This window comes from Streptomyces sp. NPDC026377 (genome assembly GCF_055567715.1).
This window is the reverse complement of record NZ_JBVHPV010000022.1, coordinates 56128-100550: the sequence shown is the minus strand read 5'-3', so window position 1 is coordinate 100550 and position 44423 is coordinate 56128. Positions and strand designations below refer to the sequence as shown.

Genomic DNA, 44423 nt, shown 5'->3' with positions numbered 1-44423 from the left:
GCCGGCGGAACACCGCGCACGAAGCCGAAGGGCGGGTGAGCCACCTGCGCAACCTGCGTGACATACGCGACCGCTTCGCGCACGCCGCCTGAACGGGCTGCCCCGTGGCCGCCGGCACCGCCGATACCTGGCCGCCCATACCGGGCTGCGTCGCAAAGCCACGCGCACTCACACGCCGCCCCCGAGAACATGGCGCCGCCCACGCGCACGCCTGAGCGTGATCACTCTTGCGCACACCCCGACCGGAGTGTTATGCGCGGTCACTCTTTTTTCAGCCACCCCTCTGTTTGCGCTTGCGCACGCCCCCACCTGTCCCTTTAACGTCATTTCGGGGCGACGGAAGAGGGTCGCACAAGACCACGGGGGAGTACGTGTACGCGACGAGCTGGCAGACGTTGCTGGACCAGGCGGGGCAGCCGGAACACGTGGGGCAGCCGGGGCAGCCGGGGCAGTTCGGACGGCCGGGGGCAATGTCACTGGCGTCGGCGGGACCGGCGGGTGGCGGGCGCAAGGACGGCAGCGGCGAGCTGAAGCACAGCGCCAAGCCGTGGTCGGACGCGGCGGGCACCGCCCACGCCCTCCAGACGGACACCGCCACCGCCACGGCCAAACTCACCTCGGCGCACACCGGTGCCGAGGCGGGCACCGCCGGACTGGCGAGTATGGCCGCGCTCAAGTCGGTACTCACCTCGTGGGAGAAGCGGCTGACGGCCGTCCACACCGAGTGCGGCGCGCTGGAGCCGGTGCTGCGTCAGACGGCGTGGGCGCAGGGCGAGGTGGACGCGGGCGTGAAGTCGGCGCTGGCGCAGTTCTCCGCTCCGGCCGGCAAGGGCCGGTGACGGGGATGCTCACCTGGCAGCAGTTGCACGACCTCAAGTGCGCCGAGCTCCTGGAGGCCGCCGACGGCTGGGGTGTCGTCAGCACCCAGGCCGACGCCGCACGGGACCGGATCAGCAGCGAGATGATCCACGGCCTGGAGGCCACACAGAAGGGCATGGCGTCCCCGGCCGCCGTCAACCGGCTGCGGCGCCTGGACCGCAACTACGACTACATCCGTACGGAGTGCGGCCTGGTCCGTACGACCATGACCTCACTGGTACACGAACTCATCGGCTTTCAGGGGCAGTTGAAGGACGCCCTGGACGACGCCGCAAGCCTCGGTTTCACGGTCGCGGCGGACGGGTCGGTGAGCTACCCGGCCGGCGGCCAGAACGTGGTCACGGACAAGCCGGTCCCCGGCGGCAACGCCAGCGCCGACACCCCGCTCATGTCCCGCCCGCCCACTCTCGGCGCGCTCCACCCCGGCCTCATCGACCCCAACCCCAACCGGGCCAAGGCCCAGGACATCGCCGACCGCATCCGCCGGGTGCTCACGGCCGCCCGTGAGGCCGACGAACACTTCAGCACGGCTCTGAGCAGGATGAAGGCCGAGCCGGGGCTTGACGTCACCGACGCGACCTGGAGGGACGCGGCGGCGGACCTGGCGGCGGTGCGCAAGATCTCCGGCGACCGCCTGAAGAAGACCATCCCGACGAACGCCACCCCCGCCGAACGCCACGACTGGTGGACCCACCTCTCCCAGGCCCAGCGCGACGAATACCTCACCCTGTGCCCGGACGTCCTCGGCAACCTGGACGGCATCCCGGCCCTCGCCCGCGACGAGGCCAACCGCGACAACCTGCAGATGCTGATCGGGAAGCTGTCGGGGGAGGACAGCGAGGCGGCGCGGGCGAAGCTGGCGGGGATGCGGTCGATCGACCAGCAGCTGCGGGCGGCGCCGGAGCCGGGCGTCCCGCCCATGTACCTGCTCGGGATCGGCGACCAGGGCAACGGCCGCGCCATCGTGGCCTTCGGTAACCCCGACACTTCGAAGAACGTGTCAGCTTACGTTCCGGGGCTTGGCACGTCACTCGACGAGGCGTTCGCCGACAACGACATCGACCGTGCCCGTGCGACCGCGAAGGGGGCGGGGTTCTACGACCCTTCAAGCGCGTCGATCGTCTGGCTCGGCTACGACGCCCCGCAGATGGACCCCGTGAAGTTCCTCGAAATCAACAAGACGGCTGAGAACTTCGCCGTCATGAGTGACCACGACGCCAAGGTCGGCGCGTCCGCTTACAACCAGTTCATGGCAGGCATCTCAGCCACACACGAAATGGAAAATCCGCACGTCACCGCCATCGGTCATTCCTACGGCTCCCTCACGGTCGGCCTCGCCGCCCAGGCACACGGCGGAATCCCCGGAGCCGATGACATCATTCTCCTCGGCAGCCCCGGCACCGAAGCGAAGACCGCCGACGACCTCGGAGTCGGGCGGGACCACGTCTATGTCGGCGCTGCCAAGAACGACATCGTTACCCAGCTGCCCAGCAAGATGGAGGTGAGCGGTACCGTGGCCGGCACCCTCCTCGGAGGGCCCGCTATGGGCAGGTACCTGAGCCACAAAATCGGAGAGACCGTGGAAGGTCCTGACCAGCTTTATTTTGGTACCGACCCCGCAAGCCACGAGTTCGGTGCCAAGCGCTTCGCAACGGGAGACGGCCCACCCCTGATCGATGGGGGCAAGCTCGTCTCGTCCATCGTGGACTGGGACAAGGACCTACCTTCCCCCGACGTCAGCGCACACTCGCACTATTTCGATCCCACCAAAGACCCGGAATCAGCCCGGAACATCGCCAAAATCGTCGCGGGCGCAGGTGGACGGATCAGTACTCAGGAGCCCCGTTGAAACCTCTTCGCCTCGTCGGCTTCGCTCTAGTGGTCCTGACCGCCACGAGTTGCGGCCTTTCTCCTTCCGAACCCGCAGAACGGGAAGGCACCAAAGTGGACATGCAGCAATCGGCCGACAAGGCGGACCGTATCCTCCAGGAAACCCTCGCCGCCATCAACCCCCACCTGCACTGGGTGCACGAGGCGTCGGAAAGCAGCGGTTGCCCGGACTGGAAGAACTCAACCACCGGCAGTGGCTCGGTCACGCGAGGAATCAGGGTCATGACCATCGTCTCACCGGAGCGCCGCGGCAATTTGCTGGGCGTGGTGGAGCGAAACTGGAAGACGCGCGGATTCAAGATCACCAGCATCGACTCCGACGCGGAGCTCCCTGCCATCTACGCCTCGACCCCCGACAACTTCCGTATGGATGTCGCGGTGGGCGGCGCAGGGCAGTTCCAGTTCACCATCACCACCCCGTGCTCCGCCGACTCCACCGTCCGGAAGCCCACGACTCCCTCCAACGTGGACACGAACACTCCCGCCTATGAGGGCGGCAAGCCCCTCCCCCGCCCCTACATCCACGATGACTTCTGGTCGACCGCGCCGACGCGTACGTGAACAACATGCCCCCGACCGGCGGCGTTCCCGGAGCCCTGACAGGCCATGCGACAACACCCCGGCCCTGTGCCGGCCCCACGGCCCCTCGAACGAGGCCGCACGCTCTTGGACAGATACATTGACGGGCATGCACTTACCCAGGGGCCGTCACTGGAACGCCCGCACGACGTGCCAAGAGGCCAGCGAAGTCCCGTTCCGCGCACGGCCACCTGTTCAGTACAGACCGTGCCCGTACGCCGCCACCAGGGGATCCAGGGCCGGGTCCCCGAACTCCGTTCGCAGCTCGTGGAAGGCGTTCACCTTCTCGGGGCCGAAGCGGGAGACGTGGGTGGCGTAGGTGTCCGGGGTGAGGAAGCTGGGGGGTGTGGTCTTGCTGTGGAACTTGTCCGCGTACATCACCAACCGCTCCTCGGCGGATTCCGCGACGTAGTCGGCGGGCGGCAGCGGTAGCCCCTGGCGCTCGATGTCGTCCCTGGTCAGCCCCACGCCCGTATGGCAGGAGCAGAACCGGCACACCGACTCCGGGAGCCCTTCCTCGGCGAGGAGGTCGTGGCCGAGGATGCCGTGGCGCAGGTAGCCGGCGTGGTCGAGGCGGCCGGCGCTGTCGTAGAGGCGGTAGACGCCGATGTCGTGCAGCAGACAGCCCGCCCGCACCAGTTCGCGGTCCAGCCCCGCCCCTGCCCCACCCCGGTCCAGCAGCCCTTCGGCGATCTGCCACACGATCTCGCAGTGGGTCCAGACCAGCTCGTACGCCTCCCGGGAAGGGGCGTGCTTCTCGTGGAGCTCGCGGCACTCGTCCACCGACAAAATGGTCATCGTCGCAGCTTAGCAATGCCGCGAGGCGGGGCCGGGGGGCGAGTGGGCCGCATCGGAGGCGATGAGGGCCGCCTCGGAGGGCCGGCGGCGCCCCCGCCCCCGGCCCCGGCCCCGGCCCCGCCCCCGCCCCCGGCCGACAGCCCGCGCCCGCGCCCGTTCACCCCTTCCCGGCCGCGCCACTCACCTCCCTCACTCCTCCCGCAAGCTCGTGACAAGCTCGCGCGGCAGACCGTGGGTGTCGTGGAGGTACTCGAAGTCCTCCTCGCTCAGCGGGCCTTGGAAGCGGGAGCGGGCGAGCAGGTGCCGGCCGCGTACCAGGAGGCGGCTGAACCGGCGTTCTTCCTCCAGCAGTACGCGGCGCACCTCGCGCGGGTCTCCGTTCTGGCGGAAGTGGTCGAGGGTGTGGGAGACCAGCTCGTCCGGCAGGTCTCCCAGGCTGCGCGACGGATCGTCCCGCCACAGGACGGTGAGTACGCGTCGCAGCAGGCGGCGGAGCACATAGCCGCGTCCGGTGTTGGCGGGGCGTACGCCGTCGCCGAGTACGACGACGGCGGAGCGCAGGTGGTCGTAGGCCAGGCGCAGGGACGGTTCGTCGAGCGGCCACAGGGCGGGCACGAGGCGGCGCCAGGGGTCGAAGACGTCGCACTCGAACACGGAGGACTTCCCCTGGAGCAGCGAGGCCAGCCGCTCCAGGCCGAGTCCGGTGTCGACGTTGCGCTGGGGAAGCGGAATGAGGGAACCGTCCTTGAGGCGACGGTGGCGCATCATCACGTGGTTCCAGACCTCCACCCAGCGGTCGTCGTGCGTGGGTGTCGACCGGGGCGGGGTGTCGCCGCTCCACAGGAAGATCTCCGAGTCGGGGCCGCACGGGCCGACGGGTCCGTTGGACCACCAGTTGTCCTCCACGGTGAGCTCGATGGGTACGCCGAGCTCCTGCCACACCTGAAGGGAAGCGGTGTCCGGGCCGGTCCGGTCGTCACCGCCGAAGACGGTGGCGTGCAGCATGCCGGGGTCGACGCCCAGTCCGTCGGTGAGCAGCCGGTATCCCAGTTCAAGGCTCCGCGAGCCCTCGTAGTCGCCCAGTGACCAGGTGCCGAGCATCTCGAAGACCGTGAGGTGGGTGGCGTCGCCGACCTCCTCCAGGTCGGTGGTGCGCAGACAGCGCTGCACGTTGACCAGGCGCCGGCCCAGGGGGTGGGGGCGCCCCTCCAGGTACGGGGTGAGGGGGTGCATGCCGGAGGTGGTGAACAGCACCGGGTCGCCGGGCGGTGGCAGCAGCGTCGAGCCGCTGATCCGGCGGTGGTCACGCTCCTCGAAGTACTCGACGAACGTACGGACCATCGTCTCCGTGTCCATGGGGTGGCTCCTTCGCTTCTTCGCGTCACAGCGGGGAAGGCACCGGAGAACGGGATCGCGCTGGTCAACGCGCCACGGCGGGAAGCCGAGAACGCCACAAACCACCGACGGGCCGTTTCCGGTCGCCGGTGGGAAAGGGGGGAAGTCAGACGGCGGCAACCGGCGAGCTGGTCGCTCGCGCGGTCGCGGTGAGGGTTCGGCCGGTGACGTTCATAGGGGGGACGATAGCCCGCCCGGATCTTCGGGGCACACGGTTTTTCCGTCAGCACACCTCAGCCGCGCGCGGCCCGGTATGCCAAGCGAGAAGGTTGACAGGCGGCGCCACGCGCACCGAAAACCACGTGAGCGTCGGCCTCATCACCCTTGGCCGACGTGGCCAAAAGGCGCCACGGCGGCGACCAACCGCAGAGCCCGCCCGGCGCACCGCACGCCCGGTGTCCGCCAGGCAGGGCAGCAAGTGGAGGAACACGCGGCAGAGTTCTCCGCAGAGTGAGGCGACCGGACTGACGGGTCAGTTCGGCCTGGGCGCGGAGGACGCGGAGGACGCGGAAGGCGCAGAGGGCGCGGGTGACCGGGTGGGCGAGGACCACCCTGCCAAAGGTTTCAGCGGTCGCCCGGCGCCCGGTCCCCGCACTTGGGCCACGCAGGTCGTCCGAGGGGACACGGGAACTCCGGGGGCCTGCCGCAGTCTGCCCTTCCCCACCCGGTGTGGCAGCGGCGATGATCCCTTCATGGAAGAGATCGTTCTCATGGCAGACCCCCGCGTCGCATCCATCCCCGGTCGGGAATGCGGTGAACGCCTCGTGGATGTACGCCGCAGTCACCGCCTGCTGGTCGACGGCCGTAAGCAGGACTCGGGTGATACGTACGCCTGTCTGCGCCAGGGAGTTGCCGACCGGTTATCGCAGGCTCAGTCCTCGCTGCCCCGCCGGTTGCGCCTGCTGATCGTCGAGGGATACCGTCCCCCGCTCCTGCAGCGGCAGTACTCCGAGGAGTACGCCGGCGCGCTGCGGGCCGACCACCAGGACTGGTCCGAGGCGCGGAGCCGTACGGCCGCGAGCCGTTACGTATCCCCGCCCGAAATCGCCCCGCACAGCGCCGGAGCCGCCGTCGATCTGACGCTCGCCGACGCCGATGGAGTCGAGCTCGATCTCGGCACCCCGATGAACGCCACGCCGGAAGAGAGCGCGGGCGAGACGATGCAGTCGTTGGTCTCGGACATTCACGTCGTGCCCACACCAATGTGCCGACGTCGAGGCAGAGCAGGCGTGGGTGCGGTGCGGAAGTGGTCACCTATCACCCCATAGTCGGGGGTGGGGCCAAGCGGTTCCGGCGGTCGGCGGATTCAGTACGTAGGGTGCGTCATACGGAGAAGGGTCTTGGTTCCCGTAGTCACTACGGGAACCAAGACCCTTCTCCGTCGAGCGCTGGGCAGGCCTTGCACCTGCATCTCCCCACAGGAAGTGGGGCGCCTTTCCTTGGACCACCAACGCATGTCCCGCCGCCGCTCTTTCGCGGCCGCAAGCTCAAGATCTACTATAGCCGACCCGCGACACAGCCGGAACCGCCGCAGCCGGCAGGTGAGTACGGGTACTCATGAGGCCCCCGTTCCGCTCCTTGTAGCCTGGCGGCGGCGCAGCGCCGCAGTGACGTACGAGACGGGTGGGATCAAAGGGGGAACGGGTGGAACGGGTGGGTTCGTTCGCGCAGGAGTGGGCGCAGCTCAAGAGCGGTCCTTCGGGCGGCGGGGGCGGGATGCGCCTGGCCGGTGCCGATGACGGCGGCGGTGGCGGTGGCGGCAAGGGGGACGTGCAGTCCAGCAAGGCCGCCTGGACCGCGGCCGGGAGTGCGGTCGGCGAGCTGAGCGGTGAGGTGAAGAAGGCGCTCACCGCCCTGGAGACGGGCCAGCAGGGACTGGCCACCGGCGGCGGTGTGGAGAGCGCGGCGGCGCAGGCCGAGGTCTACCAGAGCTGGAAGACCTACCTCGACAAACTGTCCGGGCGGTGCACCGCCCTCCAGGGCAGCCTCCAGCGCGCGGGCAACGACCTGCTCCTGACCGACGACAACATCAGGGGCCTGTTCGCGGAGCTGGGCAAGCAGTACCGGGACACCCCGGCCGTCGGTGGCGGGGGAAAGTGACCTGAGCCGTGGACATCGAGACGCTGAAGACACTGAAGCTGCACGAGTTCGAGGAAGCGGCGACCGGATACCGCACCACCAGCGACCTGGCGAGCGGGGCGAAGGACGCGCTGGAGCAGCGGATCACCGCCCAGATGCAGAAGGCCCTCAAGGGCGCCGCGGCCGACGCGGCGGTGGGCCAGCTCCGCGAAGTCGCCAAGGACTTCCACTACGTACAGGTCGAGTGCGGTCTCGCCGCCACCGCCCTGACCGCGTTCGCCGCCGACATGCGCCCCGCACAGGACAAACTCAAGCGGGCCCTGTCCGAGGCGGCCGAGCACAAGTTCACCGTCGGCGCGGACGGATCGGTCAGCTATCCGGCGGCCGGGCAGAACCCGGGCGGATCACCGCCGGGCCCCGGCTCCGCGCGTGGCGGCTCCCTCGGCCCCACGGGCAACGCGGTCCAGCAGCAGGCACGCAACCTGGACCCCAACCCGAACTACACCATCGCGCAGGGCATAGCGAACCGCATCGCCGAAGCCCTGAAAGAGGCCACCGAAACCGACCAGAAGTGGGCGCCGCAGCTGCGCAAGCTCAAGGCCGACGACGACCTGGTCGTCTCCGACGGCGACTGGGCGGACGCCGCCAAGGACACGGAAGCTGTCCAGGCCGCGGGCAAGCACTATCTGGACTCCCTCCCCCAGCCGCCGAAGGACGGCAGCCCCAAGGCCAACGCGGACTGGTGGAAGAAGCTGGACCCCGAGCAGCAGGCCGCCTGGACCGCACTGCACCCCGACACCGTCGGCGCCCTCGACGGCCTGCCCGCCACCGTCCGCGACGAAGCCAACCGCATGGTCCTCGACGAGCGGCGCGGCCAGTACCAGACGGAACTCAACGGCATCCCCAAACCTCCGGCCAAGGAGTGGACGTGGATCACCGCCGGGATGTACCCCGCCAAGGTGCACACCGACGAATGGATGGAGTGGGACAAGAAGTACGGGGACCGCTACCGCCACCTGGAATCGTCCCTCAAGGGGATGGAAAGCATTCAGAAGCGCTTCGACGCCACCGGACAGAACAACCTGCCCGAGGCGTATCTCCTCGGGTTCAGCGCGGAGGGCAACGGCCGTGCGATCGTCGCCAACGGCAACCCGGACACGGCCGTGCACCAGGCCGTCTACGTGCCGGGCACGACATCGAACCTGGGGAGCATCGGAGGGGACATCGGCCGTATGGAGAACGTCTGGCGCACGGCCACCGACGCGGCGGACGGCAAACCGGTCTCGACCATCACCTGGCTCGGCTACGACGCCCCGCAGGACATCGTGAAGGACTCGCCGTTCAGCCACTACGCCAACGACGGGGCCCCGGCCTACAACCGATTCATGGACGGCCTCGACGCTTCCTACAGCGGTCCCGGTGAGCCCCACCGCACCGCGATCGGCCACTCGTACGGTACGACCCTCATCGGATCGGCGGCCCGGCAGGGCACCCTCAACGCGGACGACATCATCACCGCGGGCAGTCCCGGTGTCCAGGTGTCCAAGGCAGAGAAACTGGATGTGCCCAAGGGGCACGTGTGGAACCAGGAGGCCCCCGGGGACCCCGTACCGGACATCGGCCGCTTCGGGCACGGCGGCACCGACTGGGACGGTCCGTGGCGGATCCCCAGCGACGAGGAGTTCGGAGCCCAGCAGATGACCACCGGCAAAAACGTCTCCGGCCACAGCGAATACTGGAAGTGGGGCTCCGAGAGCCTGTGGAACCAGGGGCAGGTCGTGGCAGGGCACGGAGACCGGGTGACCTTGAAGCCACCCCCGCAGCACTGGGAACACATGCGGTAGGAGTAAGCGTATGAGGCAGGAGAGACAGTGCCCGTCGGCAGTCCCCCTCTCCTCCCCGGTCCGACCGACGATTGAGGCTCCCCGATTTGACCATCAAACCGGGCGCTCCGGCGCTCCTCGTGTCCCTCGCCCTCACCACCCTCGCGACCCTCACTGGATGCAGCATGAATGATTCCGCCGACTCGGACGAGATCCCCCTCGTGGGTACCAGCACCTCGCGCGACGCCGCCGACGCGGTGGAGAAGGTGTCGAGTGGGCTCTACGACCTGATCGGAGTCAAGGGCAGGGCGTCCGACGGCCGTTCCGGCGTCACGGAGTGCCAGGGCCGGGACCCGGAGACGTACTTCCAGGTCTTCCACCCATGGAGCTTCTACCCCGCTTCTCCCGGCCAGCTCGACGAGGCGATGGAGCGGCTCAGGACCGAGCTGCCCAGACACGGCTGGAAGGTCGTCCGGTACGAGCCCGACACGAGTAAGGAGAAGAACCTCAATCTCACCGCAGACAACAGCGAGAAGAAGTACAGCGTCAGCGTCGTCCAGCTGAAGAAGAACGACCCGCCGAAGCTGAGCCTGACCGTTGTCTCCGGGTGCTACAAGACGCCGGACGGCAAGGAAGTCGAGAGGTTCTGACCCGAAACCCTGCTCTGCCGTCGCCTCCGCTCCCGACGACCGCGCCGACAGCCCGCTGTATCCGCTTCATTCCCGCAGGTCAGCGGTGTGCCGCGCCGCGTCGGCGGGCCGCGCGGCCCCCAAAGCCTGTCATTCGGCATCAGCCCCGGGGCGCGGGTACCGCCCCGCGTACGTTCCGCCGATGAGTTTCCGGCGGTCGTGCCGTCTACCTGTCGACGAAGGGAGCGCACCATGCGCAAGATCATTGTTTGTACGTTCCTGACCCTGGACGGCGTCATGCAGGCTCCGGGCGGTCCGGACGAGGACGCGCAGAGCGGCTTCGAGCACGGTGGCTGGCAGAAGCCGGTGTCCGACGAGGAGGTCGGCTCCGCCATCGCCGGCTGGTACGAGGACTCCGACGCGATGCTGCTCGGCCGCAAGACGTACGACATCTTCGCGTCGTACTGGCCGAGCGCCGACCCCGACAACCCGTTCACCGCTCGGATGAACAGCATGCACAAGTACGTGGCGTCGCGGACCCTGACGTCCGTCGAGTGGCAGAACTCCACGCTGCTGGAGGGCGACGTGGCCGATGCCGTACGCCGCCTGAAGGCGTCCGACGGCGGCAACATCAACGTCGTGGGCAGTGGCGACTTCGCCCAGACCCTCATGCGGCAGGGCCTCGTCGACGAGTACCGGCTGACCATCCACCCGGTGATCATCGGTACCGGCAAGCGGCTGTTCGCCGACGGGGCGATCCCCACGGCGCTGGAGCCGGTCAGCGTCTCGACGACGAAGGGCGGCACCGTCGTCGCTGTCTACCGGCCGAATGGTACGCCCGGCTACGACAGCTATTAGGCGGTTTCGGCCGGGGCGCTGGGGTGGGGATGTGCGGGCGTCGGGGAGTTGCGATGCCGCCGTGCTCGTGGGTCCCGCGGCCGGAGGTGAGTGGCCCATCCGGGTTTTGGCCTGCCGCCGGGGCTGGGCCACCGCCGCCTCCGCTCAGTCCCGCGTCACCGACCGGCTCCACGTTGTGTACGCCCCGGCCTCCCCTTCTCCGGGTTCGCGCGGCCAGGAGAGACGCTCAGCCCGAAGGTGTCGGCCATCGCATCCAGCGTCCGGCGGGGGCCGTAGGTGGCTGCGTCCTGGGCGGCGCCGCCCCCGGGCGACGGCGCACTCCGGGGTTTCAAGTACGCGGGGGTGTCGCCGGTGAAGGTGACCTCGTCGCCGTTCACGGCGAGGGAGTGCGCGAGTCGGCCGTCCTCGGCCAGTGAGACGTAGCAGCTCTCCGGCCGACCGCCCAGGCCGGCGGACGCGCCTTCGGCGACGATCGTCAGTGCCCGGGTGCCGCGCGAGGCGGCCAACGCGCGGGAGACGAAAGGTGCCGTACGCCCACTCCCCCACGCCATGGAGTGGGCGAAACTCCAGCCCGCCCCGGCGCTGCCGGTGCGCACGACCGCCCTGCTCTCGCACTTCTCCGCACCCTGGGGCTGGTGCCGGAAGCAGGCGTCCCAGATCGTCAGGGCCGGGAGCAGCGGGCCGCCCGATCCCCTACGCCGGTGCAGTTCGGCGGGACCGACTCCCTCGACCGACAGCAGCCGGAACCCGTGCCGCGGCGACTCCGGGCCCACCAGCCGGCCCGGGCCGTCGGTGTCCGGTACGGCCTGCTCTCCGGCCGGGGCGGCCGCCGGGGCGGCGCGGAGCCCCGTGGGCGCCTCGTACCGATGCGTTCCCTCACGTAAGGGGCCGCGTCGTCGTGTTGGCGATGCCGGGCCGGTCGGCGGACATGGCGAGGAACTGTTCGTACATGCCCTCCATGAAGTGCTTGAACGACGCGTACCGGTCAGGAGGGGACCCGCTCCAGCTCGCATACGTACGGACGGCCCATTCACCATGCTCGCCGACGTCGTCGGGATCGAGCAGGACGTCCACCATGTCGGACTCCAGGGACAGGTGGAGCGAGCGCTGCCACAGTTCGGCCTCCTGGATCTGCTCCTCGTCCGCGTCTTCCTCCCGGGAGCCCAGCCAGATGTCGCGCATGCCGTGCGGATCCCCGCACCAGTCGATCTGCTCGGTCCCGGCCAGCCGGTAGACGAAGTGCCCCGCGTGCCGCCAGCCGTCGGTGACCAGGAGGAAGGAGCGCAGCGACGGGGGCAGCGGCCGCCCCAGCCGCTCCTCCAGCGCGACGAGGCGCTCCTCGTCGGCCGGCTCGAACCCGAGCCAGCGCGCGGCCCGGGCCCTGCGGTCGCCTTCGCCCAGCTCGTCCTGCGGACCCTGTGCGTCGGCCCATTCCCCACTCCAGTGTTCGAGGAACGGCCGCCATGCGAATCGAATCATGTGCTCGATGGTGGCAGCCACCACTGACAACTCCCGCGCGATGGCGCGGAGAACGCTGCCCTCCCTGGTCAGGTGCTTGCGGCCAGCCCACGGAGCATGCCACCTCGACGGGCACGTAGGGGGTCGCCGGGGCGGGAGGCAGCCGGAAGCGGATGGGGGTGGCTCGCCCCTTCCGCCGGTCAGCCACAGGTGCGTACCGAGCACAGCTCCACCCACCGGATACCCGGCAGCCGGCCGATCTCCCTCTTCAACTCCGCGCTCGGTGGCGGCCCGGAACGCGTGGGGCTCCGCCGGCGCGGGGCTGATGACCATGGACCAGGTGAAGACGGCTGCGCCGGTGAACACCCCTGCCATCACCAAAGCACCGGCGCCGGCCTCGACCCACGCGGTGGCGCGGTGCCTCTTCGGGTTCGCGAGTGCGGCCGGCAGCAGGAGCACCGCCGACGGCCAGAACAGGAACATCCCGAAGAAGAGCCCAAGCCGGACCACAGGCCCCAGACCACCACCGGCACGCCGGCCATCGCCGCGCCCACGGCGAGAGCTCGTTGCAGTCCCTGGATACGGGTTCTGTCCACCTGTCGCGCCTGCTCGGCATGCTTGGCCTTCATGACCCTCCCCCAATTTTTGAACGCGTTCACTTGAACGTGTTCAAGGTAGCAGGAGCCGCCTCAACGTCCCCGCGGATCGCCTGTGTAGGGTGCGGGTAGGACGGCGCGGTACAGACCAATCGCGCCCTATCGCGACCAGCCGGGGGGCTAGTACATGAAGTTCGTCCAGCGGCGTGCGTTCCAGCGCGCCCTCGCCGCCACCGCCATCGCCGCGGCGATGGCCACCACCGCGGGCACCGCCTTCGCGGCCGGGAATCCGGCCGACACCGCCGCCGAGCAGCGCGCCAAGGCCGAGGCCCAGCACCGTACCCACGGCTCCGAAAGCCTTACCGGCCCGCGCTCCGCCGTGAAGCAGCGCGTGGAGACGCCCACTTTCGCGATGACGGCCGTCGACAAGAGGTCCGGCAACCTCTACCTGTACTTCGCGGACCGCCAGGGCGGCTTCCAGACGCGCTACGACGTCGGGGTCGATTACAGCTTCAACGCGTTCGAAGGCGACGTCGACAACGACAAGGACGGCTACGGCGAAAGCACCTGGCACGTCGAGAAGTCCGGCCGGATGACGTACACGTACCACGTCTCCGAGTTCGACCTCGACACCAAGACCATCGGCGGGGGCTGGCAGATCTACGACAAGGTGCTCTTCCCCGGCAACCTCGCCGGCGCCGGTGAGGCCGACGTCATCGCCCGTGACAAGGCGGGCGTGCTGTGGCTCTACCTCGGCTACGCCGACGGCCGCCTCACCGCCCGTACGAAGATCGGCGGCGGCTGGGACCAGTACACCGAGATCGCGGGCCAGGGTGACCTGAACGGCGACGGGCTCACCGACATCGTCGCCCGCGACAAGGCCGGGGTGCTCTGGCTCTACAAGGGAAGCGGCGACCGCAACGACCCGTTCGACAACCGCACCAGGATCGGCGGCGGCTGGAACACCTACAACCGCATCCTCTCCGTCGGCGACCTCGACAACGACGGCCGCACCGACCTCGTGGCGCGCGGCAACGACGGCACCCTGTGGCGCTACTCCGGCAACGGCGACGCCACCGACCCCTTCAACGACCGTGTCAAGATCGGCTGGGGCTACGACATCTACAACATCCTCTGAATCCTCTGAATCCTCTGCATCCTCTGATCGGGAGGCAGATGCGAACGCGGTGCCGCCGGGAGGCAATTCCCCCGGCGGCACCGTCCGTATGCACCGGCCGTATGCACCGGTCGTATGCACCGGTCGTCGGCGGGGAGGAGGCTCGCGGCAGCTCGCGAGGTCTCGGCCTCCGCAACCCCTCCGTGCGGCCCCGAGCTTTCCCCACCCCCAAAGGGGGGGCTGGCCGTAGTTTCGGCCGGCCTGGAGCCCGGATGGTGTCGCCGACCTCGTACGACGAGGCTGAACGCACAGGATCCACCGAGCAGAAGGAACCCCCGCTGTGTTCAGCTTCACGCCCCTGCGCCGCCGTACCGTCCGCACCGCCGCCGTCGGCGCTCTCGCCGTGGCCACCTGCGCCACCGTCATGGCCGGAAGCGCCGGAGCCATCGTCGGTGGCGCGGACTCCACCGAGCGCTACCCGTTCATGGCGTCCATTCCGGAGTCGGCCCCGTCGCAGGGTCTGAACGACGGGAACTGCGGGGCGTCGCTGATCGACCCGCGGTGGGTCCTGACGGCGGCCCACTGCGTTCAGGGCGAGGGCCTGATCCTCGATGGTGTCGTGCGCGTCGGCAGCGACCACCGCAAGACCGGCGGAACCGTACGCCGGATCGACCGTGTCTTCGTCCACCCCGGCTATGTGAACGGCGACAACAAGGCCGCCAACAAGGACGACATCGCCCTGGTACGCCTGGACCGCCCGGTCGCCCAGAAGCCCATCAGGATCGCCGAACGGGCCGGGCGGCCCGGCACACCGACCCGGCTGCTGGGCTTCGGCACCACCGTCGACGGTACGTTCACGTTCGCGGAGCGGCTGCAACAGCTCAACACCCGCCGGGGCGCCGAGTCCGAGTGCGCGCCCGGGTACGCCGACCGTACCCGGCTGTGCACCATCACCGCCGTGCCCAAGGCGATGGCGTGCTTCGGGGACTCCGGCGGTCCGCAGATCCGCAAGGGCCGCGACGGGCACTGGGAGCTGATCGGCGTCACCTCGGGGCCCGGCGCCCCGAACGTGCCGTGCTCCCAGGGGCCCGGCCTCTACACCAGCGCACCCGCGTACGCGAACTGGATCACCAAGACCATGAAGGCCAACCGCACCCCCTCCCCCGCTTCCGCGTCGGCGGCCACCGGCAAGGGCTCCGGCCTCACCGCCACCGGTACGGTCGACGGCCTCACCGAGGATGCCTACAGCGCCCTCTTCTGACGCCCCACCTGCCCCGTACGCGCCGTCCATGGTCCGGCCGGAAGCGCCCGGGCGGTCAGTGCCCGGACGGTCAGTGCCCGCAGGAGGATCAGGGCCGCTCTGCCGTGCGGGGCTTTCGGGGTGCTGTGCAGCAGGTTCGGCCCGTGGGCTACCGCCGCGGCGAGGCGGGCCGACTGCAGCCGGACCAGGGCGCGCAGGAACGGGCGGTGGGGCGCCTGGGCCAGGTCCTCCAGGCGGGCGGCGTTCCTCAGGTCGGACCGGACCAGGGCCGCCTGGTGGTGGATCAGGGAGCGCACCGGGGCGGGCCGGGGCCGGTGCGGCAGGCCGTCGCGGGTCAGGCCGTGGTCGGCGAGCGCCTGTTCGGGGATGCCCAGACGGCCCGACCGGAGGTCCTCGGCGAGGTCTTCGAGGAAGTCGAGGCGCTGCCCGGCCAGGATGAACGAGCGGCAGGCCGCTGTGAAGGGCGCCGGATCACGCGGCGGGGCGAGCAACGAAGCGATGATCATGAAGGCGGGCAGTGCGTACGTGTCGACGTAGGCGTGGAACTCCTCCTCGGTGCTGAAGCCGGTCCACCGGGCTTCGAGTTCGCCGCCCCGCAGGTAGGCGTCGATGTGCGGGCGCAACCGCGGGTGGGTGAGGGTGGTGTGGCGCAGGGCCGCCAGTACCGGGTGGGTGCGCGCGGTGGGGTCGGCCAGGGCGGCGCGGGTCCGGGCGCTCCAGTCGGTGAGGGCTGCCAGGCGCTGGTCGAGCGGCCCCCGGTCGATGAGGGTGTCACTGTGGTGCATGAAGGCGGTCGCGGCGATCACGTGGGGGACGAGCGGTACGGGGATGAGGGCGCGTACGGCGGTGTACTCCGCGCGGGCGTAACGGGCGACGACCCGGCGTTGGAGGGTGTAGGCGCCGCGCAGGGCGGGCGTGGTGATGCCTGCGCGGTCCAGGGTGTACGGCCACGTGGTCACGGTCGAGCGCTCCTTGCGGGTGGTGGTGCGGGCGGGACTCGGAGGGACGGGTCGCAGTTCCAGTAGATGGAGGCTGCTGCCGGATGGTCCTCGAGGAGCTCGACGTCGATCCTTGCGCCTGGTGACCGGTCGTCGATCGCGCCCAGGCAGGCCGGCAGACCGGCCTTTTGCAGCTCCTCGCACACCTGGCCAGCCGGCCTGGACCGCCCCCCTGACACCTCTGCGGTGACGTGCTTGAACCCGAGGTCCTCGCGGCCCACATCCGCAGCCGGTTGCAGACACCTCGCCAGTTGCCGTACTTCTCCGGCAGATGAACCCACTGCGCACCGGTCAACGGCACACCCGCACCAACCACGACCACCAACCGATCCAGACTGCCTAGCGCTCCCGGCCCGCCACGCTGGTCCACTCGTGGTCCAGGACGGAGTGCACGATGGAGTCGCGCCACACTCCTGCCTTGTGGACGTGCTCCCGGATCCGGCCCTCCTCGACCATTCCGGCCCGCGCCATGGTCCGCGCCGAGGCTTCGTTCAGAGGCGACCGGGCGCCCCAGATCCGGTGCAGGTCCAGGGGGCCGAAACCCACGTCCAGCAGGAGGCGCAAGCACTCGCTTCCGTACCCCGCGCCCCAGCTGTCGGGGCGCAGGGCGAAGCCGACGGTGGCCGCGCGGGGCTGGTGCGGGTCGAGGGACAGTCGGCCGACGCCGATCAGGTCGTCGTTGTCACGGCGGACGACGGCGAGCGCGTACTCCGCACGCGGACGCGCCGCGGCCGACGCGAGGAAGCGGCTCATGATCGCGTGAACCTGCTCCCGTGCGCGCCTCGAACGCGAGGTGCTCGGTCGCCACGGCGCTGCCGTAGATCGCGAGGACGGCGTCGACGTCGTCGGGCGTGAGCTCCCGGAGCTCCAGACGGGTGCCGTGGTGGCTGATCGGATGCATGGCGGACGACTCTACCCAGGGCGGGCGTGTCAACGGCGGTGCAGGGCGAGTCCGTTGGAGCCCTACGCCTCCTGCGCAGCCGCAAGGCCAGGATTCCGCATGGCGCGCCTCGGGTTCCTCGGGCCGCCGCCTCTGCTCACGATCGGGCCGGTGGTGGTACCGGCAGCTCGACCGAGTGGAGCGTCCCGTCCGGGGCGAGAGCGGTGAGTACGGGCCTGCCGTGGGCGCCCGGCGCCAGTGAGGGGTCGGTGACCGTGCGGATCGGCAGGGTGGACCAGCGGGGTCGCGCCGGGGCGTCGAGGCGCGCCCAGCTGATCGTGCCTGCGTTGTTGCGGCCCGCAAGGAGCACTCCCCCGCCGGGTCTCCCGTCGCCCTCCGCCAGCAGCGCGAACGTGCCGTATCCCCGGCCGGGCAGCCCCAGGGGGTGGGGCCGCCAGGTGCCGTCGGGGTCCAGGCGGTACAGGAGCGGGCGGGCGGTGACCGGTTCGCGGAGTACCAGCAGGATTGAGCCGTCCGGGCGGGCCAGCGCGGTCGGCGGGTCCGCCGATGCCGGGAGGCCGGTGGGACGCTCGGTGAACGCGTCGCCGGGAGCCTGCTGGGTCCAGTGGTGCAGCGCGTCGCGGCCCGTGGCGAAGACATGGATACGGCCCCCGGTGTCGGTGACCGCCGCCACACCGTCCTGGAGGGCCGGTACGGGTGCGGATACGGGTGTGGACGCGGCCTCGCCCAGCGGGCTCCAGCGGCCGAAGCTCCCGTCGGGCCGCTGGACGCGGGTGGCGATGCCGCGTGCCCAGTTGCGGGCGAAGAGGTGCAGGGTGCCGTCGGCGGCCCTGGCCACGGCCGGCGTGCCGACGCGGCGGCCCCGCTCGGGGTCGCGGTCGGGGGTGCCCAGCGAGGTCCACGCCCCGAACGCGCCGCCCGGGCGGGTCTGGCGGGTGTGCGCGAGTTCGCGCCGGTTGTCGCGCGGGTGCGGCCCGAGCCCGGTGGCCCGTACCGCGAACAGGTGCCGGCAGCCCCGCGCGTCGAGCACCGTCGTGAGACCGGGAACCGTCCCGTCCCCGCCGACCGGTGTGGGCGCACCCCATGTTCCGCTGCCGCGTGCGGTCTCGCGCCACATCACCGCCTGCCCGGACAGCACCCCGAAGGCCTGGAGGCGCCCCGTCGCGTCCGGTCCCACCCGGGGCGCGGCGAACGGCTGGCGCGGGCTGGTGCGCTGCACCCAGCCGGTGCCCAGGGAGTTGTCGTGGCCCACGTCGTAGTCGCCGCACCCGGCCGCGAAGCCGCACGAGCCCGGGGAGCCCCCGTACACGTTGAGGATGTGCGCCTTGCGGCGCACCACCTGCTGCGGCAGGTTCTGCGGCCAGCGCTCGTTGTAGTACCCCCGGTACGGCACGACCGCCCAGGGCGGTGCGGTGCGGCCGCGGCGGTGGCGTTCCAGCGCCGCGAAGGTGAACAGCGCGGTGGCGGTGTGGTCGGGGTGGTCGGAGTAGCCGGGCTGGTCGTGGTGGAGGCGGTCGGGCGCGTCGCGGCGCTTCGTCGCCTCGTGGGGCTGGCGGTCCGGGTCGGGGTCCATGGTCCGTACGACGGTCGGCGCGTACCGGTCGAGCAGGTGGGCCAGGGCCTCGACGAGCCCGGCGCGGGTCACGGCGTACGAGCGGGCCACCGGTGAGCCGGTGCTGACGCGGGTCCGGGTGACGGCCGCGGGGTCGGCCCACAGCCGGGGCAGCACCCAGTCCGGGCCGTACTGCTGTATGCCGAGGAACACCAGCTGGACGCGGTCGTGTCCGTCCAGCGTGTCCAGTTCGGCCGCCAGGCCGCCGGGCAGGGCGAGCGGCTCCGTCCGCCAGGGGGCGTCGGCGTGGCCGGTGACCATGTACGCGTACGCCTGCCGCAGCCCCTGGCGCCGTGCCCCTGCGTAGCCCGCCTCGTCGGGCCGGGGCGGCGCGGGCCGGGGCGCGGGTCCTCGGCCCGGGACCTTGTTGACGCCGTCCTTCTCGCCGCAGTTGAGGTAGACGCTGATGAGTCGGTCCCCTGCCGTGAGCGACTGCTCCAGGTCCGGGTTCATGAAGTACAGGTCGTCGTCGGGGTGCGCGACGATCTGGAGGACCGTGGCGGCGGTGCGCGGGCGGCCCGTGGGGGACGGGCCGCCGCGCCCGTCGGGGTCCGAGGCGTTCCGGCGGCCCGGGACACACCCCGCCGCGGCGGCGGCGACGGTCCCGGCCATCACGATCCGGCGCGTCGGTCTGCGGCGGCTGGGCTGCGGTATCACGGTCTCCCCCTGGCAAGACGAACCTACGGGCGCCCCCGGCCCGGCCCCGGGCCACACCCGCCTTGGTCAGCGGCAGGTGTTCCGGTTGGCCCGGCCAAGATACCTGGCGGGGTTGGGGGGTGTGGTTTGGGGGGTGGTAGGCGATTTGCCGGGTTGGCCCCAGGGGGGTGCGGGGTGGGGCTGCCCGCGCCCCTGTGGGGTTCGGTTGTTGTCTGCGGGCCGGTGGCGGGTTGCTCGCGCCGTTCCCCGCGCCCCTGTCGGGGTTGCCCGTGGCGGTCGCTGGAGGGGGACCCGGAGCGGGGCGCGGCGTGGGGGACTCGGTCGCGTCGTGCACGCGACCAGTACGTGGGCGCCTCGGTACGCCGGTCACCCCCGCACCCCAGTACCGCGCCGCCCGGCGCCACCCCCTTTGGCCGCCCGCCCCTCCCGGCGCTAAGGTGTGGCGCCGTGCTCGGCGGATCGCTCCCCCGAGGGAGGTGGGGAAGGGCGGATTCATGGACGCGGACCACGCGGGGCTCGTCGTCGCGGCGCAGGGCGGGGACGAGCGGGCGCGCGAGGAACTCGTCGCCGCGCACCTGCCGTTGCTCTACAACATCGTCGGGCGGGCGCTGAGCGGACATGCCGATGTCGACGACGTCGTCCAGGAAACCCTGCTGCGCGCGGTGCGCGACCTGCCCGCCCTGCGCGCCCCGGAGAGCTTCCGGTCCTGGCTGGTGTCGATCACGATCCGTCAGATCAGTACGCACCGCCAGCGCCGGCGCGCCCTCGCCGGACGGACCGCCGTCATCGACGAGGCCGAGGAGATACCGGACGCCGGCGCCGAACCCGAGGACATGACGATCCTGCGCCTGCGCATGTCCGACGAGCGCCGTCAGGTCGTCGAAGCCACCCGGTGGCTCGACCCCGACCACCGGACGCTGCTGTCGCTGTGGTGGCAGGAACGCGCCGGTCTGCTGAGCCGTGACGACATCGCCGCCGCGACGGGGCTCACGGCCGCCCACGTCGGCGTACGCCTGCAACGCATGCGCGAGCAACTGGAGTTGAGCCGGACCGTCGTCGCCGCACTGGAGGCCGAACCGCGCTGCCCTGGGCTGGACGGGACCGTCGCCGGGTGGGACGGCTCGCGTACGTCGGTGTGGCGCAAGCGGATCGCGCGGCACACCCGTGGATGTCCCCGCTGCGGGGCGATGGCCGCGGCACGGGTCCCGGCCGAGCTTCTGCTCTTCGGCCTCGCGCCGCTGGCGGTCCCCGCAGGGCTCGTCGCCGCGCTGGCCGCCAAGGGCCTGCTGTCGGGTACGGCCGTGGGCGCCGCCGGACTGGCCTCCGCCCCCGTCGCCCTCGGCACGGCCACGGGGGGCAGCGCTCTGCACGGCTCACTGATCGGCAAGCTCTCCGCGGTGACCGCGCATCCGCTGCTGGCCCTCGCCACCGGCGCGGTGCTCGTCACCGGGACCGCCGTCTACGTGACCTGGCCCGAACCGGCGCATCGGGAGCCCGGTGTCAGCGCCGCCCCCACAGCCGGTGGGCCCCCAGGCGTCCGGCCCACGGTCGGCCACCCGGCGCCCGCCTCCTCGCGTCCCGCCACGCCGAGCCCGTCCCGTGCCACCCCCTCGGCCGGTCCCTCCACGGTGGTGAGTCCGTCCGCCGACACCGGGACGGTCCCGCTGGGCGCCCAGTCGCTGGAGTCCGTGGACGCCCCCGACCAGTACCTGACGTACACCGGCGACTTCGCGACGCTCGGCCCGGTCTCCGCGTCCAGCGACGCCCGGACGCGGCAGCGGGTCACCTTCACCGTGATCAGGGGGCTCGCCGACTCCCGGTGTGTCACCTTCCGCGCCGCCGACGGCCGCTATCTGCGCCATCGCGAGCTGCGGCTGCGGCTGAGCGGCAGCGACGGCAGCGCCCTGTTCCGTAAGGACGCCACCTTCTGCCCGAGCCCCGGCGCGGTCGCCGGGTCGGTGACCCTGCACGCCCACAACTACCCCGGGTCGGTCCTGCGGTGGCGCGACGGCGGCATCTGGCTCGACGGCTCCGACGGCACCCGCGCCTTCGCCGGGCAGGCCTCCTTCCTCGTACGCAGGGCCTGGATCTGAGGAACCCCCGCCCGGGCGGGCGGGACGGGCGGGCGGAACGGGCGGGACGTCGGGCGCCCTTCCGCGACCGCCCCCCCTGTAGGCACCCCTCCCGGACGACGCACCCCCTTTTCCCGGGCACGACCAGCTTGCAGGCCCTCGCGTAACGTTTTCTGCCCGCGAGATGCGTCACCGGGCGATCGGCCGGGCGGCGCCACTTTTCCGTTACGGGACCGCGCGTCCACCGGCCTCCTCTTGTGTGGGGTCCTCTTCCCGCCGCTCGCCCTCGCGCGTCGGCGCGGCAGGGGCCCCGACTTCCCCGTTGACGTATCTCCCGAAGGAAGCCGCTTCCATGACGCGACACATCCACGACCCCCGAGGAACAGCGTGAAGGGCCTGCACCGGCTCAGCCGGCGTCGCCGTACCGTCGCGATAGGCATGTCGGCCGCCGCGGTGGTGGCCGGTGCCGTGACGTTGCTCCCGAGCTCCGCCGGAGCCGCCGCCCTGGGTACGCAGGCGGCCCCCTCCGGCCGGTACTTCGGCACCGCCCTGGCCTCCGGCCGGCTCGGCGACGCGGCGTACACAGCGATCGCGGACCGCGAGTTCACCATGGTCACCCCGGAGAACGAGATGAAGTGGGACGCGATCGAGCCGTCCCGCGGCACGTTCACCTTCGGCGCCGCCGACCGGATCGTCAGCCACGCCCAGGCCCACGGCCAGCGGCTGCGCGGCCACACCACGGTCTGGCACTCGCAGCTCCCCGCCTGGGTCCGCTCCATCCGCGACGCGAACACCCTGCGCGCGGTGATGAAGAACCACATCACCACCGAGATGAACCACTACAAGGGCAAGATCTACGCCTGGGACGTGGTCAACGAGGCGTTCGCCGACGGCTCCGGCCGGCACCGTGGTTCGGTGTTCCAGGACGTGCTCGGCGACGGTTTCATCGAGGAGGCGTTCCGTACCGCCCGGACGGCCGACCCCTCGGCCAAGCTCTGCTACAACGACTACAACATCGAGAACTGGACGGACGCCAAGACCCAGGGCGTCTACCGCATGGTGAAGGACTTCAAGTCCCGCGGCGTGCCGATCGACTGCGTCGGCCTCCAGAGCCACTTCGGCGCGGGCGGGGCGCCGTCGAGCTTCCGGACCACCCTGTCCAGCTTCGCCGCGCTGGGCGTCGACGTCCAGCTGACCGAGCTGGACATCGCCGGGGCCTCGCCCGCCCACTACGCCAACGCCGTCAACGCCTGCCTGTCCGTGGCCCGGTGCACCGGCATCACGGTGTGGGGCGTCCGCGACCGCGACTCCTGGCGGGCCGGCGAGAAACCCCTGCTGTTCGACGACAACGGCAAGCCCAAGCCCGCCTACACCGCCGTCATGAACGCCCTCAAGTCCGCACCGGGCCCGACGCCCGGCGGGTCCGCCACCCCCGGCGGAACCGGCCCCGCCCCCGGCGGGTCCGGCAGCGGCGGGTCCGCCGACGGCGGGGAGATCAAGGGCGTCGCCTCCGGCCGCTGCGTCGACGTCAACGGCTTCTCCACCGCCAACGGCACCCGGACTCAGCTGTGGGACTGCAACGGGCAGACCAACCAGCGCTGGACCCGCACCGCCGGCAAACAGCTGATGGTCTACGGCAACAAGTGCCTGGCCGCCGGGAACAAGGGCACCGCGAACGGCACCCCGGCGGTCATCCAGGACTGCGACGGCAGCGCCGACCAGCAGTGGAACGTCAACGCGAACGGCACGATCGCGGGCGTCCGCTCCGGGCTCTGCCTGGACGCCGTGGGCGCTGCCACCGCCAACGGCACGAAGATCCAGCTGCACTCGTGCTGGTCCGGCGCCAACCAGAAGTGGACCGGCCCGTCCGGGACACCGGCCCCGACCTCGCCCGCCCCGACCGGCGGCAGCACCTGCGCCCTTCCGTCGGCCTACCGGTGGTCGTCGACCGGAGCGCTGGCGCAGCCGGCGAACGGATGGAGGTCGGTGAAGGACTTCACCCACGTGATGTACAACGGCAAGCACCTGGTCTACGGCTCGAACGTGTCCGGTTCGTCGTACGGCTCGATGGCCTTCGCGCCGTTCACCAATTGGGCGGACATGTCCTCGGCCCGTCAGACCGGGATGAACCACAAGGCGGTGGCGCCCACGCTGTTCTACTTCGCGCCCAAGAAGATCTGGGTGCTGGCCTACCAGTGGGGGGCGTGGCCGTTCATCTACCGCACGTCGAGCGACCCCTCCAACCCCAACGGCTGGTCCGCGCCGCAGCCGCTGTTCACCGGCGGCATCCCGGGCGGCGCGCCGATCGACCAGACCCTGATCGGCGACGGTCAGAACATGTACCTGTTCTTCGCCGGTGACAACGGCAAGATCTACCGGGCGAGCATGCCGATCGGGAACTTCCCCGGCAACTTCGGCTCCTCGTACACCACGGTCATGCGCGACACGGTGAAGAACCTCTTCGAGGCGCCGCAGGTCTACAAGGTCCAGGGCCAGAACCAGTACCTCATGATCGTCGAGGCGCGGGGTGCCAACGAGCAGCGCTACTTCCGCTCGTTCACGGCCTCCAGCCTGAACGGCACGTGGACCCCGCAGGCCGCCAGCGAGAGCAACCCCTTCGCGGGCAAGGCCAACAGCGGTGCCACCTGGACCAACGACATCAGCCACGGTGACCTGGTCCGCACCAACCCCGACCAGACGATGACCGTCGACCCCTGCAACCTGCAACTCCTCTACCAGGGCAAGTCGCCCACCGCGACCGGTCCGTACGACCAGCTGCCGTACCGGCCGGGGCTCCTCACCCTGCGCCGCTGACCCCGGCACCCGGAGCGCGGAGGGACCCCGGCCGACGTATGTACGTCGGCCGGGGTCCCTCCCGCGTGGAGCGGCCGGCGGCCGCGGTCACTTGCCGTCGCGGTTGGTGAAGTAGTACGCGACGATGACCACCAGGCTGACGCAGAAGACGATGACCACCAGCTTGGTCGTACCCGCCGACGCCGGGACCAGCAGTGCCTGGAGGGGACCGGGGCTTCCTCTCATGGCGCACTCCTCAACGGCTCGTGTCGGCCCCCGCGCACTCGCGAACTGCGGTCGTTCGTCGTGGAGTTGAGGGTGCCCCCGGGCCGCCCGTTGAATCCCGTGGCCGAGCGGGTCCCGTGGCCGAGCGGGTCCCATGGCCGAGCCGCGCCCTTCCGGTCCGGTCCGGCCCCCGGCCGGGTTCAGCGCACCCGTTCCACCCGGCGCTCGTCCCACACCGGCTCCGAGCTCTCGCGGACCACGCCGTCCGAGCCGAAGACCAGGTAGCGGTCGAAGGAGCGGGCGAACCAGCGGTCGTGGGTGACCGCCGGCACCGTGCCCTCGTATGCCTCCAGGCCCTCCTGGAGAGCTTCCGCCGACTCCAGGTCGAGGTTGTCCGTCGGCTCGTCCAGGAGCAGCGCCGTGGTCCCGGCGAGCTCCAGGAGCAGGATCTGGAAGCGCGCCTGCTGGCCGCCGGAGAGCCTGTCGAAGGGCTGGTCCCCCTGGCGTTCGAGCTCGTAGCGGCGCAGGGCCGACATCGCGCCGCCCCGGTCCTTGGCGTGTTCGGTCCACAGGATGTCGACCAGGGTGCGACCGATGTGCTCGGGGTGGGCCCAGCTCCTCGAACTTGCGCAGCCGGGTCTTGGCGGCCTGGTAGCGCGAGGCCATCTCGTCGCTGCGCGCGGCGTACTGGTCGTGGGAGATGAACAGGAACGTCTTGCGGGTCTCCGCCAGGCGCTCCTCCAGCCACCGCTTGCCGGGGACGTCCAGGTAGTTGTCCGGCTCGTCCAGGAGCAGCACCTCGTCGGGGCCGCGCAGCAGCGCTTCGAGGACCAGCCGCTTCTGCTCGCCGCCGGACAGGGTGCGCACCTCGCGGAACTGGGCCCGGTCGTAGGGCATGCCGAGGGCGGCCGTGGTGCATGTCCCAGACGGTCTCGGCCTCGTACCCGCGTGCCTCGGCCCAGTCGCTCAGCGCCTGCGCGTACCGCATCTGCGCGTTCTCGTCTTCCACGGTCAGGATCAGGTGCTCGGCGCCGTCCACGGCGGCGGCGGCCTCCCTGATCCTGGGCTGGGGGCGGCGTGACGGCGGCACAACGCGTTTTCGCGGGGCGCGGCGGGGCCGTCGATGGGGCCCTCGATGGGGGCTTCAGTGCGCGGGGGGACGTCGGCCCGTAAGCGGGCCAGGACGTTCTCCCGAGGGGCGGCCGTCCGCGCGACGTCCACTGCCTCGGGGTGCACATGCCGCACCAGGGCCCGCCGCGCGAGGTACGCGCGGTCGAGATCCGGGCTCGCGCGAAGCACGGGCACCCGGCGCAGCACTGCGACAAGCGGGCCCTGGTGCCCACCGCGCTCGACATGCAGATGGGCCCTGGTCCCCGTAGTGACTACGGGGACCAGGGCCCATCTCCGTCGAGCGCTGGGCAGGCCTTGCACCTGCATCTCCCCACAGGAAGTGGGGCGCCTTTCCTTGGACCACCAACGCATGTCCCGCCGCCGCTCTTTCGCGGCCGCAAGCTCAAGATCTACTATAGCCGACCCTCGACACAGCCGGAACCACCGCAACCGCCGCAACCGCCGCAACCGGCAGGTGAGTACCGGGTACTCATGAGGCCCCCGTTCCGCTCCTTGTAGCCTGGCGGCGACGCAGCGCCGCAGTGACGTACGAGACGGGACGGGTGGGATCAAAGGGGGAACGGGTGGAACGGGTGGGTTCGTTCGCGCAGGAGTGGGCGCAGCTCAAGTGTTCCTCATCCCCAGCGACGAGGCCTTCGGCGCGAACCAGATGAACACACACGCCGAAGGAAATGGCCCTCGGCGACGACGGCTTCGCACGGCCACAGTGAGTACTGGAACAGGGGGACGACGGCTCTCAAGAACCAGGCACTGGTCGTGGTCGGCCAGTACGGCGACGTCACCGGTCCCCGGCGATGTGTACCCGTCCGGCCGCACCGGCACTCAGCGAACAGACAGCGCCTCTCCCGACACCGGCAAGGAACAGCATGCTCCGCGCACCGCTCCCCGCTGCTCCCCGCTGCTCGCCGGCGCCGCCCGGGCAGCGCCCTGTTCCCTCTCGTACTGACCGGTCTCCTTCTCAGTGGATGTGGCATGAGCGACGACGACACCTCGAAGATCCCCCTCGCCGGCATGGCCAGCACCGATGACGCGGTCGATGCCGTCAAGGCGGTGTCCAGCCAGATCTACGAGTTCACCGGGGTGCCCGGCAGGGCTTCCAAGGCAGGTCCGGGTGTCAAGGCCTGCCCGGGCAAAGACCCGGAGAAGTACTTCCAGGTCTACCACCCATGGAACTTCGAACCGAACTCCCGTACGGACAACGACGTCGCCATGAAGCACCCCGAGCCTCGGCATTGACGTCACCTCGGGCCGTTACCAGGTCCCCGAGGGCCAGACGATCAAGCACTCGTAGCGGCCGGCTGGGGGCGCGGACCGCTCCGCCCCGCCCCGCCCCGCCGCCGCGTGCGAGGCATGGGCCGACTTTCGCCGGCCCGCACCATCCCCAAACGGACGTGCGGTTGTCAGACCGCCGTGATACTCACTTACCTCAACGGGGGCAAAGGCCCGGCCGTCTGAACGGCGCGCCGGGCGCGGGTGACTTGGGGGTGGGGTATGGCGTTGCTCCGTGGGGTGGGGCTCTCCTGGAAGCGGATGGTCGGCAGACCCGGGGCGCAGGTGCGGCTCGGGTCGGGGGATCCCGATGTGCCGCTGGCCGAGGAGGCCGCCCGATCCGGGGACTGGGCGGCGGTGCGGGCGCTGCTGGAGTCGCGGCCCGAGGGGGAGAACCGGGTCGATCTGCTCTGGGCGGTCGCCGACACCGCCGGAGTGGAGCAGTGGATCGGCGCGGTGATCGAGGCCGAGCCCGGCTCCGCGCTGCCGCTGCTGGTCGCCGGGGCGCGGCAGATCAGCTGGGCCTGGGAGGCGCGTACCTCCGCGCGGGCGCAGCACGTCTCGCGCGAGCAGTTCGAGGTCTTCCACGACCGGCTGCGTACCGCCGAGAAGACGCTGTACGAAGTGGCCGAACGGGAGCCGGGCTGGACCTCTCCCTGGTACGGGCTACTCGTCACCGGGCGCGGCCTCCAGGTCGGCGAACCGGCCGCGCTGCGACGGTTCGAGGCCGTGGTGCGCCGCGACCCGCACCACCTCGGCGCCCACCGGCAGCGGCTGCAGCAGGTGTGCCGCAAGTGGGGCGGGTCCCACGAGGAGATGCACGCCTTCGCGCGGCGGGCCGCCTTCGCCGCGCCCGAGGGGAGCCTGCTCGGCGAGCTCGTCGCCATCGCCCACGTGGAGCACTGGCTCGACCTGGAAGACGGCGAGGACGCCCCCTACCTGCGGCGGCCCGAGGTGCGCACCTCCCTGCGGGACGCCGCCGAACGCTCCGTGCTGCACCCGGACTTCGTTCCCCGGCCGGGCTCGGTGCAGGTGAGCAACACCTTCGCGATGGCGTTCTCGCTCGTCGGGGACACGGCGTCGGCGCGGGCGTGCTTCGAGGCGACCGGGGGGTACGTCACCGAGTCCCCCTGGCACTACCTGAACAACGACGATCCGACCGTGCCGTACCGCAAGTACCGTGCGGCCGCCGGGGCCTGAGCCCACGAGTCCGGGGCCGGTGGCCCGCGACCGCCGGAACCCGAGCCCACAAGCCCGCAGGCTCACAGACCCACAGCCGGTGGCCCGTCCGCCGGAACCTGACCCCACGAGCCCACGGCTCCCGCCCCTCCCGCGCCCGGCCCCCGGTCCCAGCCCTCTGCCCGCCTCGCGCCCCGCCGTACCACCACGGCACGGGCGCACCCACCGAAAGACTTCCTCCGTGTCCCAGCCCTCGTCATCACCCTCACCCTCACCCTCGCCCTCCCCGTCCTCCTCGTCCGGGGCCGCCCACACCTTCCAGGTCGACCTGCGCGGCCTCGTGGACCTCCTCTCCCACCACCTCTACTCCAGCCCCCGCGTCTACCTGCGCGAACTGCTTCAGAACGCCGTCGACGCCATCACCGCACGCCAGGCCGCCGAGCCGGGCTCCGCCGCCGCCATCACCGTGCGCACCGGGGACACCCTCAGCGTCACCGACACCGGCATCGGTCTGTCCGAGGCGGATGTGCACCGCTTCCTCGCCACCATCGGGCGCAGCTCCAAGCGCACCGCCGACGGCCGCTTCGACGGGACCGGGCTGGACGCGGCCCGGGGCGAGTTCATCGGCCAGTTCGGCATCGGCCTGCTCGCCTGCTTCGTCGTCGCCGACGAGATCACGGTGCTGAGCCGGCGCGCCGACGACCCGGCGGCACCCGCCGTCGAGTGGCGCGGCCACAGCGACGGCCGCTACACCCTGCGCACCCTGCCCGCCTCCGCCGTGCCCGAGCCCGGCACCACGGTCACCCTGGCCCCCCGCGCCGACAACGCCGAGTGGACCCGTCCCGACCAGGTCGTGGCGCTGGCCCGGCACTACGGGGCGCTGCTCCGGCACGACGTCACCGTCGTCGGGCCGCGCGGCGAGACCACCCGCGTCAACGACACGCCCCCCTGGGAGCGGTCGCACGCCTCGCCGCTGGCCCGGCGCGAGGCGATGACCGCGTACTGCCGCGGCCTGTTCGACTTCACCCCGCTCGACACCATCGAGCTGGACCTGCCCGCCGCGGGGCTGCGCGGCGTCGCCTATGTGCTGCCCACCGCCGTCAGCCCCGCCCAGCGCGCCGGGCACCGGGTGCACCTCAAGGGCATGCTCCTCACCGACCAGGCCCCGGAGCTGCTGCCCGACTGGGCGTTCTTCGTGCGCTGCGTCGTCGACACCACCAGCCTGCGCCCGACCGCCTCGCGCGAGGCGCTGTACGAGGACGGCACGCTCGCGGCCGTACGGGACGCGCTGGCCACCCGTATCCGCGACTGGCTCACGGGCCTGGCCGCCAGCGACCCGGCGCTGCTGCACCGCTTCATCGACACCCACCACCTCGCGGTCAAGGCGCTCGCCCGCTACGACGACGAGCTGCTGCGGATCGTCCTGCCGTGGCTGCCGTTCGAGACGACGGACGGCAACGTCACGCTGGAGGAGTTCGCCCGGGGGCACGCCACCATCCTGGTCAGCCGCAGCGTGGAGGAGTTCCGCCAGGTCGCTCCGATCGCCGCCGCCGCGGGCCTGGGCGTCATCAACGGCGGATACACCTACGACCGCGACCTCGTGCACCGGCTGCCCGAGCTGCGGCCCGGCACCGCCGTCACCGACCTCGACCCGGCCACCGTCACCGCCCACCTCGACACGGTGGACCCCGCGGCCGAGCTGCGCGCGGCGGCGTTCCTCGCCATCGCCCGCGAGACGATCGGCGCCCACGACTGCGACGTGGTGCTGCGCGACTTCCAGCCCGTCACCGCCCCGGCGCTGCTCCTGGACAACCGCGAGGCCCGCCACGAGCGCACCCGCTCCACGCTGAGCGCCGAGAGCGACGGCCTGTGGGCGGACATCCTGGGCTCGCTGCGCAGCGAGACCCCGCGCGCCCAGCTCGTCCTCAACCACCTCAACCCGCTGGTGCGCCAGGCCCTCACGGTCACCGAGCCGGGGCTGGCCGCCACCACCACCGAGGCGCTGTACGGCCAGGCCCTGCTGCTCAGCCGGCGCCCCCTCAAGGCCGGTGAGAGCGCCCTGCTGAACCGGGCCTTCATCGGTCTGCTCACCCACGCCATGCACCACAGCGGCACCGCCGCGCCCGACACCGCGCCCGGGAAGGACCTGTAGATGCTGGACACTCCGGAGGCCGTGTTCGAAGGGCTGCGGGACAACCACGACCGCCCGCACGGTCTGCACCGCACCGTCACCGCCGAGGAACTCGTGGACGCCGCCGAGGCGTTGGAGAAACCGGACGTACTGGTGACGGCGCTGCACGAGCTGATGGCGGCGTACGAGTTCACCGGCGAGCACCGCAAGTCCCCCGTCGCCTTCGCGCGGCTTCTGAAGCTGTGGGAGACGTCTCCGGACGCGTTCAGCGACTGGGAGGCGCACCAGCTGTTCTGGCGCTTCAAGTGGGTGACGACCTCGCTGCTCCAGGTCCCCGAGGTCCCGCTGGCCGCCGTGGAGGACTGGATCGCCCATATGCGGACCCGCTACGAGGCCGCGGGCCACGGCATGCAGCCGGTGGCCGCGATGCGCTACCACGTGGCCGCGCACACCGGCGCCGGGGTGGCCGATGCGTACGACCTGTGGGCGACCCGGCCGCGTACGGACCTGAGCGACTGCGAGGCGTGCGAGACCCGCCACTTCGCCGCGCACGCGCTGGCGGCGGGCGACGACCGCGCGGCCCTCGACCTGTGGCGGCCCGTCCTGGAGGGGGCCGCCGCGTGCAGCGAGGAGCCGCAGATGAGCCAGGCGCGGGCGCTGCTGCCGCTGCTGCGCCTGGGCGAGTGGGACCGGGCCCGCTCGCACCACCTCACCGGATACCGGCGGGTGCGCGGCAAGGCCGGTATGCAGCACGAGGTGGGGCTGCACCTGGAGTTCTGCGCGCACACGCGCAACGAGGGGCGCGGCCTGGAGATACTGGCCGAGAACCGGCCGCTGTTCGAGGCCACCGGCGCGCCGCTGGACCACCTCGGGTTCCTCACCGGCGTCGAGATCCTCCTCGCCCGCCTCGTCGAGGACGGGCACGCCGCCACCGCCGTCGCCGGGCCGCCCGGCCGTACCTGGACGGCCGGTGACCTGCTCGCCACCGTACGGGCCGACGCGGACCGCCTCGCCGCGGCCTTCGACGCGCGCAACGCCACCGGGCACATCGGCGGCCTGCGCCGGGCCCGTCTGGACCGGCCCCCGCTGCTGGAGGAGCCCCTGCCGCTGGGGCTGCGCACGGCCGTGGCGCGGCCGTCGGCGCCGGCGGCCGCGAGCGGGCGGCCGCCTGCCGCACGCACGGTGCCCGAGGACTTCGTCTCGCTGGTGAACGAGGCCCGGCGCATGGAGGCGGTCGGCCACCCCGGGGACACCGCGCTGTGGGCCGCGATCGCGGAGCGGGCCGGGGCCGGGGCGTACACCCACGACGACCGGCTCGGCCCCGAGGAGCGGCTGCGCGCCGAACTGGCCGAACAGCGGGCGTACGCGCTGGCCGTGGACGAGGACCTGGCCGGCAGCCGCGCCGCACTGGAGGAGGCCGCCGCGCTGTTCGAGCGCGCCGGGATGCCGTGGCAGGCGCTGGCGGCGCGGGCCCGGGGCCTGGCGTGGACCGCCGCGCCGGGCGAGGGCGCCGACACCGACGGCCTGCCCGACAGCGCGGCCCGATGGGAGGGCCTGGACGCGGTCCTGCGCGAGGCCGAGCGCCTGCTGGCCGCCGAGGAGGCGCCCGCGCCCGGTACGGCCTCGCCCGCGGCCCACGAGTACCTGGGCATCCTGCACTCCCGCGCCTTCGCCGCCTACCACGAGGCCGCGGCCCACCTGCCCGCCGTCCCGGCGCCCGCGCGCGAGCGGTTCGAGGCGCTCGACGCCTCGCTGCGCTCGCAGGCCGAGCGGTACGGACTGCCGCACCAGCGGGCCCAGGCCCGGCTCCTCGCCGCCGACTTCGCCGCCCGCGGCGGACGGACCGCGCACGCCGAGGCCGAGCTGCGGGAGGCGCTCAAGGACATCGGGGCCACCGACCGCCCCTGGTACGCCCCGCGCGTCCTCGCCCGCCTCGCCCAACTGCTCCTGGTCGGAGAGCGGTTCGAGGAGGCGGCCGAGCTGCTGCACCGGGCGGTCTCGGAGGCGCTCCGCCACGACGACACCGCCTTCCCCATCGCCCATGCCTACGCGATGCTCGGCCACGCGGCCACGCACCTGGGCGACGCGGGCGGCGCCGTGCGCCACCTCTCCGAGGCCGCCGCCCGCCAGGACCGCGCCGGCCGGCACGAGGAGGCGGCCGACCTGCGGCTCCAGCTCGCGGACGTGCTGGCCGGCTCGGGTCAGCAGGCCGACGCCGTGGCCGTCCTGGAGTCCGTCCTCGCCGAGGACCCCTCCGGCTCGCTGGACGTACGCGTCCTGGCCCAGGCCAGGCTGTCCCTGGCGCGGGGCCTGCGGGCGCTGGAGGAGTACCGGGAGGCCGCCGAGGAGTTCCTGCGCCTGGCCGGCATCGTGGCCGGGTGGGAGGGCGAGGAGGACCGGCCGCTGCACACCCTGGTGGCGGCCGAGGCGGCCACGACCCTGGCGCTCGCGGGGCTGTGGGACGCGGCGACGACGGCGTACGAGCGCGCCACGGCCGCGCACGCGGAGGCGCCCACACCGGGGCCGATGGTCACCATGATGTGTGAGTTCGCCCGCCTCACGATGGTGTCCGAGGGCGCCGAGGGCCTGGAGACGGCCCTGCTGTTCCTCACCGACGCCGACAACGTACGCGCCGCGGTGGCCCCGGACGACGAGGACTTCGCCGCCTGGCACGCGGCGGGCTCCGTCCACTACCGCCGCGCCCGCGTCCTGGCCGAGGCCGAGCACTTCGCCGAGGCCCTGGCGGAGGTGGAGCGGGCCGTCGCGGCCTACGAACAGGGCGGCGAGGACGGCGAGACCTCCCGCGCGGAGGCGGTCCGCATCGCGGCCCTGATCGAGGGCAACGGCCTGGACCGCTACGAGGCGGCGACGGCCCGCCTGACGACGGCGGTCGCACGCTGCGAGCGGGCGGGTCTGCTGGAGGCGGCGGGGGTGCTGCGGGAACTGCGGGCGGAGTTCGCGGCACGGGCGGGGGACTGACGAGGGCACGAAGGAAGGTCTCGCACACCCCCGCGCGCCGACTGAGGCCGCCGTGGTGTGCGGGCCCGTGCACCAGTTCCGGTCCTGGGCCGGCCAGACGATCGACCACGCCGTGATGGTTCCGGGGCACGGACCCCCCTGACGGGAGGGCCAGTCCTCCGGCCCCGTCGGACGTGCCGCCGGCGCCGTCGGGTTCCGCAGGCGGCACGCGCACACGTGCCGACCTCGCAGGGTCCCCCGTGCTCACCACGACTGACGCCGACAGGGTCCGGCACTTCGCACGGTGAGTTCCTCCCCCTGTTCACGCCCACTACTGCCGACGACAGAGGAAACCTTCCATGTCGAAGACACGACCGGCATCACTCCTGGGCCAACGCCACCAGCTCGAACGCCGTCTTCCCGTCCAACGACTCCCGGATGACGTCCGCGTGGCCCGCGTGGCGGGCCATCTCCTCGATCAGGTGGAGCAGGAGCCACCGCATCGACACCTGTCCGTCCTTGGGGAACCAGGGGGCCGGCGGGAGCGGGAACGTGTCGTCCAGGGACGGGACGGCGTGGACGAACTCCTCCGTCTCCTTGGCGACCGCGTCCCAGAACTCCAGCATCCGCGGCACCGTCTCCTCGCCGACCAGCATGAAGCTCTCGTGCCACATCGACTGCTCGCGCTGCTTCTCGTTCGGGCGCTGCTGGGCCATGCGGAGCCAGGTGAGTTCGACCTCCGCCACGTGCTTGAGCAGGCCGGACAGGGAGAGTTCGCTGGCGCTGGGGCGGCTCGCGGCCTGCTCCTCGGTCAGACCGTGCAGGGCGCGGCGCAGACCGCCGCGCTGGGCCTCGAGGAACGCCAGGAGCGCGCCGCGCTCGTCGCCGTGCGCCTCTGCCGGAACGTGAGTGACCATGATGTCCGCCCTCGGTTCGTACGAGGAGGCCCGCTGCCTCCCCGCCCTGCCGTGCGACATCCAAGTTATGGGGGAACTAGGTCAGTTGACGTCCTCATTGGGCCCGGGAAGGCCGACTGGTCGTGTGCCCCGTACGGGAGTGATCAGCGCAGCACCCCCTCGATGAAGTCGCTCCCCAGCCGGGCCACCACCGACAGGTCCAGCTGGTGGTGCACGTAACGGCCGCGGCGGCGCGTGGTGATCAGGCCCGCCTTCTTCAGCGCCGCGATGTGCCGGGAGACCTCCGGCGCGCTGATGTCGTGCGCGGCGGCGAGTTCCGTCGTGGTGTACGCCGAGCGCGCCAGATAGCGGCACATGCGGATACGCATCGGGTGGGCCAGGGCTTCCATGCGCAGTTCGAGCAGGTCCAGGGAGCCCGGCCCCGGCAGGGACGGCGCCGCCGCCGGGTAGTGGATCACCGGGCGCCAGCGGGGCGCGTGCAGCACCCACAGATGGGGCCAGCCGAAGGATGACGGCACGAAGGTGACGCCCGCGCCGACGGCCGCGTCCAGCGCGCTCGTACGGCCGCTGGTCAGCTTGTCCACGCTGATCCGCGTCCCCTCGCCCTCCAGGGTCAGCGCGGGCGACACCTCGGCCAGCGCCTGGGCCAGGCCCTTGTGGCGCAGCACCTGCGTCTTGTGCCGGGCGTCGGCGGCGAGTTCGCCGCGTACCCGCTGCCACACGTCGTCGAAGAACGCCTCCGCGCAGTCCTCGAACAGCCGCCGCGTCCAGGCCCGTACGGCGGGCGGGTCCTCCATGAGCCGGGTGGCGAACCCCACCTGGCGCGGGCCGCGCGCCGCGGCGCGTTCCAGCGCGTGGGCGCGGGCGCGGGCGTCGCTGAGCGGGGACGGGCCGCCGCGGCCGTACTGGCTGGTGCAGGAGATCTCCAGGGCCGCGTCGACGAACACCTCGTCGTCCAGGCGGTCCAGCTGGTCCAGGTCCTCGGCGAGGGTGGCGCCGGGGAGCCCGTGCGTGCCGGGCAGCGCCGCGAACGGCAGCGAGATGTCGGAGAAGGACGACGTCCACAGGAAGTCCGCCTCGCACAGACGGTCCGCGAGGTCCGGCTTGAGGGCGGCGTTCGTCGCGGTCGTCCAGCCGTGCAGCCCGGGATGGTGACCGGGTTCGGCCAGCGCGTGCAGCGCCGCGAACAGCTCGGCCAGCGGCGCGGGGCCGAACACCAGGCGCTCGGGCGGCAGCCCGGCTATGTCGATGATCACGCTCATGAGGCCATCCTGCCGGACTGTACGCGGGTGGGAGCCGATATGTGACGCTCGCCGCCCCCCGGGTTCGTAGGGGAGCGCCTCCCCCGGGAACTCCTCGACGGTCCGCTGCGACTACTGGCAACGGGCGGCGGAGGTCCGCCCGCGTACCGAGTGGACCTGGAGAGTTGTGATGCGTTCTCGCGTGTGGTGGCCTACGACGGCCGTGGTGCTCGGCCTCCTCGCGGCGGGCTGCGGCGACGGGGACGGCGCCGGTGCGGGCAAGGACGCCGCGGGCGGCGCCGCCGTCTCCGCCTCCTCCGGTGGCTTCCCCGTCTCCGTCACCGACTGCGCGGGCGCCACGACCACCTTCGCCGCCGCCCCGAAGAGGATCGTCACCAGCAACGCGGCCGGACTCGAACTGCTGCTGCGCCTCGGCGCCGGGGACAAGGTCGTCGGCACCGGCTTCCCGCCCGGCAGGGGCACCCTGCCCGCCGCACTCGACGCCCGGGCCCAGCGGGTGAAGGTGCTGGGCCGGACCGTCATCGCCAAGGAGAAGCTGCTCGGCTCCGGCGCCGACCTGTACCTCGACACCTTCGCCTCGATGAGCGGGATGGGCGGCGGCATGGGCGACGCGCCCACCGAGGCCGAGTTCAAGGCCGCCGGGATCAAGCACGTCTTTTTGAAGTCCACCGCCTGCGCCGCCCACCGCAAGGGTCCCCTCACCGACCTGTCCGCCGTCGAGGACGACATCACCTCCCTCGGCGCCGTCACCGGCACCTCCGCCACGGCGAAGGAGCTGGTCGCGGGCATGAAGAAGACCGTGGACGCCGTGCACGGCGCCGTCGGCGCCCTCGCCCCCGAGGCCCGGCCCACGTACTTCTTCTTCGACTACGACGCCGGCACCAAGCAGCCCGTGGCCGTCTGCAACCGGCAGGTCGCCCACGCGGTGATCACCCTGGCGGGGGCCCGCAACGTCTTCGCCGACTGCGACGGCGACTTCCAGCAGGCCGGCTGGGAGGACGTCATCGCCAAGGACCCCGACTGGATCCAGCTCGGCGTACGCGACCGGGGCAGCGAGGCCGCGAACAGGGCGGCGTTCGACGAGGCGGCGCGGTGGCTGCGGGACAATCCGGCCACCCGGGGGCTCAAGGCCGTCAAGGAGAACCATTTCGTACGGATCGGCTCCGAGCGGACCACCATCGCGGGCGTCGCCAACGCCGACACCGTCCGGGAGATCGCCCGGACGGTCCACCCCGGCAAGGTCGGCTGAGCCGCCGTGGTCTCCCTCGCCCCCTCGCGCGAGGACGCCCCGGCCCGCAGAGCTCCCCGGTCCGCGACCGCCCTCGCCGCCGTCCTCGCCCTCGCGCTCCTGGCCGCCCTCACCGCCGCCGTGTCCTTCGGCTCCACCTCCGTCCCGCCGGGCGAGGTATGGGGCGTGGTGGGGCGCAGGCTGTCCGGTGACGCGCCCCGGCCGGGCACGGACGACCTGATCGTGTGGCAGCTGCGGGTGCCGCGCGCGCTGCTCGCCGCGTTCGTCGGCGCCGGGCTCGGCGTCGTCGGCACGGCCGTGCAGGCGCTGGTACGCAACCCGCTCGCCGACCCGTATCTGCTGGGCATCTCCAACGGCGCCTCGCTGGGCGCCGTCGCCGCCCTGGTGCTGGGCGCCGGGGCGGGCGGCGCGCTCGGGCTCGGCCTGTCGGGCGCCGCGTTCGCGGGGGCACTGGCCACCTTCGCGCTGGTGTGGGCGGTGGCCCGGCGCGGCGGCGGGTTCGCACCGCTCAGGCTCGTCCTCGCGGGCGTGGCCATCGGCCAGTTCCTGTCCGGCTTCACCAGCTACCTGGTCCTGCGGGCCGGTGACGAGCAGCAGACGCACGGCGTGCTGTTCTGGCTGATGGGCAGCCTCGGCGGCGCCACCTGGCCGCTGCTGGCCGTCCCCGCGCTCGCCGTCCCGCTCGCGCTCGTGGTGCTCCAGGCCCGTGCCCGGGGCCTGAACGCGCTGCTCATGGGGGACGAGACGGCGGCCGGGCTCGGCATCGACGTCGTACGGCTGCGGCGCGAGCTGTTCCTGGTGACCAGTCTGCTCACCGGGGTCCTGGTGGCCGTGTCGGGGGCCATCGCCTTCGTCGGGCTGCTGGTCCCGCACGTGTGCCGCCTGCTCGCGGGCGGCGACCACCGCAGGCTGCTGCCGCTCTCGGCGCTGCTGGGCGCGCTGCTCCTGGTGGTCGTGGACACGGTGTGCCGTACGGCCATGGACGCGCAGGAGCTTCCGGTCGGCGTGGTCACCTCGCTGATCGGCGCCCCGGCGCTGCTGTATCTGCTGGACCGGCGGCTGGGGAGCGGGAGTTGAGGATCGACATCGAGGACCTGCGCGTCGCCTACGGCGGCCGTACCGTCCTGTCCGGGGCGCGCCTGCTGGCCGCCGAGGGCGAGATCACCGGTCTCGTCGGGCCGAACGGCAGCGGCAAGTCGACGCTGCTGCGGACCGTCTACCGGCATCTGAGACCGGCCGCCGGGCGGGTGCTCCTGGCCGGCACCGACCTGCGCGAACTCAGCCCCGCCCGGGCGGCCCGGCACGTGGCCGCGCTGCCGCAGGAGCGCGGCGGCGACTTCGAGCTGAGCGTGCGCGAGGTCGTCGCCATGGGCCGCACCCCCTACAAACGGGCCTTCGCCGCCGAGGACGCCAGCGACGCCGGGATCGTGGCGCGCGCGCTGGCCGACACCGGTATGGTCGGGCACGCCCACCGCCGCTTCACCGAGCTGTCCGGTGGCGAGCGCCAGCGGGTGCTCCTCGCGCGGGCCTTCGCCCAGCAGCCGGACGTCCTGGTCCTGGACGAGCCGACCAACCACCTCGACGTACGCCACCAGGTGGAACTGCTCGCCCTGCTGCGCGCCCAGGCCCGTACCACCCTGGTCTCCCTGCACGACCTCAACGCCGCCGCCTCCGTCTGCGACCGGCTGCACGTCCTGCACGCCGGACACGTCGTCGCCTCCGGCACACCCCGCGAGGTGCTCACGCCCGCGCTGATGGCCGAGGTGTTCGGGGTCCGCGCGGCGGTCGTGGACCACCCCCTGACCGGGGACCCGCTGATCGCCTTCGACCACCGGGCCCCGGCGGAGCCGGTCCCGGCCGGGGACCCCGGGACGGATCCGGACGCGGCTCCGGACGCGGAGGTACGGACATGAGCCGAACCCTCGCTGCCGGGGCGGCGCCCCCGTGGACCGCCGGTCCCCTACCCCTCCCGGCGGTGGCGAGGACCACCGGTCCGGTATCCCCCGCCCGCCCCTGACCCCGGAACCCGGAGCTGCCCCATGTGCGGAATCACCGGCTGGGTGTCCTTCCACGGCGACACCCACGACACCCACGGCACTCACGCCCCCCACGAAGCCCGCGACACCCCCGGGGCCCGCGACCGTGCGCATACCCGGACACGTACACCGGTCATCGAGGCCATGACCGCCGCCCTCGCCCCGCGCGGCCCCGACGCCGGCGGCGTCTGGCTCGACGGGTACGCCGCGCTCGGCCACCGGCGCCTGGCCGTCATCGACCCGGCGGGCGGTGTCCAGCCCATGCCCGACCGCCCCGACGCCCCCACGGCCGTCCTCTCCTACAGCGGCGAGGTCTACAACCACCACCAACTGCGCTGCGAGCTGAGGGCGTTGGGGCATCACTTCCACACCCGCAGCGACACCGAGGTGGTGCTGCGCGCCTACGCCCAGTGGGGCCTGTCCGTCGCCGAGCACCTCGACGGCATGTTCGCCTTCGCCGTCTGGGACGCCCGCGCGGGGCGCCTCCTGCTCGTACGCGACCGGCTCGGCGTCAAACCGCTCTTCTGGGCGGCCGTGGACGGCGGCCTCGCCTTCGCCTCCGAGCCCAAAGCCCTCTTCCGCCACCCGGAGATACGCCCCCGGGTGGACGCCGACGGCCTGCGCGAGGCGTACAGCCTGCTCTTCAACACCGGCCCCACCCTCTGGTCGGGCGTACGCGAGGTCGAGCCCGGCGCTCTGCTGGTCCTTGACCGGGACGGCGTCCGCGAGCGCCGCTACTGGCAGTTGGAGGCGGGCGGGCACACCGACGACCGGGACACCGCCGTCGACCACGTCCGCCACCTCATCAGTACCGCCGCCCGCGCCCAGCTGGAGGCCGACGTCCCGCTCTGCTCCCTGCTGTCCGGCGGCATCGACTCCACCGTCCTGACGGCGCTCCTCGCCGACGAACTGCGCCTGCGCGAGGGCCCGGGCGCACGGCTGCGCAGCTACGCCGTCGACTACAGCGACCAGGCCGAGCACTTCACCGGCGACGTGCTGCGCACCGGCCACGACACCCCCTACGCCATCGAGGCGGGCGCCCACATCGGCACCGACCACTCCACCGTCGTCCTCGACCCGCGCGCCCTGCTCGACCCCGGGCACCGCCGGGCGGTCGTGGCGGCCCGGGACTCCCCCATCGGCGTCGGCGACATGGACACCTCGCTGTACCTGCTGTTCGGCGAGATCCGCCGCCACTCCACCGTCGCCCTCTCCGGCGAGGCGGCGGACGAGGTGTTCGGCGGCTACCCCTGGTTCCACGACCCGGCGGCGCTGGCCGCCGACACCTTCCCCTGGCTCCTGGTCACCGGCGACGAGGCGGCGATGCCGCTCCACCCGGACCTGGACCTGCGCATCGCCGAGTTCCGCGACGACACCTACCGCGCCGCGCTCGCCGCCGTGCCGCACGCCGAGGGCGAGAGCCCCGCCGAACACCGCCTGCGCGAGCTGCAGCACCTGTCGCTGACCCGCTGGCTGCGCCAGCTCCTGCACCGCAAGGACCGGCTCAGCATGGCGCAGGGCCTGGAGGTCCGCGTCCCGTACTGCGACCACCGGCTCGTCGAGTACGCCTTCGCCGCCCCCTGGGCCCTCAAGAGCTTCGACGGCCGCGAGAAGAGCCTGCTGCGGGCGGCCGGCGCGCAGCTCGCGCCCGAGTCGGTGCTGTGGCGGCCCAAGAACCACTACCCGGCCACCCACCACCCCGACTACAACCGGGGTCTTCAGGACATGGCCCGCGACGCCCTCGGCGCCCACGGCGGCCTGGTCCGCGACCTCGCCGACGCCACGCGCGTCACACCGTGCCTCGACACCCCGCCCGAGCGACTGACCTGGGGCCACCGGCTCCGGCTCGAACGCGTCGTCGACCTCTCCCTGTGGCTGGAGCACCACCAGCCCGAACTCGCCCTCTGAGGAGCGCCTGCCATGACCGTCCAGGAACCCCGGCCCGCCCTCCGGGACAACGACCCCGAGCCCGTCCCGCTGATGGGCTGCCCGTACAAACGCGATCCGTACCCGCTGTACGAGCGGATGCGCGAGGCGGGACCCGTCCACCGGGTGCTGTTCCCCAGCGGGGTGCGCGCCTGGCTCGTCACCGGGTACGACGCCGCCCACGCGGCCCTGAACGACGAGCGCCTGGGCAAGAGCCACGACCGGGGCAACGACCGCTGGCGCGAGCGCGCCTCGATCATGCCCGAGCCGCAGCACTCCCAGCTCCAGGTCCATCTGCTGCACCAGGACCCGCCCCGCCACACCCGGATGCGGCGGCTGGTGACGGAGGCGTTCACCCCGCGCCGGGTGGAGCGGTTGCGCCCCCGCTTCCAGGAGCTCGCCGACGCGCTGGTCGACGCCCTGCCCGAGGCGGGCCCCGCCGACCTCGTCGCCGCCTTCGCCGCCCCCTTCCCCTTCCGGGTGCTCGCCGAGACCATCGGCCTCCCGCCCGCCCTGGCCGGGCGCTTCGACCGCGACTGGGGCAAGGTGGTCCAGCCCGTCGGACCCACCGACCCCGGGCGCCCGGCGTACGAGGCGCGGCTGCACGGCCTCCAGGCCTACATAGCCGAGGTCGTCGCCCACAAGCGGGCGCACCCGGACGACGACCTGCTCAGCCGTCTCGTCGTGGCCCGCGACGCGGACGAACTGACCCCCGAAGAGCTCGACTCCATGATCTTCCAGCTCCTGGTCGCGGGCCAGGAGCCGGTCACCAACCAGATCACCACCGCGCTGATCGCGCTGCTGCGCCACCCCGGCCAACTGGCCCGGCTGCGTGAGGACCCGGCGCTGCTGCCCCGCGCGGTCGAGGAACTCCTGCGCTACGACAGCGCCTTCGAGCTCACCACCTGGCGTTTCCTCGCCGAGGACGACGACCTGCACGGCACGCGCGTCCCCGCCGGGGACTCGGTGATCGTCTCGCTGTGCGCCGCCAACCGCGACCCGCGCCGCTTCACGGACCCCGACGCGCTCGTCCTCGACCGCTCCCCCAACCCCCATCTGGCGTTCGGCCACGGCATCCACTTCTGCCCCGGCGCCGCGCTGGCCCGCGCCGAACTCGCCATCGCGCTGGGCACGCTCCTGGCCCGGCTGCCCGGGCTGCGGCTCGCGATCGCGGACGAGGACCTGGAGTGGATCCCGGCGGTGCTGGGGCGGGGGACTTCGCGGCTGCCGGTCGCGTACGACCGTCGCGCCTGACACCCGGCCCGGGGGCCCGCCCCTGCGTCCTCCTCCTTCCCGTACGGCTACGGCGACCGGCGCACATCGGCCGGTCGCGTACGGCCGCCGCACCTGACAACCGGCCCCGGGGTCCACCCCCTCCTCCCCCGCGGCTACGGCGACCGGCACCCGGCCGAGGCGCCCCGCCGCCATGCCCGCGTGCCCCCGTACCCGCGTGCCCCCGTACCCGCGCGCCCCGACCTACGCCCTTCTGGAGAAACCCATGCCACTGACGACCGCCCCGGACCCCCTCACCACCACCCTGAGCTCCGCGATCCTGGGCCTCCTGCTCCCCCACCACCGCACCACCGACCCCCACCCGCCGCGCCTGGACGCCTCGGCCTTCCCCCGCCAACTGCGCCGTATCCGCGCCTTCGTACGCGCCGGAGCACCCGTCGTCCTCACCCTCCCCGCCTTCCCCTGCAAGTCCCCCAACCCGGCCAAAGTCCTCGGCCACCTCCCCGACCAGGGCGAACGCCTCTCCCTGCGGTTCCTGGACTCCCTGTGCAGAGACATCGGCCGGATATACCCACCGGGCGCAAGCATCGTCATCTGCTCCGACGGCCATGTCTTCGGCGACCTCGTCCGCGTCCCCGACCACCACATCGACGCCTACGCCGACGAGCTGCGCGCCCTCATCGCCGCCTCCCGCCTGGACCGGCTCTCCGTCTTCGACCTGCGCGACGCCTTGGGCGACGTGCCGTACGAGGCCCGGCGCGCCCACGTCCACGACCGCTACGCCCCGAGCCTGGACGCCCTGCGCGCCGAGGTCCGTACCGACGCGCAGGCCCTCGCCCTGTACCGGGGCATCACCCGCTTCCTGGTCGAGGACACGGCCGGTTTCACCGGGACGCGTTCCGCGCTGCAACGCGAGTGCCGCCGACGGGCGTACGGCGTGATCCAGCGCAGCCGCGCCTGGGGCGCCCTGATCGGCGAGCACCACCCCGGCGCGGTGCGCCTGTCCATCCATCCGCAGCCGGTGGGCGCCGACAAGTTCGGCATCCGCCTCCTGGACGCGCCCGACGCCTGGACCACGCCGTGGCACTCCAGCGCCCTGCGCCGCGCCGACGGCACCTGGACGCTGCTGCCCCGGGCGGCGGCGGCGCGCCTGGGCCGCCCGGTCCACCGGGACGGACGCCCCAGCCACTTCGAACAGGGCGACCGGAGCGACCCGCCCCGGGAACGGATTGCCCCGGATCCGTATCTGACTGTCCGACACTGGAGGTCCGGCCGTCCGCACCAGCGGGACACCCGGCCCCCTTCGGCTTCGGCTTCGGCCTCGGCAGAGAGTTCGCACGGTTCATGGGCCTGACGAGTACCACCGTTCTGCTGCTGGCCGTGGCCTGCACGGCGCTGCTGTTCGCCGCCACCGTCCTGCTGTGGCCGCTCCTGGCGCGGCGGGGGTGGCTGCCGGTGCTGGGCAGGGTGGGCCTGGTGCTGACGATCCAGGTGCTCCTCTTCTCCTCGGTCGGCCTCGCCGCCAACAGGACGTTCCTCTTCTACGGCTCCTGGGCGGACCTGTTCGGACGGCAGACCGGCGTGGGGGTGCTGGACACGCGGGCCATCGGCAACCCCGGGGTGAAGCTGGTGGCCCGGCAGGAGGTCGGTGTCCCGGGCGCCGGGTCGCCGCACCTCAGCGGTGAGGTGCAGAAGATCTCGGTGCAGGGCGAGCGGTCGCGGATCGTCAGCCCGGCGTATGTGTACCTGCCGCCGGAGTACTTCCAGAAGGAGTACGCGCACACCAAGTTCCCGGCGGCCGTCGTCCTCACCGGCTTCCCCGGCACCGCCGAGAACCTGCTGAAGGGGCTCAGGTACCCCAAGACGGCGTGGCTGCAGGTCAAGCAGAAGAAGATGCGTCCGATGATCCTGGTGATGATGCGGCCCACCGTGGCGCCGCCGCGCAACACGCAGTGCATCGACATCCCCGGCGGCCCGCAGACGGAGACGTTCTTCGCCAAGGACCTGCCCAAGGCCCTCTCGGGCACCTTCCGGGTGGGGACCGCGCCCCGCAACTGGGGCTTCATGGGCGACTCGACGGGCGGTTACTGCGCCCTCAAGCTCGCCCTCCAGCACCCCGAGGCGTACGCGGCCGGGGTGGGGCTCTCCGCCGACTACGAGGCGGAGGTGGACCGCGACTCCGGCGACCTCTTCCACGGCGACAAGGCGGCGCACAAGCGCGCCGACCTCCTGTGGAGCCTGGACCATCTGCCGCAGGGCAACTCCTCGTTCCTGGTCACCACGTCCAAGCACGGCGAGACCAACTACCGCGCCACCCAGCGGTTCATCGCCAAGGTGCGCGCCCCCGCCCGTGTCTCGTCGATCACGCTCGACACGGGCGGCCACAACTTCAACACCTGGCGGCGGGAGATCCCGCCGGCGCTGGCGTGGCTGAGCGGGCGGTTGCGGGGAGAGTGAGGCGCGCGGACAACCGTGCCGTTCACCCCTGACGCCGCTGCCCGACCCGCTCGGC

Annotated in this window: 34 protein-coding genes and 2 pseudogenes (1 of these 36 running past the window's edge); 23 read left to right on the top strand and 13 right to left on the bottom strand. The window is 72.3% G+C overall.

What is annotated here, in order from left to right:
• The first annotated feature begins 371 nt into the window (after positions 1-371).
• From ACZ4MU_RS31905 to ACZ4MU_RS31895, 3 genes are read left to right on the top strand one after another with little or no spacing between them, the layout of a single operon-like run.
• Positions 372-839: a hypothetical protein gene (locus ACZ4MU_RS31905; protein WP_467883027.1), complete on the top strand. Its 468-nt coding sequence runs from the start codon at positions 372-374 to the stop codon at positions 837-839.
• A 5-nt stretch (positions 840-844) separates the two neighbouring features.
• Positions 845-2728: an alpha/beta hydrolase gene (locus ACZ4MU_RS31900; RefSeq protein ID WP_467883032.1), complete on the top strand. Its 1884-nt coding sequence runs from the start codon at positions 845-847 to the stop codon at positions 2726-2728.
• Positions 2725-3330, top strand: coding sequence for a hypothetical protein (locus ACZ4MU_RS31895; RefSeq protein ID WP_467883026.1), 606 nt, complete (start codon positions 2725-2727; stop codon positions 3328-3330). The genes ACZ4MU_RS31900 and ACZ4MU_RS31895 overlap by 4 nt, the downstream gene beginning before the upstream one ends.
• A gap of 213 nt (positions 3331-3543) precedes the next feature.
• Here ACZ4MU_RS31895 and ACZ4MU_RS31890 read toward each other — a convergent pair whose 3' ends face one another.
• Positions 3544-4146, bottom strand: coding sequence for an HD domain-containing protein (locus ACZ4MU_RS31890; protein WP_467883025.1), 603 nt, complete (start codon positions 4144-4146; stop codon positions 3544-3546).
• Between the two features lie 189 nt (positions 4147-4335).
• The gene (locus ACZ4MU_RS31885; RefSeq protein ID WP_467883024.1) at positions 4336-5502 is read right to left on the bottom strand and encodes an alanine--tRNA ligase-related protein; all 1167 of its coding nucleotides are present in this window, start codon (positions 5500-5502) and stop codon (positions 4336-4338) included.
• Positions 5503-6233: 731 nt separating this feature from the next.
• Between ACZ4MU_RS31885 and ACZ4MU_RS31880 the strand changes: the two are divergent.
• From ACZ4MU_RS31880 to ACZ4MU_RS31860, 5 genes and pseudogenes are all read left to right on the top strand, one after another.
• Positions 6234-6695, top strand: a pseudogene (locus tag ACZ4MU_RS31880) (M15 family metallopeptidase domain-containing protein); the annotation flags it as partial.
• Positions 6696-7185: 490 nt separating this feature from the next.
• Positions 7186-7641: a hypothetical protein gene (locus ACZ4MU_RS31875; protein WP_467883023.1), complete on the top strand. Its 456-nt coding sequence runs from the start codon at positions 7186-7188 to the stop codon at positions 7639-7641.
• An 8-nt stretch (positions 7642-7649) separates the two neighbouring features.
• Positions 7650-9464 (top strand): alpha/beta hydrolase, encoded by a 1815-nt coding sequence (locus ACZ4MU_RS31870; RefSeq protein ID WP_467883022.1) that lies wholly within the window; start codon positions 7650-7652, stop codon positions 9462-9464.
• Positions 9465-9550: 86 nt separating this feature from the next.
• Positions 9551-10093: a hypothetical protein gene (locus ACZ4MU_RS31865; protein ID WP_467883021.1), complete on the top strand. Its 543-nt coding sequence runs from the start codon at positions 9551-9553 to the stop codon at positions 10091-10093.
• A 231-nt stretch (positions 10094-10324) separates the two neighbouring features.
• Positions 10325-10930: a dihydrofolate reductase family protein gene (locus ACZ4MU_RS31860; protein WP_467883020.1), complete on the top strand. Its 606-nt coding sequence runs from the start codon at positions 10325-10327 to the stop codon at positions 10928-10930.
• Between the two features lie 155 nt (positions 10931-11085).
• On the opposite strand, the gene ACZ4MU_RS31855 is transcribed toward ACZ4MU_RS31860, so the two are convergent.
• The gene (locus ACZ4MU_RS31855; protein WP_467883019.1) at positions 11086-11703 is read right to left on the bottom strand and encodes a hypothetical protein; all 618 of its coding nucleotides are present in this window, start codon (positions 11701-11703) and stop codon (positions 11086-11088) included.
• Positions 11704-11806: 103 nt separating this feature from the next.
• A complete protein-coding gene (locus ACZ4MU_RS31850; RefSeq protein WP_467883018.1) occupies positions 11807-12409 on the bottom strand; it encodes an SMI1/KNR4 family protein in 603 nt (200 codons plus the stop codon).
• A 762-nt stretch (positions 12410-13171) separates the two neighbouring features.
• On the opposite strand from ACZ4MU_RS31850, the gene ACZ4MU_RS31845 reads away from it, so the two are divergent.
• Positions 13172-14122, top strand: coding sequence for an FG-GAP repeat domain-containing protein (locus ACZ4MU_RS31845; protein WP_467883017.1), 951 nt, complete (start codon positions 13172-13174; stop codon positions 14120-14122).
• A gap of 319 nt (positions 14123-14441) precedes the next feature.
• The gene (locus ACZ4MU_RS31840; protein WP_467883016.1) at positions 14442-15362 is read left to right on the top strand and encodes a S1 family peptidase; all 921 of its coding nucleotides are present in this window, start codon (positions 14442-14444) and stop codon (positions 15360-15362) included.
• Here the strand turns inward: ACZ4MU_RS31840 and ACZ4MU_RS31835 are convergent.
• The 4 genes from ACZ4MU_RS31835 to ACZ4MU_RS31820 all read right to left on the bottom strand — a co-directional run bounded on the left by ACZ4MU_RS31835 (position 15344) and on the right by ACZ4MU_RS31820 (position 19530).
• The gene (locus ACZ4MU_RS31835; protein WP_467883015.1) at positions 15344-16321 is read right to left on the bottom strand and encodes a phytoene/squalene synthase family protein; all 978 of its coding nucleotides are present in this window, start codon (positions 16319-16321) and stop codon (positions 15344-15346) included. The genes ACZ4MU_RS31840 and ACZ4MU_RS31835 overlap by 19 nt on opposite strands.
• A 378-nt stretch (positions 16322-16699) precedes the next feature.
• The gene (locus ACZ4MU_RS31830; protein WP_467883014.1) at positions 16700-17113 is read right to left on the bottom strand and encodes a GNAT family N-acetyltransferase; all 414 of its coding nucleotides are present in this window, start codon (positions 17111-17113) and stop codon (positions 16700-16702) included.
• Positions 17043-17261 (bottom strand): hypothetical protein, encoded by a 219-nt coding sequence (locus ACZ4MU_RS31825; protein WP_467883013.1) that lies wholly within the window; start codon positions 17259-17261, stop codon positions 17043-17045. The genes ACZ4MU_RS31830 and ACZ4MU_RS31825 overlap by 71 nt, the downstream gene beginning before the upstream one ends.
• A gap of 136 nt (positions 17262-17397) precedes the next feature.
• Positions 17398-19530: a PIG-L family deacetylase gene (locus ACZ4MU_RS31820; protein WP_467883012.1), complete on the bottom strand. Its 2133-nt coding sequence runs from the start codon at positions 19528-19530 to the stop codon at positions 17398-17400.
• 494 nt (positions 19531-20024) lie between these two features.
• Here ACZ4MU_RS31820 and ACZ4MU_RS31815 point away from each other — a divergent pair, with 494 nt between their 5' ends.
• Together ACZ4MU_RS31815 and ACZ4MU_RS31810 are read left to right on the top strand one after the other, a co-directional pair.
• Entirely contained in the window at positions 20025-21623 is a 1599-nt protein-coding gene (locus tag ACZ4MU_RS31815; RefSeq protein WP_467883011.1) for a sigma-70 family RNA polymerase sigma factor, read from the top strand.
• Between the two features lie 366 nt (positions 21624-21989).
• A complete protein-coding gene (locus ACZ4MU_RS31810) occupies positions 21990-24416 on the top strand; it encodes a non-reducing end alpha-L-arabinofuranosidase family hydrolase (protein WP_467883010.1) in 2427 nt (808 codons plus the stop codon).
• A gap of 87 nt (positions 24417-24503) precedes the next feature.
• Here ACZ4MU_RS31810 and ACZ4MU_RS31805 read toward each other — a convergent pair whose 3' ends face one another.
• Both ACZ4MU_RS31805 and ACZ4MU_RS31800 read right to left on the bottom strand, forming a co-directional pair.
• Positions 24504-24641, bottom strand: coding sequence for a hypothetical protein (locus ACZ4MU_RS31805; protein ID WP_467883009.1), 138 nt, complete (start codon positions 24639-24641; stop codon positions 24504-24506).
• 179 nt (positions 24642-24820) lie between these two features.
• A pseudogene (locus tag ACZ4MU_RS31800) lies at positions 24821-25683 on the bottom strand (ATP-binding cassette domain-containing protein); the annotation flags it as partial.
• 1040 nt (positions 25684-26723) lie between these two features.
• Here ACZ4MU_RS31800 and ACZ4MU_RS31795 point away from each other — a divergent pair.
• From ACZ4MU_RS31795 to ACZ4MU_RS31780, 4 genes are all read left to right on the top strand, one after another.
• Complete coding sequence (locus ACZ4MU_RS31795; RefSeq protein WP_467883008.1) at positions 26724-26987, top strand: hypothetical protein; 264 nt, start codon at positions 26724-26726, stop codon at positions 26985-26987.
• A gap of 255 nt (positions 26988-27242) precedes the next feature.
• Positions 27243-28220 carry a hypothetical protein gene (locus ACZ4MU_RS31790; RefSeq protein WP_467883007.1) on the top strand — a complete coding sequence of 326 codons (978 nt, stop codon included), beginning with the start codon at positions 27243-27245 and terminating at the stop codon, positions 28218-28220.
• Between the two features lie 220 nt (positions 28221-28440).
• Positions 28441-30351 carry an HSP90 family protein gene (locus ACZ4MU_RS31785; RefSeq protein ID WP_467883006.1) on the top strand — a complete coding sequence of 637 codons (1911 nt, stop codon included), beginning with the start codon at positions 28441-28443 and terminating at the stop codon, positions 30349-30351.
• Positions 30352-33309 (top strand): tetratricopeptide repeat protein, encoded by a 2958-nt coding sequence (locus ACZ4MU_RS31780; protein WP_467883005.1) that lies wholly within the window; start codon positions 30352-30354, stop codon positions 33307-33309.
• 359 nt (positions 33310-33668) lie between these two features.
• Here ACZ4MU_RS31780 and ACZ4MU_RS31775 read toward each other — a convergent pair whose 3' ends face one another.
• Positions 33669-34205, bottom strand: coding sequence for a DinB family protein (locus tag ACZ4MU_RS31775; protein WP_467883004.1), 537 nt, complete (start codon positions 34203-34205; stop codon positions 33669-33671).
• 143 nt (positions 34206-34348) lie between these two features.
• Complete coding sequence (locus tag ACZ4MU_RS31770) at positions 34349-35467, bottom strand: DUF5937 family protein (protein ID WP_467883003.1); 1119 nt, start codon at positions 35465-35467, stop codon at positions 34349-34351.
• Between the two features lie 169 nt (positions 35468-35636).
• Between ACZ4MU_RS31770 and ACZ4MU_RS31765 the strand changes: the two genes are divergently transcribed.
• From ACZ4MU_RS31765 to ACZ4MU_RS31735, 7 genes are all read left to right on the top strand, one after another.
• Complete coding sequence (locus ACZ4MU_RS31765) at positions 35637-36716, top strand: ABC transporter substrate-binding protein (RefSeq protein WP_467883002.1); 1080 nt, start codon at positions 35637-35639, stop codon at positions 36714-36716.
• Between the two features lie 6 nt (positions 36717-36722).
• Entirely contained in the window at positions 36723-37793 is a 1071-nt protein-coding gene (locus tag ACZ4MU_RS31760) for a FecCD family ABC transporter permease (protein ID WP_467883001.1), read from the top strand.
• Entirely contained in the window at positions 37790-38629 is an 840-nt protein-coding gene (locus ACZ4MU_RS31755; RefSeq protein WP_467883000.1) for an ABC transporter ATP-binding protein, read from the top strand. The genes ACZ4MU_RS31760 and ACZ4MU_RS31755 overlap by 4 nt, the downstream gene beginning before the upstream one ends.
• Positions 38630-38755: 126 nt before the next feature.
• The gene (gene asnB, locus ACZ4MU_RS31750; RefSeq protein ID WP_467882999.1) at positions 38756-40660 is read left to right on the top strand and encodes an asparagine synthase (glutamine-hydrolyzing); all 1905 of its coding nucleotides are present in this window, start codon (positions 38756-38758) and stop codon (positions 40658-40660) included.
• A 12-nt stretch (positions 40661-40672) separates the two neighbouring features.
• The gene (locus ACZ4MU_RS31745; RefSeq protein WP_467882998.1) at positions 40673-41932 is read left to right on the top strand and encodes a cytochrome P450 family protein; all 1260 of its coding nucleotides are present in this window, start codon (positions 40673-40675) and stop codon (positions 41930-41932) included.
• Between the two features lie 244 nt (positions 41933-42176).
• The gene (locus ACZ4MU_RS31740) at positions 42177-43265 is read left to right on the top strand and encodes an L-tyrosine/L-tryptophan isonitrile synthase family protein (protein ID WP_467882997.1); all 1089 of its coding nucleotides are present in this window, start codon (positions 42177-42179) and stop codon (positions 43263-43265) included.
• A complete protein-coding gene (locus ACZ4MU_RS31735) occupies positions 43256-44368 on the top strand; it encodes an alpha/beta hydrolase (protein WP_467882996.1) in 1113 nt (370 codons plus the stop codon). The genes ACZ4MU_RS31740 and ACZ4MU_RS31735 overlap by 10 nt, the downstream gene beginning before the upstream one ends.
• Positions 44369-44390: 22 nt before the next feature.
• Here the strand turns inward: ACZ4MU_RS31735 and ACZ4MU_RS31730 are convergent, their stop codons facing one another.
• Positions 44391-44423: the final stretch of an SDR family oxidoreductase gene (locus ACZ4MU_RS31730; RefSeq protein WP_467882995.1), read on the bottom strand. Its footprint extends 744 nt past the window's final position; only the last 33 of its 777 coding nucleotides appear in the window; its start codon lies off the right edge, out of view; it ends in the stop codon at positions 44391-44393.

Coding starts and splice junctions, on each gene's coding strand:
- ACZ4MU_RS31765 (WP_467883002.1), top strand. CDS start 35,637: ATGCGTTCTCGCGTGTGGTGGCCTACGACGGCCGTGGTGCTCGGCCTC.
- ACZ4MU_RS31790 (WP_467883007.1), top strand. CDS start 27,243: ATGGCGTTGCTCCGTGGGGTGGGGCTCTCCTGGAAGCGGATGGTCGGC.
- ACZ4MU_RS31805 (WP_467883009.1), bottom strand. CDS start 24,641: ATGAGAGGAAGCCCCGGTCCCCTCCAGGCACTGCTGGTCCCGGCGTCG.
- ACZ4MU_RS31735 (WP_467882996.1), top strand. CDS start 43,256: ATGGGCCTGACGAGTACCACCGTTCTGCTGCTGGCCGTGGCCTGCACG.
- ACZ4MU_RS31885 (WP_467883024.1), bottom strand. CDS start 5,502: ATGGACACGGAGACGATGGTCCGTACGTTCGTCGAGTACTTCGAGGAG.
- asnB (WP_467882999.1), top strand. CDS start 38,756: ATGTGCGGAATCACCGGCTGGGTGTCCTTCCACGGCGACACCCACGAC.
- ACZ4MU_RS31740 (WP_467882997.1), top strand. CDS start 42,177: ATGCCACTGACGACCGCCCCGGACCCCCTCACCACCACCCTGAGCTCC.
- ACZ4MU_RS31795 (WP_467883008.1), top strand. CDS start 26,724: ATGAGCGACGACGACACCTCGAAGATCCCCCTCGCCGGCATGGCCAGC.
- ACZ4MU_RS31745 (WP_467882998.1), top strand. CDS start 40,673: ATGACCGTCCAGGAACCCCGGCCCGCCCTCCGGGACAACGACCCCGAG.
- ACZ4MU_RS31775 (WP_467883004.1), bottom strand. CDS start 34,205: ATGGTCACTCACGTTCCGGCAGAGGCGCACGGCGACGAGCGCGGCGCG.
- ACZ4MU_RS31830 (WP_467883014.1), bottom strand. CDS start 17,113: ATGAGCCGCTTCCTCGCGTCGGCCGCGGCGCGTCCGCGTGCGGAGTAC.
- ACZ4MU_RS31860 (WP_467883020.1), top strand. CDS start 10,325: ATGCGCAAGATCATTGTTTGTACGTTCCTGACCCTGGACGGCGTCATG.
- ACZ4MU_RS31770 (WP_467883003.1), bottom strand. CDS start 35,467: ATGAGCGTGATCATCGACATAGCCGGGCTGCCGCCCGAGCGCCTGGTG.
- ACZ4MU_RS31780 (WP_467883005.1), top strand. CDS start 30,352: ATGCTGGACACTCCGGAGGCCGTGTTCGAAGGGCTGCGGGACAACCAC.
- ACZ4MU_RS31890 (WP_467883025.1), bottom strand. CDS start 4,146: ATGACCATTTTGTCGGTGGACGAGTGCCGCGAGCTCCACGAGAAGCAC.
- ACZ4MU_RS31900 (WP_467883032.1), top strand. CDS start 845: ATGCTCACCTGGCAGCAGTTGCACGACCTCAAGTGCGCCGAGCTCCTG.
- ACZ4MU_RS31845 (WP_467883017.1), top strand. CDS start 13,172: ATGAAGTTCGTCCAGCGGCGTGCGTTCCAGCGCGCCCTCGCCGCCACC.
- ACZ4MU_RS31850 (WP_467883018.1), bottom strand. CDS start 12,409: ATGATTCGATTCGCATGGCGGCCGTTCCTCGAACACTGGAGTGGGGAA.
- ACZ4MU_RS31825 (WP_467883013.1), bottom strand. CDS start 17,261: ATGCATCCGATCAGCCACCACGGCACCCGTCTGGAGCTCCGGGAGCTC.
- ACZ4MU_RS31815 (WP_467883011.1), top strand. CDS start 20,025: ATGGACGCGGACCACGCGGGGCTCGTCGTCGCGGCGCAGGGCGGGGAC.